This window comes from Streptomyces sp. A18 (genome assembly GCF_059026065.1).
In genome coordinates, this window is the sequence record NZ_JBWLKL010000031.1 from 57,672 (window position 1) to 99,790 (window position 42,119).

Annotated in this window: 40 protein-coding genes (1 of these 40 only partly in view); 24 read left to right on the forward strand and 16 right to left on the reverse strand. The window is 69.5% G+C overall.

Features of this window, described 5'->3' with window-relative positions; all coding sequences use genetic code 11:
* Positions 1-1,786, reverse strand: the start of a protein-coding gene (locus AC5P1C_RS33055) for a type I restriction endonuclease subunit R (protein ID WP_493869645.1). 1,817 nt of this gene lie to the left of the window's left edge; only the first 1,786 of its 3,603 coding nucleotides appear in the window; it begins with the start codon at positions 1,784-1,786; its stop codon lies beyond the left edge, outside the window.
* Between the two features lie 353 nt (positions 1,787-2,139).
* A complete protein-coding gene (gene ychF / locus AC5P1C_RS33060; protein ID WP_493869646.1) occupies positions 2,140-3,228 on the reverse strand; it encodes a redox-regulated ATPase YchF in 1,089 nt (362 codons plus the stop codon).
* Between the two features lie 196 nt (positions 3,229-3,424).
* On the opposite strand from ychF, the gene AC5P1C_RS33065 reads away from it, so the two are divergent.
* Entirely contained in the window at positions 3,425-4,072 is a 648-nt protein-coding gene (locus AC5P1C_RS33065; RefSeq protein WP_493869647.1) for a DUF6542 domain-containing protein, read from the forward strand.
* Between the two features lie 12 nt (positions 4,073-4,084).
* Here AC5P1C_RS33065 and ppgK read toward each other — a convergent pair whose 3' ends face one another.
* The gene (ppgK, locus tag AC5P1C_RS33070; protein WP_493869648.1) at positions 4,085-4,831 is read right to left on the reverse strand and encodes a polyphosphate--glucose phosphotransferase; all 747 of its coding nucleotides are present in this window, start codon (positions 4,829-4,831) and stop codon (positions 4,085-4,087) included.
* 35 nt (positions 4,832-4,866) lie between these two features.
* Positions 4,867-5,859: a 4-hydroxy-3-methylbut-2-enyl diphosphate reductase gene (locus AC5P1C_RS33075; RefSeq protein ID WP_493869649.1), complete on the reverse strand. Its 993-nt coding sequence runs from the start codon at positions 5,857-5,859 to the stop codon at positions 4,867-4,869.
* 76 nt (positions 5,860-5,935) lie between these two features.
* Here AC5P1C_RS33075 and AC5P1C_RS33080 point away from each other — a divergent pair, with 76 nt between their 5' ends.
* The 4 genes from AC5P1C_RS33080 to AC5P1C_RS33095 all read left to right on the forward strand — a co-directional run bounded on the left by AC5P1C_RS33080 (position 5,936) and on the right by AC5P1C_RS33095 (position 9,698).
* Positions 5,936-7,318, forward strand: coding sequence for an APC family permease (locus AC5P1C_RS33080; protein ID WP_493869650.1), 1,383 nt, complete (start codon positions 5,936-5,938; stop codon positions 7,316-7,318).
* Between the two features lie 114 nt (positions 7,319-7,432).
* Complete coding sequence (gene xseA / locus AC5P1C_RS33085) at positions 7,433-8,641, forward strand: exodeoxyribonuclease VII large subunit (RefSeq protein ID WP_493869651.1); 1,209 nt, start codon at positions 7,433-7,435, stop codon at positions 8,639-8,641.
* A 10-nt stretch (positions 8,642-8,651) separates the two neighbouring features.
* Positions 8,652-8,909 (forward strand): exodeoxyribonuclease VII small subunit, encoded by a 258-nt coding sequence (locus AC5P1C_RS33090; RefSeq protein ID WP_493869652.1) that lies wholly within the window; start codon positions 8,652-8,654, stop codon positions 8,907-8,909.
* Between the two features lie 198 nt (positions 8,910-9,107).
* Positions 9,108-9,698 (forward strand): malonic semialdehyde reductase, encoded by a 591-nt coding sequence (locus AC5P1C_RS33095; protein ID WP_493869653.1) that lies wholly within the window; start codon positions 9,108-9,110, stop codon positions 9,696-9,698.
* A gap of 105 nt (positions 9,699-9,803) precedes the next feature.
* Here AC5P1C_RS33095 and AC5P1C_RS33100 read toward each other — a convergent pair whose 3' ends face one another.
* The gene (locus tag AC5P1C_RS33100) at positions 9,804-10,322 is read right to left on the reverse strand and encodes a DUF4245 domain-containing protein (RefSeq protein ID WP_493869654.1); all 519 of its coding nucleotides are present in this window, start codon (positions 10,320-10,322) and stop codon (positions 9,804-9,806) included.
* Between the two features lie 220 nt (positions 10,323-10,542).
* On the opposite strand from AC5P1C_RS33100, the gene glpX reads away from it, so the two are divergent.
* Positions 10,543-11,574 (forward strand): class II fructose-bisphosphatase, encoded by a 1,032-nt coding sequence (gene glpX, locus AC5P1C_RS33105; RefSeq protein WP_363307907.1) that lies wholly within the window; start codon positions 10,543-10,545, stop codon positions 11,572-11,574.
* Positions 11,575-11,671: 97 nt separating this feature from the next.
* On the opposite strand, the gene AC5P1C_RS33110 is transcribed toward glpX, so the two are convergent.
* Both AC5P1C_RS33110 and AC5P1C_RS33115 read right to left on the reverse strand, forming a co-directional pair.
* Positions 11,672-12,052: a WhiB family transcriptional regulator gene (locus tag AC5P1C_RS33110; RefSeq protein WP_453532313.1), complete on the reverse strand. Its 381-nt coding sequence runs from the start codon at positions 12,050-12,052 to the stop codon at positions 11,672-11,674.
* 144 nt (positions 12,053-12,196) lie between these two features.
* Positions 12,197-12,877: a DUF1707 SHOCT-like domain-containing protein gene (locus tag AC5P1C_RS33115; RefSeq protein WP_493869655.1), complete on the reverse strand. Its 681-nt coding sequence runs from the start codon at positions 12,875-12,877 to the stop codon at positions 12,197-12,199.
* Positions 12,878-13,035: 158 nt separating this feature from the next.
* Here AC5P1C_RS33115 and AC5P1C_RS33120 point away from each other — a divergent pair, with 158 nt between their 5' ends.
* The 5 genes from AC5P1C_RS33120 to AC5P1C_RS33140 all read left to right on the forward strand — a co-directional run bounded on the left by AC5P1C_RS33120 (position 13,036) and on the right by AC5P1C_RS33140 (position 20,075).
* Complete coding sequence (locus tag AC5P1C_RS33120; RefSeq protein ID WP_493869656.1) at positions 13,036-14,703, forward strand: fumarate hydratase; 1,668 nt, start codon at positions 13,036-13,038, stop codon at positions 14,701-14,703.
* A 223-nt stretch (positions 14,704-14,926) separates the two neighbouring features.
* Complete coding sequence (locus tag AC5P1C_RS33125) at positions 14,927-16,339, forward strand: class II fumarate hydratase (RefSeq protein WP_493869657.1); 1,413 nt, start codon at positions 14,927-14,929, stop codon at positions 16,337-16,339.
* A 66-nt stretch (positions 16,340-16,405) separates the two neighbouring features.
* Complete coding sequence (gene fomD, locus AC5P1C_RS33130) at positions 16,406-17,092, forward strand: cytidylyl-2-hydroxypropylphosphonate hydrolase (protein WP_493869658.1); 687 nt, start codon at positions 16,406-16,408, stop codon at positions 17,090-17,092.
* Positions 17,093-17,219: 127 nt separating this feature from the next.
* Positions 17,220-17,912 carry a class I SAM-dependent methyltransferase gene (locus AC5P1C_RS33135; RefSeq protein ID WP_493869659.1) on the forward strand — a complete coding sequence of 231 codons (693 nt, stop codon included), beginning with the start codon at positions 17,220-17,222 and terminating at the stop codon, positions 17,910-17,912.
* Positions 17,913-17,969: 57 nt separating this feature from the next.
* Positions 17,970-20,075, forward strand: a complete 2,106-nt coding sequence (locus tag AC5P1C_RS33140) for a SpoIIE family protein phosphatase (protein ID WP_493869660.1) — start codon at positions 17,970-17,972, stop codon at positions 20,073-20,075.
* A gap of 98 nt (positions 20,076-20,173) precedes the next feature.
* Here AC5P1C_RS33140 and AC5P1C_RS33145 read toward each other — a convergent pair whose 3' ends face one another.
* Positions 20,174-22,435, reverse strand: coding sequence for a transglycosylase domain-containing protein (locus AC5P1C_RS33145; RefSeq protein WP_493869661.1), 2,262 nt, complete (start codon positions 22,433-22,435; stop codon positions 20,174-20,176).
* A gap of 268 nt (positions 22,436-22,703) precedes the next feature.
* Here AC5P1C_RS33145 and AC5P1C_RS33150 point away from each other — a divergent pair, with 268 nt between their 5' ends.
* From AC5P1C_RS33150 to AC5P1C_RS33160, 3 genes are read left to right on the forward strand one after another with little or no spacing between them, the layout of a single operon-like run.
* Positions 22,704-23,231, forward strand: coding sequence for a PadR family transcriptional regulator (locus AC5P1C_RS33150; RefSeq protein ID WP_493869662.1), 528 nt, complete (start codon positions 22,704-22,706; stop codon positions 23,229-23,231).
* The gene (locus AC5P1C_RS33155) at positions 23,228-23,914 is read left to right on the forward strand and encodes an ABC transporter ATP-binding protein (protein ID WP_493869663.1); all 687 of its coding nucleotides are present in this window, start codon (positions 23,228-23,230) and stop codon (positions 23,912-23,914) included. The genes AC5P1C_RS33150 and AC5P1C_RS33155 overlap by 4 nt, the downstream gene beginning before the upstream one ends.
* Positions 23,911-26,364, forward strand: a complete 2,454-nt coding sequence (locus AC5P1C_RS33160) for an ABC transporter permease (RefSeq protein WP_493869664.1) — start codon at positions 23,911-23,913, stop codon at positions 26,362-26,364. Before AC5P1C_RS33155 ends, AC5P1C_RS33160 begins: the two co-directional genes overlap by 4 nt.
* 36 nt (positions 26,365-26,400) lie before the next feature.
* Here the strand turns inward: AC5P1C_RS33160 and AC5P1C_RS33165 are convergent, their stop codons facing one another.
* Positions 26,401-27,339: a LysR substrate-binding domain-containing protein gene (locus tag AC5P1C_RS33165; RefSeq protein ID WP_493869665.1), complete on the reverse strand. Its 939-nt coding sequence runs from the start codon at positions 27,337-27,339 to the stop codon at positions 26,401-26,403.
* Between the two features lie 128 nt (positions 27,340-27,467).
* Between AC5P1C_RS33165 and AC5P1C_RS33170 the strand changes: the two genes are divergently transcribed.
* The gene (locus AC5P1C_RS33170; protein ID WP_493869666.1) at positions 27,468-28,022 is read left to right on the forward strand and encodes a peroxiredoxin; all 555 of its coding nucleotides are present in this window, start codon (positions 27,468-27,470) and stop codon (positions 28,020-28,022) included.
* A gap of 15 nt (positions 28,023-28,037) precedes the next feature.
* Positions 28,038-28,568 carry an alkyl hydroperoxide reductase gene (locus AC5P1C_RS33175; protein ID WP_363208969.1) on the forward strand — a complete coding sequence of 177 codons (531 nt, stop codon included), beginning with the start codon at positions 28,038-28,040 and terminating at the stop codon, positions 28,566-28,568.
* Positions 28,569-28,706: 138 nt separating this feature from the next.
* Here AC5P1C_RS33175 and AC5P1C_RS33180 read toward each other — a convergent pair whose 3' ends face one another.
* The 4 genes from AC5P1C_RS33180 to AC5P1C_RS33195 form a co-directional block, all read right to left on the reverse strand.
* Positions 28,707-30,095 carry an AI-2E family transporter gene (locus AC5P1C_RS33180; protein ID WP_493869667.1) on the reverse strand — a complete coding sequence of 463 codons (1,389 nt, stop codon included), beginning with the start codon at positions 30,093-30,095 and terminating at the stop codon, positions 28,707-28,709.
* Between the two features lie 126 nt (positions 30,096-30,221).
* The gene (locus tag AC5P1C_RS33185; RefSeq protein WP_493869668.1) at positions 30,222-30,950 is read right to left on the reverse strand and encodes an aggregation-promoting factor C-terminal-like domain-containing protein; all 729 of its coding nucleotides are present in this window, start codon (positions 30,948-30,950) and stop codon (positions 30,222-30,224) included.
* Between the two features lie 409 nt (positions 30,951-31,359).
* Positions 31,360-32,682: an RNA 5'-3' helicase PhoH2 gene (gene phoH2 / locus AC5P1C_RS33190; RefSeq protein WP_493869669.1), complete on the reverse strand. Its 1,323-nt coding sequence runs from the start codon at positions 32,680-32,682 to the stop codon at positions 31,360-31,362.
* 329 nt (positions 32,683-33,011) lie between these two features.
* Complete coding sequence (locus tag AC5P1C_RS33195; RefSeq protein WP_493869682.1) at positions 33,012-33,773, reverse strand: isoprenyl transferase; 762 nt, start codon at positions 33,771-33,773, stop codon at positions 33,012-33,014.
* 108 nt (positions 33,774-33,881) lie between these two features.
* On the opposite strand from AC5P1C_RS33195, the gene mgrA reads away from it, so the two are divergent.
* Both mgrA and AC5P1C_RS33205 read left to right on the forward strand, forming a co-directional pair.
* Positions 33,882-34,919 (forward strand): L-glyceraldehyde 3-phosphate reductase, encoded by a 1,038-nt coding sequence (gene mgrA / locus AC5P1C_RS33200; protein ID WP_493869670.1) that lies wholly within the window; start codon positions 33,882-33,884, stop codon positions 34,917-34,919.
* 381 nt (positions 34,920-35,300) lie between these two features.
* On the forward strand, positions 35,301-35,657 hold the full coding sequence (locus AC5P1C_RS33205) for a DUF192 domain-containing protein (RefSeq protein WP_493869671.1): 357 nt from the start codon (positions 35,301-35,303) through the stop codon (positions 35,655-35,657).
* A gap of 205 nt (positions 35,658-35,862) precedes the next feature.
* Here AC5P1C_RS33205 and AC5P1C_RS33210 read toward each other — a convergent pair whose 3' ends face one another.
* Positions 35,863-36,378, reverse strand: a complete 516-nt coding sequence (locus AC5P1C_RS33210) for a winged helix-turn-helix transcriptional regulator (protein ID WP_493869672.1) — start codon at positions 36,376-36,378, stop codon at positions 35,863-35,865.
* Between the two features lie 80 nt (positions 36,379-36,458).
* Between AC5P1C_RS33210 and AC5P1C_RS33215 the strand changes: the two genes are divergently transcribed.
* The gene (locus AC5P1C_RS33215) at positions 36,459-37,625 is read left to right on the forward strand and encodes a winged helix DNA-binding domain-containing protein (protein WP_493869673.1); all 1,167 of its coding nucleotides are present in this window, start codon (positions 36,459-36,461) and stop codon (positions 37,623-37,625) included.
* Between the two features lie 14 nt (positions 37,626-37,639).
* Here the strand turns inward: AC5P1C_RS33215 and AC5P1C_RS33220 are convergent, their stop codons facing one another.
* Positions 37,640-38,395, reverse strand: coding sequence for a class I SAM-dependent methyltransferase (locus AC5P1C_RS33220; RefSeq protein ID WP_493869674.1), 756 nt, complete (start codon positions 38,393-38,395; stop codon positions 37,640-37,642).
* 158 nt (positions 38,396-38,553) lie between these two features.
* On the opposite strand from AC5P1C_RS33220, the gene AC5P1C_RS33225 reads away from it, so the two are divergent.
* From AC5P1C_RS33225 to AC5P1C_RS33235, 3 genes are all read left to right on the forward strand, one after another.
* Positions 38,554-39,009, forward strand: coding sequence for a nuclear transport factor 2 family protein (locus AC5P1C_RS33225; protein ID WP_493869675.1), 456 nt, complete (start codon positions 38,554-38,556; stop codon positions 39,007-39,009).
* A 20-nt stretch (positions 39,010-39,029) separates the two neighbouring features.
* Positions 39,030-39,611, forward strand: a complete 582-nt coding sequence (locus tag AC5P1C_RS33230; RefSeq protein ID WP_493869676.1) for a GNAT family N-acetyltransferase — start codon at positions 39,030-39,032, stop codon at positions 39,609-39,611.
* Positions 39,612-39,739: 128 nt separating this feature from the next.
* Complete coding sequence (locus tag AC5P1C_RS33235; RefSeq protein ID WP_493869677.1) at positions 39,740-40,093, forward strand: antibiotic biosynthesis monooxygenase family protein; 354 nt, start codon at positions 39,740-39,742, stop codon at positions 40,091-40,093.
* 12 nt (positions 40,094-40,105) lie between these two features.
* Here the strand turns inward: AC5P1C_RS33235 and AC5P1C_RS33240 are convergent, their stop codons facing one another.
* Positions 40,106-40,627, reverse strand: coding sequence for an ATP-binding protein (locus AC5P1C_RS33240; protein WP_493869678.1), 522 nt, complete (start codon positions 40,625-40,627; stop codon positions 40,106-40,108).
* 260 nt (positions 40,628-40,887) lie between these two features.
* On the opposite strand from AC5P1C_RS33240, the gene AC5P1C_RS33245 reads away from it, so the two are divergent.
* The gene (locus AC5P1C_RS33245) at positions 40,888-41,745 is read left to right on the forward strand and encodes a helix-turn-helix domain-containing protein (protein WP_493869679.1); all 858 of its coding nucleotides are present in this window, start codon (positions 40,888-40,890) and stop codon (positions 41,743-41,745) included.
* A 9-nt stretch (positions 41,746-41,754) separates the two neighbouring features.
* Positions 41,755-41,946 (forward strand): hypothetical protein, encoded by a 192-nt coding sequence (locus AC5P1C_RS33250; RefSeq protein WP_493869680.1) that lies wholly within the window; start codon positions 41,755-41,757, stop codon positions 41,944-41,946.
* Positions 41,947-42,119 lie beyond the last annotated feature (173 nt).

The window sequence follows — 42,119 nt, forward strand, 5'->3', positions numbered from 1 at the left end:
CATCGATGACGATCAAGTCGAAGGACTCGATCGGGACGGCCGGGTTGTACTCGACGGTGACCGGGCGGTCAGTCATGTAGTTCTCATCGAGCGTGGAGGAGTCCTCGCGGTCCTCCGCCTCAGCAGTATCCTCCAACGGATCGCCCTTGAGGAGCGCGTACATGCGCTGGATGGTGGAGACGACGACGGAGGAAGTCTCCTGGAGACCGGCCCGGCCGAGCGAGTCGACGTTGTAGAGGTCGGTGAACTTGCGGTTCTCGTCCGGCGTCTTGTAGCGGTCGAACTCGGCCTTGGCCTGGCGGCCGAGGTTGTTGCGGTCGACGAGGAAGAGGATGCGGCGCGCACGCGCATGCTTCAGCAGCCGGTACGACTCAGTGACCGCGGTGTAGGTCTTGCCTGCGCCGGTGGCCATCTGGATCAGTGCGCGCGGCTTGTCCTGGGCGAGTGATCCCTCCAGGCCGACGACCGCCTCTTCCTGGGCCGTACGCAGGTCGTGCGACTCCAGGACCGGCAGCGCGGTGCGCAGGGCGGCCCGGAAGGTAGGGGTGTCCGGGTGCTCGGTGGCGCGCTTCATCCAGGCCGCGAAGGACTCCGGGCGGTGGAAGGCGAAGACCGGGCGGGAGCGGGCGTGCGGGTCGAGGCGGTTGAGGAAGAACGTCTCGGCGCCGGTGGTGGCGTAGCGGAAGGCGAACGGTTCCTGCTCACGCCAGACCGCCATGGAGTCTTCCTTGAGAACGCCGCCCGCATACCGCTCGTTCTGCGCGAGGGCGCCGGCCAGGGCGGTGCCCTCGCGCTTGGCCTCGATGACGCCGACAATCATGCCGTCGACGTAGAGGACGTAGTCGGCGCGACCGGTGGCCAGGCTGAATTCTCGGACCGCGACGCCTTGGGAGGCGAGTGGGTTGAGGTCGCTATAGTGCTGGATCGTCCAGCCCGCCTGGGCGAGCATCTCGTCGATCCGGACGCGGGCCTGCACCTCGTTGAGCGGTTCGGGCCGCTGGGCGCGCTCGACGATCGCCTCGCGAGCGTTGACAGTGACCGCCCGGGGCTTGAGGCGCTCCTGCTCGTAACGGTCCTGGTAGGCGCGCCGGAGCCGCTCGATCTCGTCCCTGTGTTGGGCCACCTCCGCCTCGGACTCGGCACGGGCCCGCTCAGCCGCCTCGGTCAGCTTCTCGGCCTCCTCCCGGCCACGCCGCTCGGCTTCCAGCCGGTCACCGACCTCACTGAGGCGGGTTCGGGACTCGGCGAGGGTGCGCTGGTAGTGACCGAGCGCCTCGCGGAGTTCGGCCAGCTCGGGGGATCCGCCCGCGACCTCGCTCGGCAGCTGGGGCGGCACGAACGCGGCAATCTCTCGTACGTTGTCGATCGCGCGGGAGAAGAACTGGCCGAGCTGAAAGCAAAGCTCGACGGCTTTGAGGGCCTTGCTGGTGTCGAAGAGATGGTTGTGCGCGGCGTCGTTGCGCCCCCGCCGGAGCGTGTCGAAGGCGTCTCTGGTGCGACCAGGGAGCAGGCCAGCGCGCTGGAGTCCGGCCAGCCGGTCGATCTGCCGGGTTCCCTCGACGCGCACCCCGGCCCGCTGCACTAGCTCCGCGGCGAGCAACTCGCCGAACTGGCCGGAGGCGACGTACGAGACGTTGGGGTTGGTGAAGACGGACTGCTCGGCCTGCGCGCCATAGATGGCCAACAGGGGTTGCATCGCGTAGAGCCGCCCGAAGTTGGGCGACTTCCGAGCCGCTGCCTTCAGCTGCTCCGGGACTTGCTCACGACGCCGTGCCTGCCCGCTCATACGCTGCCGCTCCTCGACCAGGCCACATCAGGCCCTCACCTGTGACAAGACCTCTCAGCCTATGTCCAACCAAGCGCTCCGCTCTGGCAAATGAACCGATCACGACAAGATCGACGGCCCCCGCAACCGCCCACCCTCAAGGGTTCGCGTGCGTTCGGAATGTCAGCACGGGACAGCATCCCGGGGGTGACCACAGGTGCCGACAGGTGGACCGATCCGGCCCTCCGGGACAAACATCCAGCACCAAAGCACCGTCCGACCTTCGCTGGAGCCGCAAGAGGGGCCCGTCTCGGATTGACGGCCCCCTCTTGACCTGCGGCTTTACGGGACGCGCAGTTTAGTTGAATCTTCAATTAAACATTGAAGCGGAACTCCACCACATCCCCGTCCTGCATCACATACTCCTTGCCCTCCATGCGCGCCTTGCCCGCCGCGCGCGCGTCCGCGACCGAGCCCGTCTCGACCAGGTCCTCGAACGAGATGACCTCGGCCTTGATGAAGCCCTTCTGGAAGTCGGTGTGGATCACGCCGGCCGCCTCGGGGGCCGTCGCGCCCTTCGGGATCGTCCAGGCGCGGGACTCCTTGGGGCCTGCCGTCAGGTACGTCTGCAGGCCAAGGGTGCGGAAGCCGACGTGGGCGAGGGTTGCCAGGCCGGGCTCTTCCTGGCCCACCGACTGGAGGAGTTCGAGGGCCTCGTCCTCGTCCAGTTCCACGAGCTCCGACTCCAGCTTGGCGTTGAGGAAGATCGCCTCCGCGGGGGCGACGAGGGCGCTCTGCTCGGCCTTGAACTCGTCGTCCGTCAGCTCGTCCTCGTCCACGTTGAACACGTAGAGGAAGGGCTTCGTCGTGAGGAGGTGGAGGTCATGGAGGAGCTCCTCCCTGCCCGAGCCCTGGACGATGCCCGCCGAGAAGAGCGTGTCGCCCTTCTCCAGGATCGCCTGGGCCTCCTCGACCGCCTTCACCTTGGGCGCGACGTCCTTCTTGATGCGCGATTCCTTCTGGAGGCGCGGGAGGACCTTCTCGATGGTCTGGAGGTCGGCGAGGATCAGCTCGGTGTTGATCGTCTCGATGTCGTCCTTGGGTGAGACCTTGCCGTCCACGTGCACGACGTTCTCGTCCTTGAAGGCGCGGATGACCTGGCAGATCGCGTCCGACTCGCGGATGTTCGCCAGGAACTTGTTGCCCAGGCCCTCGCCCTCGCTCGCGCCGCGCACGATGCCCGCGATGTCGACGAAGTCGACGGTCGCCGGGAGGACCTTCTGGGAGCTGAAGATTTCCGCCAGCTTCGTGAGGCGGGGGTCCGGGACGCCTACCACGCCGACATTCGGCTCGATCGTGGCGAACGGGTAGTTGGCCGCCAGCACGTCGTTCTTGGTCAGGGCGTTGAACAGGGTCGACTTGCCGACATTGGGCAGACCGACGATTCCGATCGTGAGCGACACGTTGCGACATCCCGTACGTGAGTCTGTGGGTGGACGGACCGGAGGGCCGGACTGACCTTGGGGCGATCCCCCAGTCTACGGCGTGCGTGCCCCGCCCTCGTCGGCGTATCGCGTGAGTATCGAACGCTTGGCCAAGGTCGGCCAAAGGGCGTGTCCCATGCAGGATTATCGGTATGGCTCGACCTAGGTTGGTCCGGTGGAGCAACACAGGACGCGTCCCCCTCAGCCTCCGGCCCGGCCGCGACGCACCGCGCCCCTGCCCCCGCAGGGCAGGCCCGCCGAATCATCGGCGGTCTACCGCGCATCGTCCCGCCCCCGCCGCCCCGGCCGCCCCGTCCCGCCCTTCGTACGCAGACTGCGCGCGCTGCCCGTCTATCGCACGCTGCGCGGGATGCCGAACCCGCGTCTCACGGGGCTCGGCAGCGGCCTCTTCTGCTCCGCGACGATGTTCCTGCTCGCCTGTCTGCTGTGGCTGCTCTTCGGGAGTTCGGTCGTCGCGTACGGGGTGCTCTTCCTGCCCGTGTGCGTCCTCACCGCGTTCTGGGTGCGGCCCGCTGATCTGGTGACCGCGCCGGTGGCCGTGCCGATCGCCTTCGCCGTCGGGCTCGTGCCCATCTCCGGGGGTACCGGCGGCTTCGGCGCCCATGTCATGGGGCTCATCACGTCGCTGGCGCTGCACGCGGGCTGGCTGTACGCCGGGACGCTGACCGCCGGGCTCATCGTGCTCGTGCGGCGGATCAAGCTCATGGGGCAACGGCGACGGGCGCGGGCCGCCTCTGCTGCCACTGCCGCCGCCGGGCCGCGCGGGGCGCACGGGCCCAAGCGGCGTATGCCCACCGGGTGAGGCCGGGAAGGCCTAGGCCTTCTCCGCCGCCGCCATGGCCGCGCCCACGATTCCCGCGTTGTTCTGCAGCTCCGCGGGGACCAGCTCCGCCTTGATGCCCTTGATCAGCGGCAGGAACTTCTGGGACTTGCGGCTCACGCCGCCGCCGATGATGAAGAGCTCGGGCGAGAAGAGCATCTCCACGTGCGCCAGATACTTCTGGACGCGGTGCGCCCAGTGCTCCCAGGTGAGGTCCTCGTCCTCCTTGGCCTTGGACGAGGCGCGCTTCTCCGCGTCGTGTCCGTGCAGCTCCAGGTGGCCGAGCTCGGTGTTTGGGACGAGGCGCCCGCTGGTGAAGAGGGCGCTGCCGATGCCGGTGCCGAGGGTGAGCAGGATGACCGTGCCCGTACGGCCGCGTCCCGCGCCGAAGTGCATCTCGGCCACGCCCGCCGCGTCCGCGTCGTTCAGGACGGTGACGGGGGCGTCGCCGCCGAGCCGGTCCGCGACCAGGCTCTGGATGTCCGTGCCGATCCAGCTCTTGTCCACGTTCGCCGCCGTGCGCGCCGTGCCGTCGGTGATCACGCCGGGGAACGTGGCGCCGATGGGGCCCGTCCAGCCGAAGTGGTCGACGACCTCGCGCACCTTGTCGGCCACGCCGTCGGGCGTGGCCGGGTGCGGTGTCAGTACTTTGTGCCGCTCTTGTGCCAGGTCTCCGCGGTCCAGGTCAACGGGAGCGCCCTTGATCCCGGATCCGCCGATGTCCACACCGAAGATCTGCATGAGACCCACGTTACGGGCAGGGCCTGGCCCTCGCGTTACTTCTGGGACAGCTCCGCGGCCTCGGCGCGCAGGTCGCGGCGGAGCTCCTTGGGCAGCGAGAAGGTGATCGACTCGTCGGCCGTCTTCACCGTCTCCACGTCTCCGTAGCCCCGCTCGGCCAGCCACTCGATGACGCCGTCCACCAGGACGTCCGGCACGGAGGCGCCCGAGGTGAGGCCGACCGTGCTCACGCCTTCGAGCCAGGCCTCGTCGATCTCCTCGGCGCCGTCCACGAGGTGCGACGCGGGTGCGCCCGCGTCCAGGGCCACCTCGACCATGCGGATCGAGTTCGAGGAGTTCTTGGAGCCGACGACGATGACGAGCTCGGCGTCCTCCGCCAGCTTCTTCACCGCGATCTGGCGGTTCTGCGTCGCGTAGCAGATGTCGTCGCTCGGAGGGGAGATCAGGCCGGGGAACTTGGTCTTGAGTGCGTCGACCGTCTCCATCGTCTCGTCGACCGAGAGCGTGGTCTGGGAGAGCCAGACGACCTTGTCCGGGTCCCGGACCTCGACGTTCGCGACGTCGTCGGGGCCGTCGACCAGCGTGATGTGGTCGGGCGCCTCACCGGACGTACCGATGACCTCCTCGTGGCCCTCGTGGCCGATCAGGAGGATGTCGAAGTCGTCCTTGGCGAACCGGACGGCTTCCTTGTGGACCTTCGTGACCAGGGGGCACGTCGCGTCGATCGTCGCCAGTTTCCGCTCGGCGGCCTCCGCGTGGACCGTCGGCGCCACTCCGTGCGCGGAGAACATGACGATGGAGCCCTCGGGGACCTCCGCCGTCTGGTCGACGAAGATGGCGCCCTTCTTCTCCAGGGTCTGCACCACGTACTTGTTGTGGACGATCTCGTGGCGGACATAGATCGGGGCCCCGTACTGCTCAAGGGCCTTCTCGACGGCGATCACGGCACGGTCCACACCCGCGCAGTAGCCGCGGGGGGCGGCGAGCAGGACTCGGCGGGCAGGAGTCGAAGCAGTCATACCCCCCATCGTAAGGCCGAGCCCAGCGCGTCAAAGATCGGCTTCTTGGGGAGACTGGGGGTCTGCGTTCACTTACGGAGGCATAATGTCCGGCAACTCAGACACGACGGCCGGTGCCCATACCGGCACCGCTGCCGAGGGCGACGGGCTGCGGCGCAGTCTCGGCTTCCGTGATCTCGTCGTCTATGGGCTGTTGTTCATCGCCCCCATGGCGCCGGTCGGCGTCTTCGGGACGCTCGACGCCAAGTCGCACGGCGCGGTGGCGCTCGTCTACATCATCGCCACGATCGCGATGGCGTTCACCGCGTTCAGCTACGCCCAGATGGTGCGGGTGGTCCCCCAGGCGGGCTCGGTCTTCGCCTACGCGCGCGTGGGGCTCGGAAACGGCCCCGGGTTCATCGCCGGATGGATGGCGATGCTCGACTACCTCCTCATCCCGGCCGTCGCCTATCTCTTCTCCGGGATCGCGATGGAGGCCCTGGTGCCCTCCGTCTCCCGGTGGGTGTGGACGGCGATCGCGGTCCTGGTGACGACCGCGTTGAACCTGTGGGGCGTACGGACGGCGGCTCGGGTCGGGTTCCTGGTGCTCGCCATGGAGATCGTGGTCCTGCTGGTCTTCGTGGTCTCGGCGATCATCGTCCTGGCGCAGGACGGGACACAGCGCGACTGGCTGTCGCCGCTGAGCGGGGACGGCTCGCAGGGGGCGTTCGCGCTGGGGGCCGTCGTGGGCGCGGTATCGGTGGCCGTCCTTTCGTATCTGGGCTTCGACGCGATCGCCTCGTTCGCGGAAGAGGTGACGGGGGGTTCGGCGAAGGTGGCGCGGGCGGTGCTGTTCTGTCTGGCGCTCGCCGGTGTGCTGTTCATCGCCCAGACGTATCTGGTCGCGCTTCTGGAGCCCGTGTCGTCGGCCCAGCTCGCCGCCGAGCCGGCCAAGCAGGGGTCCGCTTTCTACGATGCGGTCGACTCGGCGGTCGGGGACTGGCTGCACGACCTGGTGGCCGTCAGCAAGGCGATCGGTGCGGCGTTCGCCGCGCTGGCGGGGCAGGCCGCGGCGGGGCGCCTGCTTTTCGCCATGGGGCGTGACCGGCGGCTGCCGGGGGCCCTGTCGAAGACCGATTCCGGTACGCCGCGGCTCGCGTTGCTGTGTGCGGCCGTCGTGACGATGGTGGCCGCGGTGTGGGCGGCCCGGCGGGACGACGGCATGGATCACCTGGTGTCGGTGGTGAATGTCGGGGCCTTGACCGCCTTCGTGTTGCTCCACGCGAGCGTGGTGGGGTGGTTCGCGGTGCAGAAGCGGGGCGGGGCGGTCAGTTGGTGGCGGCATCTCCTGGTTCCCCTGCTGGGGGCGGCCATCACCATTGCCGTGATCGTCGAGGCTGCGGGGTCCGCGCAGGTGGTGGGCGCGATCTGGTTGGCCGTGGGGCTTGTCGTGCTCTTCGGTCAGCGGGCTCGTCGTGGGGAGTCCTAGGCTGCCGACTCGAGACCCGGCGTCCGGCTCTTGACGCAGGAACTCTTGGCGCAGGAACTCTTGACGCAGGAACAGGAAGAGCCCCCTGTCAGACCCTGCCGATACGCTCGGCGCATGGCTTTGAACACGTCTGCTGATGCCCCGCTGCCCGTCGGCGAGGTGTCGCGGCTCATCGGCGGGTGGATCGACCGGCTCGGTGCCGTGTGGGTCGAGGGGCAGATCACGCAGCTGTCCCGCAGGCCCGGCGCCGGTGTCGTATTCATGACGTTGCGCGACCCCTCGCACGACATCTCCGTCAGCGTCACCTGTTACCGCCAAGTGTTCGACGCGGTAGCAGACGTCGTCTCCGAAGGCGCCCGAGTCGTCGTCCACGCCAAGCCGGAGTGGTACGCGCCCCGGGGGCAGCTGTCCCTGCGGGCCGTGGAGATAAAGCCCGTCGGCGTGGGTGAACTGCTCGCGCGGATCGAGCAGTTGAAGAAGAGCCTCGCCGGGGAGGGGCTCTTCGCGGCCGACCGGAAGAAGCCGTTGCCCTTCCTCCCCCAGCTCATCGGACTCGTCACCGGGCGCGCGTCCGCCGCCGAGCGGGACGTGCTCGAAAACGCCAGGCACCGCTGGCCCGCCGTCCGCTTCGAGGTGCGCAACGTCCCCGTCCAGGGCGTGCACGCCGTGCCGCAGGTCGTGCAGGCCGTGAAGGACCTGGACGCGCTCGACGCCGTGGACGTGATCATCGTCGCGCGCGGCGGCGGCAGCGTGGAGGATCTGCTGCCGTTCTCGGACGAGCAACTCGTGCGGGCCGTCGCCTCCTGCCGTACGCCCGTCGTCTCCGCGATCGGGCACGAGCCGGACAACCCCCTGCTCGATTACGTGGCGGACCTGCGTGCCTCGACGCCGACCGACGCGGCCAAGAAGGTCGTGCCGGACGTCGGCGAGGAGTACGAGCGCGTGCGCTGGCTGCGGGACCGGGCCCGGCGCTGCATGGACGCCTTCCTCGACCGCGAGGACCGCGGCCTCGCGCACGCCTTGGGCCGTCCCTCCATGGAGAATCCGCACCGCATGATCGAGGAGCGCGAGGAGCAGGTCTCCGCGCTCGTCGACCGCAGCCGCCGCACGCTCGGGCACCTCCTGGACCGCGCCGAGTCGGAGCTGACGCACACCCACGCGCGCGTGGTGGGCCTCTCCCCCGCCGCGACGCTCCAGCGGGGGTATGCCGTGCTGCAGAAGGAGGACGGCGCGGTGGTGCGGGCAGCGGAAGAAGTCACCGCCGGTGAGCAGTTGCGGGCACGGGTCGCCGAGGGCGAGTTCACCGTACGAACCGAGATCTAGGGTGGGGCACATGACCAGCAAGACGGACGAGGCCACAGGCCCGGCGGACGCACTCGGCTACGAGCAGGCACGGGACGAGCTCATCGATGTCGTACGCCGTCTGGAGACGGGCGGCACCACACTCGAGGAGTCGCTCGCCCTGTGGGAGCGCGGCGAGGAGCTGGCCAAGGTGTGCCGCCGCTGGCTGGACGGCGCCCGCGCCCGCCTGGACGCGGCCCTGGCGGGGCCCGACGGGGACAGCGACACGGACGGGGACGGCGACGCCTGAGGCGGGCTCCCTGGGCCTTCGCCCCTGACCTGGCGCGTCGCGACCTGGTGCGTTGCGACCGGGTGCGTGGTGACCTGGTGCGTTGTGAAGCGGATCACCAAGCCCCGGATTTGGTTGAAACTTAAACCGCAACGCCGTACGGTCGGTCCTGCAAGCTGATCCATGTACGCACCACGCACGCACCGAGAAGGTTGATCCATGTCTCTCGTCCTTGACCCCGCCGCACAGGACCTGCTCTTCCGCGAGGCCCGCACCGCGAACTCCTTCACCGATGAGCCGGTCACGGACGAGCAGGTGCAGGCAATCTACGACCTGGTCAAGTTCGGCCCGACCGCCTTCAACCTGTCGTCGCTGCGCATCACCCTGGTCCGCTCCCCCGAGGCCCGCGAGCGCCTGGTCCAGCACATGGCCGAAGGCAACCAGCCCAAGACCGCCTCCGCCCCGCTCGTCGCGATCCTCTCCGCGGACAACGAGTTCCACGAGGAGCTGCCTGCGCTGTTCCCGCACTTCCCGCAGGCCAAGGACGTGTTCTTCTCGGAGCGCCCGGCCCGCGAAGGTGCCGCGCACCTCAACGCCGCGCTGCAGTCCGCCTACTTCATCATCGGCGTGCGTGCCGCGGGCCTGGCCGCGGGCCCGATGACCGGCTTCGACGCCGCCGGCGTCCAGAAGGAGTTCCTGGACGGCGACCACATCCCGCTGATGGTCGTCAACATCGGCAAGCCGGCCGAGAACGCCTGGTTCCCGCGCTCCCCGCGCCTTGAGCTCGACCAGGTCATCGAGACCGTCTGAGGCTGAGACTGAGGCTGAGGCCGAACGAGACGACCTGGACATGGGTGAGGGCCCCGGCGGACAGTGCCGGGGCCCTCACTCATGTCCAGACCGCGCCCAGCACCGTCAGGAAGTCTTCAGCGCCTGCGCCATCTCCGTCAGCTTCCCGAACGACGCCGTGCCCGTGACCACCGTCGTCGCGCCCTTGTCCTCGCGCACCAGGGCGTCGTACGTCTCGCCCTTGTAGCGGTGCCAGGTCTGGCCGTCGATCTTCTCGGTGTCCTTCGTCCGGACGGCCCGCTGCGTGACCTCTTCGATGAACTTGACCGGCTTCGCCGTGGACTGCTTGATCGCGACGTACTCACCGGCCGGGTCGAGGAAGCCCAGGTGCCAGCTGTCGCCCTTGGTGCCGTCGAACCGCACCGACGTCGGCTTCCACGCCTTGGCCAGGCCCTCCGGAGCGGCCACCGGATAGGCCGCCGCCCGCCGCGCGGACAGCAGCTCCACCCTGTAGTCGACGCGCTTGACGGGGCTCTTGGTGTCGTCGTGCGGGATGAAGATGTAGATCGCGCCGGCGACGAGAACGATCACCGCCATCGACCACAGCATGTTCCGTACGGTCTGCTTGCCTTGTCTGCCTGCCACGTCCCTATGTTCTCAGGCCCCGGACGCGGCTCTTCCCCCGGTGCTCCCCAAGCGGTGACCCGAGCGGTGACCAGCTCAGGGCCAGGGCAGGACCAGCGCAGTGACCCGCACGTCCGATCCGCTCATGCGTGGGGCCCTCTGCTCATTTTGTCGGCCTACGGATAGAGTCGTGGCACACCCTCATCCGGCCGTCGTCGTATCAGCAGAAAGGTGCGCTCCGATGACCGAGCATCATCTCCCTTCCGAGCTCGAAGTCTCTCCCGAGGCTCCCGACCGCAACCTCGCCCTGGAGCTCGTCCGGGTCACCGAGGCCGCCGCCATGGCCGCCGGCCGCTGGGTCGGCCGCGGCGACAAGATCGGCGCCGACGGCGCCGCGGTCAGGGCCATGCGGACCCTCGTCTCCACCGTCTCGATGAACGGCGTCGTCGTCATCGGTGAGGGCGAGAAGGACGAGGCCCCGATGCTCTTCAACGGGGAGCGCATCGGTGACAGCACCGGCGCCGAGGTCGACATCGCCGTCGACCCGATCGACGGCACGACCCTCTGTGCGAAGGGGATGCCGAACGCCATCGCCGTGCTCGCCGCCGCCGACCGCGGTGCCATGTTCGACCCGTCCGCGGTCTTCTACATGGACAAGCTGGTCACGGGCCCGGAGGCCGCCGACTACGTCGACATCAACGCCCCCGCGTCCGTCAACATCCGCCGCGTCGCCAAGGCCAAGGGCCGCTCGCCCGAGGACGTCACGGTCATGATCCTCGACCGCCCCCGCCACGAGGGCATCGTCAAGGAGATCCGCGAGACCGGCGCGCGCATCAAGTTCATCTCGGACGGCGACGTCGCCGGTTCGATCATGGCCGTGCGCGAAGGCACCGGCGTCGACATGCTGATGGGCATCGGCGGCACCCCGGAAGGCATCATCTCCGCCTGCGCGATCAAGTGCCTGGGCGGCGTGATCCAGGGCAAGCTGTGGCCCAAGGACGACGCGGAGCGCCAGCGCGCGCTGGACGCGGGCCACGACCTGGACCGCACGCTCTCGACGACCGACCTGGTCCGCGGGGACAACGTCTTCTTCGTCGCGACCGGCATCACGGACGGCGAACTGCTCCAGGGCGTTCGCTACGCCGCTGAGACGGCCTCGACCTCGTCCCTGGTCATGCGCTCGAAGTCGGGCACGATCCGCAAGATCGACTCGGACCACCGGCTCGCGAAGCTGCGCGCCTACAGCGCGATCGACTTCGACCGCGCCAAGTAGGCCGCCGCGAAGGCCAAGTAGGCTTCAGGGCGCGCGAGTTGCGCACACCGGAGGGGGCGCCCCGTGCGGGGGACGCCCCCTTCGGCGTACGGAAGAACTATCCGGCGGCGGCGATCGGTCCCGCGGTCGTGTGCGCGGCCTTCTTGAGCTCCACCTCGCGCCGGCGCCGCCTGGCGAGCACCACGCGGCGCTCCGCGGCCGTGAGGCCACCCCAGACGCCGTACGGCTCGGGCTGGAGCAAGGCGTGCTCCCTGCACTCGACCATCACGGGACAGCCGCCGCAGACGCGCTTCGCGGCTTCCTCCCGGGACAGGCGTGAGGCGGTCGGCTCCTTGGACGGGGCGAAGAACAGCCCGGCCTCGTCTCGGCGGCACACCGCCTCGGTGTGCCATGGAGCGTCTTGGTTCCGATCGCGCACTGGTTCCCGCTGGGCCGGAACGGCGGCGACCTGCAGGGACTGATGCGACGGCTGCAGCACGGGTCTACTCCTGACGACGGCTTCGCGAGCGAGAGACGATGCAGCAAGCTCTACCCGCTGTGTACGCGCCTATGCACTGAGTTCCGATGTACGAAAGTTCGCGCCGTCAGTGGCCGGATACCGGATACGCCCCTCAGCGGCGCGTCAGTGGCCGAGGTGCTTGCGCAGCTGCTTGTGCAGGTCCTTGACGAGCTTGCCGCGCTTGGGCTTCGCCTCGATGTTGCCCAGGACCGCGTACCCGTCGACGAAGACGACCGGGGCGTCCCGCTCGGCCGAATCGAGCATGTCCACCTCGAAGTTGCCCAGCACGCCCGTGCCGTTGCCCCGCAGAGAGACGTTCTCCGGGACGTGGATCTCCACGTTCCCGAAGACGGAGATCGCCTTGATGACGACCTGCCGCTGCTCGAAGATCGCCTCGCTGAGGTCGATCTCCACGTTCCCGAAGATCGCGTACACGTGCGTGCGGCGGCCCACGCGCCAGCGGCCCCTGCGGACGGAGCTGCTGAAGACCGCGACCAGGTTCTCGTCCGCCACCGGGGGCACCACGCCGTCCGACGGGCGTGAGGGGGCGGGCTCGGGCGTCACCGTCGCTCGCGCGGCGCCGCCCGCCGCGGGCAAGTCGCTGACCAGCGGCTCCAGTTCACCCATGGTCTTGGCGCGATAGACGCCGTCGATCCGCTCGCTGTGCTCCTCGGCCGTCAGCCGGCCTTCGGCGAGCGCATCGCGAAGGATGTCCGCCGTGCGGTCCCGGTCGGCGTCCGACGCGCGCAGGCCTGTCGGCCGCGGTTCCGGGTGGGTCTGCTGGGGGCGCTTCTCTAGGTCCACGCCACTCAGCGTACCCAAACGCGATAGATCGCGACTACCCCTCGAGCCGCCCTACTGAGCCTTACCTCACAGGCTCGCCCGTCCAGTGGCGCTCTACGCTGGTTGGCGCGTCGCCAATGGAGGCCGCGCCGCTGTCTGCCGAGTGAGGAATGGCCGTAATGCCAGAGTTCGAGTACTCCGATCTGCTCCCCCTGGGAGAGGACACCACGCCGTACCGGCTGGTGACCTCCGAGGGTGTCTCCACGTTCGAGGCCGACGGGCGGACGTTCCTCAAGGTCGATCCCGAGGCGCTGCGCACGCTCGCCGCCGAGGCGATCCACGACATCCAGCACTACCTGCGGCCCGCGCACCTGGCCCAGCTGCGGCGCATCGTCGACGACCCGGAGGCGTCGGGCAACGACAAGTTCGTGGCGCTCGACCTGCTGAAGAACGCGAACATCGCGGCCGCGGGGGTGCTCCCCATGTGCCAGGACACCGGCACGGCCATCGTCATGGGCAAGCGCGGACAGAACGTCCTCACCGAAGGTGAGGACGAGAAGGCGCTCTCGCACGGCATCTACGACGCGTACACGAAGCTGAACCTGCGCTACTCGCAGATGGCTCCGCTGAACATGTGGGAGGAGAAGAACACCGGTTCCAACCTCCCGGCCCAGATCGAGCTGTACGCGACCGACGGCGGCGCCTACAAGTTCCTCTTCATGGCCAAGGGCGGCGGCTCGGCCAACAAGTCGTTCCTCTACCAGGAGACCAAGGCCGTCCTGAACGAGGCCTCCATGATGAAGTTCCTGGAGGAGAAGATCCGCTCCCTGGGTACGGCCGCCTGCCCGCCGTACCACCTGGCGATCGTCGTCGGCGGCACCAGCGCCGAGTTCGCCCTGAAGACCGCGAAGTACGCCTCCGCGCACTACCTCGACGAGCTGCCCGCCGAGGGCTCGCCGACCGGGCACGGCTTCCGGGACAAGGAGCTCGAGGAGAAGGTCTTCGAGCTGACGCAGAAGATCGGCATCGGCGCGCAGTTCGGCGGCAAGTACTTCTGCCACGACGTGCGCGTGGTGCGCCTGCCGCGCCACGGCGCCTCGCTGCCCGTCGCGATCGCCGTCTCCTGCTCGGCCGACCGCCAGGCCACCGCGAAGATCACCGCCGAAGGCGTCTTCCTTGAGCAGCTGGAGACGGACCCGGCGCGCTTCCTGCCGGAGACGACGGACGAGCATCTGGACGACTCCGCGGACGTCGTCAAGATCGACCTGAACCAGCCCATGGACGCCATCCTCGCCGAGCTGACCAAGCACCCGGTGAAGACCCGCCTCTCTCTCACCGGCCCCCTCGTCGTGGCCCGCGACATCGCGCACGCCAAGATCAAGGAGCGGCTCGACGCGGGCGAGGAGATGCCGCAGTACCTGAAGGACCACCCGGTCTACTACGCGGGCCCCGCCAAGACCCCCGAGGGGTACGCGTCGGGCTCCTTCGGCCCGACGACGGCCGGCCGCATGGACTCCTACGTGGAGCAGTTCCAGGCGGCGGGCGGCTCCAAGGTCATGCTGGCCAAGGGCAACCGCTCCAAACAGGTCACCGACGCCTGTGACGCGCACGGCGGCTTCTACCTGGGCTCGATCGGCGGCCCGGCGGCGCGCCTCGCGCAGGACTGCATCAAGAAGGTCGAGGTCGTCGAGTACGAGGAGCTCGGCATGGAGGCGGTGTGGAAGATCGAGGTCGAGGACTTCCCGGCCTTCATCGTGGTCGACGACAAGGGCAACGACTTCTTCCAGAACCCGGCCCCGGAACCGACGTTCACGTCGATCCCGGTGCGTGGGCCCGGCCTGGCGTAGTCACGCAGGCAGTAAGGCAGGTAGTAACCCAGAAGGGGCCCTCTCCGCGGAGAGGGCCCCTTCGTGCCCCATCTGGGCCTCAGGCGAACCACTGGTTCGCCGCCACCCAGGTGCCACGCTCGCCGTCCGGCATGCCGCCGTAGAGCCTTGGAATACCCAGAACAGGACAAGTGCTCAACTTTTCAGCGAGGTTTGACGGAGAGGTGAGAGGTAGGTTCGAGGCATGACCAGCGACGCCAGCGCAAGCGACAGCGGTGAGTACCGGATCGAGCACGACTCCATGGGCGAGGTGCGGGTCCCCGCGCACGCCAAGTGGCGCGCGCAGACGCAGCGTGCGGTGGAGAACTTCCCCGTCTCCGGGCAGCGCCTGGAGCGCGCGCACATCGCCGCACTCGCCCGGATCAAGGCCGCGGCGGCGAAGGTCAACGCAGACCTCGGGGTGCTCGACAAGGACGTCGCCGCGGCGATCGCGGACGCGGCGGGCGAGGTGGCCGAAGGGCGCTGGGACGAGCACTTCCCCGTGGACGTCTTCCAGACCGGCTCCGGCACGTCGTCCAACATGAACACGAACGAAGTGCTCGCGACGCTGGCATCGGAGCGCCTGGGCCGGGACGTCCACCCGAACGACCACGTGAACGCCTCCCAGTCCTCGAACGACGTCTTCCCCTCCTCGATCCACATCGCGGCCACGGGCGCGGTGACGCAGGACCTGATCCCCGCCCTCGAACACCTGGCGACGGCCCTGGAGCGGAAGTCGGCGGAGTTCGCCGACGTGGTGAAGTCCGGGCGCACGCATCTGATGGACGCGACGCCCGTGACCCTGGGCCAGGAGTTCGGCGGGTACGCGGCGCAGGTGCGGTACGGCGTGGAGCGGCTCAACGCCTCGCTGCCGCGCCTGGCCGAACTGCCGCTCGGCGGCACGGCGGTGGGCACCGGCATCAACACCCCGCCCGGCTTCTCGGCGGCAGTCATCGACGAGGTCGCGCGGGCGACCGGGCTTCCGCTGACCGAGGCAAGGGACCACTTCGAGGCCCAGGGCGCGCGGGACGGCATCGTCGAGACCAGCGGGCAGCTGCGGACGATCGGCGTCGGCCTCACGAAGATCGCCAACGATCTGCGCTGGATGGCGTCGGGACCGCGGACCGGTCTGGCCGAGATCAACCTGCCCGATCTGCAGCCCGGTTCCTCGATCATGCCGGGAAAGGTGAATCCGGTCATTCCGGAGGCGGTGCTGATGGTCGCCGCGCAGGTCACCGGCAATGACGCGACGGTCGCCGCGGCGGGGGCCGCGGGGAACTTCGAGCTGAACGTGATGCTGCCGGTCATCGGCAAGAACGTCCTGGAATCCGTGCGGCTCCTGGCCAATGTGTCGCGGCTGCTCGCCGACAGGACGGTGGACGGAATCACCGCGAATGCCGAGCGGGCCCGTGAGTACGCCGAGTCCTCGCCTTCCGTCGTCACTCCGCTGAACAAGTACATCGGCTACGAAGAGGCGGCGAAGGTGGCCAAGAAGTCGCTCGCCGAACGGAAGACCATCCGGGAGGTCGTGCTCGAAGGCGGATACGTCGAGCGGGGCGAGCTCACATTGACGCAACTGGACGAGGCGCTGGACGTTCTGCGGATGACACGCCCGTAAGGCTGTTCACCTTGACGCCCGGAGAGGTTCTGAGGAGCCTGTCCGGGCGCCCACTAATATCTCCGCATGACAGACCTCACCACGCCGCCAACGACGAGCAGCGAAGCAGCACGCTGGGCCCCCGGTTCCCATGTGCTGTGGCGGTACAAGGAGAATGCCGGGAACAGCATTCACATCTGCCGTCCCGTCACGGTCGTGCGGGACACCGAAGAGCTGCTCGCCGTCTGGATGGCTCCCGGGACCGAATGCGTGAAGCCCGTACTCGCCGACGGTACGCCTGTGCACCACGAACCCCTCGCCACCCGCTACACCAAGCCCCGCGCGCTGCGCAGGGACCGCTGGTTCGGCACCGGCGTGCTGAAATTGGCCCGGCCCACCGAGCCGTGGTCGGTGTGGCTGTTCTGGGATCCGGGCTGGCAGTTCAAGAGCTGGTACGTCAATCTAGAGGCACCGCGCGTCCGTTGGGACGGAGGCATCGATTCCGAGGATCACTTTCTGGACATCTCCGTTCGCCCCGACCGGACTTGGCAGTGGCACGACGAGGACGAGTTCGCCCAGGCCCAGCGCGCCGGCCTGATGGGAGCGGGAAAGGCGCAGGAAGTGCGGGCCGCGGGGCATGCCGCACTCGACGTGATCCGCTCGTGGGGAATGCCGTTTTCGGACAACTGGCAGCACTGGCGCCCCGATCCGGACTGGGCGATTCCAGCCCTTCCGGATGACTGGGACCGCACGCCCGCGCATGTGACGTCATGAGACCCTTGATGCGCCCCCAGGGTTCAAACGTAGGATCGTCCTCCGCAAGGGCGCACAGCAGCAACTCAGCAGCAACTCCCTGAGCTTGCGCGTTGCCTGACAGGATGTCATCGAAGGGCGGCAGAACGTGAGCGAGGCGAGCGAGTTCGACAGGTACGGCGGGCCATCCGGCCCGCTGCCCGACCGGACGGGCCAGGCCGAGGCCTTCGACGCCATCGGTCAGCACTACGACGACGCCTTCCCGCACAAGGACGGCCAGCTGGCCGCCGGGCTCAGGCTCGCCGACGCGCTGCCGCCCGGGTCGCGGGTCCTCGACGTGGGGTGCGGCACCGGACTCCCCACCGCCGGTCAGCTGGCCGACGCCGGGCACTCGGTCCTCGGCATCGACCTCTCCGCCGGCATGCTCGACCTCGCCAGGAAGAACGTGCCCGCGCCGAACGCGGAGTTCCGGCAGCTCGACGTGGCGGCGCTGCGGGCCGAAGGCCCCGGCGGCGTCGGCCAGTTCGACGGGATCGCCGCTTTCTTCGCGCTTCTCATGCTGCCGCGAGCCGAGATCCCGTACGCTCTGCGGCTGCTGCACGGACTGCTGCGTCCCGGCGGTCTGCTCGCGCTCTCCATGGTCGAGGCCGACCTGGACGACGCGGGGATTCCGTTCCTGGGGCACACAATCCGGGTATCCGGTTACCTGCGAGACGAACTGCGCCAGGTCGTACGGGACGCGGGCTTCGACATCGTCGAGGAGGACACGTACTCCTACGCCCCGGCGAGTACGGAAGTACCACCAGAGCACCAGCTCTTCCTGCACTGCCGACGCGGCTGACCCACGTAGCCCCACCGGACACCAAGGCGCAGCCCCGGACGGACGGATTCGAAACGCGTGACGGAGCACTCCATCCCCGACGAGGGCCGACAGCCCCGAGCTGCCCGGCCCGCCGCCCCCGCGGACCCCCGCGGGGCGCAGGCGCGCGCCCCGAAGTCGAGGGACACCGCGGGCGCGGCAGCTCTCCCCGCACAGCCGCAGGCCCAGGCCCGGACGGGGGACGCCACCGCGAGCCCCAGCGACGAGCACTCCCAGTCGTCCGGGCCCCCGGGACAGCAGCCCGACCAGCACCGCCCGCGCCCCGCCCCGGAAGGCGTGCCGTCCCAGCCGGGACCCGCCCAGGCGGGCGGCCAGGGCGGCGGCGCCGACATCCCCGACGACCTCTCCGCGGGCGCCCCCGGCGGCGAGGAGCGACGCACGGGACAGCCACGGCCCTCGGGCCCCGCGGCGATGCGGCGCGACGGCGACCGGCTTCGCTTCGTGGGCGCCGCGACCCGGCGCATCGCCCGCGGCATCGACCTGGACGAGATCGTGATGGGCCTGTGCCGGGCCACGGTGCCGACGTTCTCGGACGCGATACTGGTCTATCTGCGCGACCCGCTGCCGGTCGGCGAGGAGCGGCCAAGCGGAGCCCTCGTACTGCGCCTGCGCCGCACCGACCGGCTGCGTTCCATTGAAGAAGGGGCCGAGGAGCCCGACACCGAGGGCGGCACCCTGCCCGCCCTCCAGGTGCAGGCCGACCTCGTGACGACCACCGAGCTGTGCGAGGTGCGTCCCGGCGGCGCCCTCGCCGAAGTGCTGCGCGGCGTACGCCCGGTCTTCGCCGACGCCCCCGCGGCCCGCGCCGCGCTGCCCGAACTGCTCGGCGACGGCCGCACCGTGCCGGGCGGGCAGCGCACGATCCTCGCCCCGTTGCGGGGCAGACGCCGGGTGATCGGCGCCGCGGTGTTCCTGCGCCGCCCCGACCGGCCCCCGTTCGAGGGCGACGACCTCCTGGTCGCCGCCCAGTTGGCCACGCACAGCGCGCTCGGCATCGACAAGGCCGTGCTCTACGGCCGCGAGGCGTACATCGCCGACGAGCTGCAGCGCACGATGCTGCCCGAGACCCTGCCACGGCCGACCGGCGTCCGCCTGGCGTCCCGCTATCTCCCGGCCGCCGAGACGGCCCGCGTCGGCGGCGACTGGTACGACGCGATCCCGCTGCCCGGCAGCCGGGTCGCGCTCGTCGTGGGCGACGTCATGGGCCACTCCATGACCTCGGCCGCGATCATGGGCCAGCTGCGGACGACCGCCCAGACCCTGGCCGGGCTCGACCTGCCGCCCCAGGAGGTCCTGCACCACCTGGACGAGCAGGCCCAGCGGCTCGGCTCGGACCGGATGGCGACCTGCCTCTACGCGGTGTACGACCCGGTCGCGCACCGCATCACCATCGCCAACGCCGGCCACCCGCCGCCCGTCCTGCTGCACTTGGGCGGCCGTGCGGAAGTCCTGCGGGTCCCGCCGGGCGCCCCCATCGGCGTGGGCGGCGTCGACTTCGAGGCCGTGGAGCTGGACGCGCCCGCGGGCGCCACGCTGCTCCTGTACACGGACGGCCTGGTCGAGTCCCGGCTGCGTGACGTGTGGACCGGGATAGAGCAGCTGCGCGAACGGCTCGCCGCCACCGCGCAGTTGACGGGCCCGGACCATTCGCCGCCCCTGGAGGCCCTCTGCGACGACGTGCTCGACATGCTCGGCCCCGGCGACCGGGACGACGACATCGCGCTGCTCGCCGCCCGCTTCGACGGGATCGCGCCGAGCGACGTCGCGTACTGGTACCTGGAGCCGGAGGATGCCACGCCCGCCCGCGCCCGGCGCCTGGCCCGCAGCGCCCTGGAGCGCTGGGGCCTCCAGGAGCTGACGGACTCCCTGGAGCTCCTGGTCAGCGAGGTCGTGACGAACGCCGTGCGGTACGCGTCTCGCCCGGTGACCCTGCGCCTGTTGCGTACGGACGTGCTGCGCTGCGAGGTCGGCGACGACGTGCCGCAGTTGCCGCGGCTCCGGCAGGCGCGGGCCACGGACGAAGGCGGACGCGGGCTCTATCTGGTCAACAAGCTGGCCCGGCGGTGGGGCGCGACGCGCCTGAGCACCGGCAAGGTGGTCTGGTTCGAGCTGAACCACAGCTGAACCACGGCTGAGCCAGGCTGAACCGGAGCTGGTCTCGGGGCAGTTCACGACGAAGGCGCCCGGAAGCAATGGCTTCCGGGCGCCCTTGTGCTGTGCCGTCAGTCCCTGCCCGGCCGCCCGTTCGGGTTCTCCGGGATCTCGATGGAGTCCGTCGGGTCCGGCTCCGGGTCACCCGTCGGCGGTGCCGTGGTCGGGTCGTCCGTCGGCGGCTCGGTCGTCGGGGTCTCCGTCGGCTCCTCCGTGGTCGGGTCGTCCGTCGGCGGCTTCGTCGTCGGGTCCTTGGTCTTCGTCGGCTCTTCCGTGGGCTCCTGCGGGGTCTGCGTGGTCGGGTCCGGGGGCGGTGCGATGGCCGCGCCCATCGAGGTGTCCAGGTCGAACTCGCTGGGCGAGCCCATCGCGTCGAAGGTGTACGCAGCCCAGATCTGCGCCGGGAAGCTGCCGCCGTCGACGCGCGGCAGACCGCCGGCGCCCTTCATGGAGACCTGCTTGCTCTCCTCGGCCGTGCCCGCCGCGCCCTCGCCGAACAGGCCGACGGAGGTGACCAGCTTCGGCGTGTAGCCCACGAACCAGGCCGACTTGTTGTCGTCGGACGTACCGGTCTTGCCCGCCACGTCCTGCGTGGGGTTGCGCACCGCGCGGCCCGTGCCGTCGTCGACCACGCCGGTCAGGACCGAGGTGAGCGAGTCCGCGGTGCCGCGCTCGACGACCTGCTCGCCGATCGGGTCCGGCAGTTCGACCGAGCGGTCCTTGTGCTCGACGGAGGCCACGAGCGCGGGCGTGACCTGCTTGCCGTGGTTGTCGAGCGTCGCGTACACGCCCGCCATCTCCAGCGGACTCGCGCCCATGGTGCCCAGGGTCTGCGCGGGCACGGCGGGCAGGTCCTCGACGTCCATGCCGAGCTTGCCCGCGGTCTCCAGTACGTCGTCCATGCCGACGTCCACGCCCATCTGTGCGAAGACGGAGTTGATGGACTTGTTCATCGCCTTCTGGACGTTGACCTGGCCGTAGCTCTTGTCGTCCTCGTTCGGCGGCGCGAAGGCGACGTCGCTGCCCTTGACCGGGCGCTCGCTGGTGCCGTCGTAGATCGTGTTCGCCGTGATCGGCTGGCCGGACTGCGTCGTGGCGCCCTTCTCCAGGGCGGCGGCCAGGATCAGCGGCTTGAAGGTGGAGGCGGGCTGGTAGTCGCGCCGGGTGGCGTTGTTCGTGTAGTGCTTCACGTAGTCCTTGCCGCCGTACATGGCGAGGACCTTGCCGGTCTTGGGGTCGACGGACGCGGCGCCCGCCTGCACCCGGGCGTCGGCCTTGCGCTTGTCGGGGTCGAGCTGGTCGTTCAGCTTCTTGTCGACGGCCTTCTCGAGCTGCTTCTGCTTCTTCTCGTCGACGTTGAGCGTGATCGTGTAGCCGCCCGCGTCGAACTGCTCCTCGCTGAGGTGGCCCGCCTTCATGACCTCGGCCTTGGCCTCCTTCACGAGGTAGCCGGTCTGGCCTTCGAGGCCGGGCGCGGCCTTGGGCGGCTCCGGCTTGTCGAACTTCAGGCCCTCGCGCTCGCTCGCGGGCAGCCAGTTCTCCTCGACCATGTTGTCGAGCACGTAGTTCCAGCGCTCCTTCACCAGCTTCTTGCCGGCGTCGGTGGCGGAGGCCCAGTCGTACTGGCTCGGGGCCTGGAGGAGCGCGGCGAGGTAGGCGCCCTGCGTGACGTTCAGCTTCTCGGCGTCGACGCCGTAGTAGGCCTGGGCCGCGGCCTGGATGCCGTAGGCGCCGCGGCCGTAGTAGCTGGTGTTGATGTACCCGGCGAGGATGTCGTCCTTGCTCCGCTTCTGGTCCACCTTCAGCGAGATGACCAGTTCCTTGAGCTTGCGGGTCACCGTCTGGTCAGCCGTCAAGTAGTAGTTCTTGACGTACTGCTGGGTGATCGTCGAGCCGCCCTGCTTGCCCTTGCCGGAGACGGTGTTGATCAGGCCGCGGGCCGTGCCCTTGAAGTCGACGCCCTTGTCCTTGTAGAAGGACTTGTTCTCGGCGGCCACGAACGTGCGCTGCACGTCCTTGGGCACCTTGTCCAGGTCGACGACCTCACGGTTCAACTCGCCGGTCCTGGCGATGACCTTGCCGTTCTTGTACTTGTAGACGTTGCTCTGGAGCTTGGCCGCGGCGTTGCCCTCGGGCACGTCGACCACCATGTAGAGGACGACGAAGGAGAGCATGCCGAGCAGGCAGAGCCCGAAGAACGTACCCAGGATCTTCTTCAGCGTGAAGAAGCGGCGTATGCCCGTGCGCTTGGGTTTGCCGCCACCGGCGGGGCGCCCGCGCGATGCCCGGCGCGCGCCGCGCTGCCGCGCTTGTCGCTCTTCCGCTCGGCCCATGAGTGTGAGTGCTCCGCTTCCGTCTCGTCGCTCTTCCGTACAGATGACTGGCGAGTCAGCTCAAGAAGCTAACACCGCACCTGGGGACAAAGGACTGCCGATCCGGTCTTTTCCGGACGTGACAATCAGCACCTGCCCCACCGGAACCGGTGATTGCCCCCCATAGACCGACGACCCTGGAGCCCAGAAGGTTGCCCGCCTTTCGAACCTGTGAGCCCCGAGATGCGGGTATACATGCCACGTATACACACGGTGTAGAGTGCTCCGCATGTCCATCGGTCACACCCTCCTCGGCCTCCTTGAGTCGGGCCCGCGCCACGGCTACGACCTCAAGCGCACCTTCGACGAGAAGTTCGGTCACGACAAACCACTGCACTACGGGCAGGTCTACTCGACCATGTCCCGCCTCCTGAAGAACGGCCTCGTCGAGGTCGACGGCATAGAGGCGGGCGGCGGCCCCGAGCGCAAGCGGTACGCGATCACCGACGCCGGCATCACCGATGTCGAGCAGTGGCTCGCCACCCCGGAGAAGCCCGAGCCCTACCTCCAGTCGACCCTCTACACGAAGGTCGTCCTCGCGCTCCTCACCGAGCGCGACGCCTCGGAGATGCTCGACGCCCAGCGGGCCGAGCACCTGCGCCTGATGCGCATCCTCACCGACCGCAAGCGCAAGGGCGACCTCGCCGACCAGCTGATCTGCGACCACGCGCTCTTCCACCTCGAAGCCGATCTGCGCTGGCTCGAACTCGCCGCCGCACGCCTCGGCAGGCTCGCCCAGGAGGTTCGCTCCGCATGACCCCCGCAGGTTCCCTCCTGACCGCCTCCGGTCTCCGCAAGACGTACGGTCCTACGACCGCGCTCGACGACGCCGGGTTCTCCATCCACCCCGGCGAGGTCGTCGCCGTGATGGGTCCCTCCGGCTCCGGCAAGTCCACGCTCCTGCACTGCCTCGCGGGGATCGTCAAGCCCGACTCAGGCTCCATCACGTACAACGGCCGCGAACTCACGGGCCTGCCGGACGCCACGCTGAGCGCCTTGCGCCGCAGCGAGTTCGGCTTCGTCTTCCAGTTCGGGCAGCTGGTCCCCGAGCTGACCTGCGTGGAGAACGTCGCGCTTCCGCTGCGGCTGAACGGCGCCAAGCGCAAGGACGCCGAGGCCACCGCCCGCACCTGGATGGAGCGCCTGGAGGTCGATGACGTCACCGCCAAGCGGCCCGGCGAGGTCTCCGGCGGTCAGGGCCAGCGCGTCGCCGTGGCCCGCGCGCTCGCCACGAGCCCGCGCGTGCTCTTCGCCGACGAGCCGACCGGTGCGCTCGACTCGCTCAACGGCGAGCGCGTGATGGAGCTGCTCACCGACGCCGCGCGCTCGACGAACGCCGCCGTGGTCCTGGTCACGCACGAGACGCGCGTCGCGGCCTACTCCGACCGCGAGATCGTCGTACGCGACGGCAGGTCACGTGACATGGAGCGGGCGATATGAGTCTCGACACCCGTCCCAGGACCGGTGCCGGGTCCGGGCCGCCGCTCGCCGACGACACCGCCGTGTCCAAGGGGGGACCGCGCGCCTTCGCCCGCGACCTCGCGATGGGCATGCGTTTCGCCGTCGGCGGCGGCCGTGAGGGCTGGATCCGCACCCTGCTCACGGCGGTCGGCGTCGGCCTCGGCGTGGCACTGCTGCTCGGCGCTTCGTCCGTGCCCAACCTGCTCCAGCACCGCGAGGACCGCCAGGTGGCCCGCGCGGCCAACGACCAGTTCTCGGCCGACGAGGTCAAGCGCTCCGACTCCACCGTCCTGCAGCGCGACACCCCCACCGACTTCCGCGACGCGACGGTGGGCGGCCGCGTGCTGCGCGCCGACGGCGCGCACCCGAACCTGCCGCCCGGCCTGGACAAGATCCCCGCGGACGGCGAGATGGCCGTGTCGCCCGCGCTGCGCGACCTCCTGGACAGCCCCGAAGGCGCCCTCCTGAAGGAGCGGTTCGGCGACTACCGGATCACGGACACCATCGGTGACGCGGGCCTGACCAACCCCAAGGAGCTCTACTACTACGCCGGTTCCGACGCCCTCACCCAGGCGAAGGGCGGCCACCGCACAGCGGCCTTCGGCTACAAAGAGCCCGCGGAACCCATGGACCCGCTGCTCATCGTCCTGGTCGTCCTGATCTGCGTGGTCCTGCTGACCCCGGTGATCATCTTCATCGGCACGGCGGTCCGCTTCGGCGGCGACCGGCGCGACCGGCGGCTGGCAGCGCTGCGCCTGGTCGGTGCGGACGCCCACAGCGTGCGGCGCATCGCGGCGGGCGAGGCCCTGTGCGGCGCACTGCTCGGCCTCGCCCTGGGCGGCTTGTTCTTCCTGGGTGTGCGCGAGGTGATCGGCACCCTCGACGGGTGGAAGATCAGCGCCTTCCCCTCCGACGTCGTGCCGATGCCCGGCCTCGCCCTGCTGATCCTGCTCGCGGTGCCCGTCACGTCCGTCCTGGTCACCCTGGTCGCGCTGCGGGCCGTCTCCATCGAGCCGCTGGGCGTCGTGCGCTCCACCAAGCCCCGCAAGCGCCGCGTCTGGTGGCGCGTCGTGATGCCGCTCCTCGGCCTCGGGATCCTGCTCGCCTCGGGGCGCGTCGGGGGCGACGTGGTCAATGGCTACGTCGGGGGCAACGTGGCCCCGCCGGTCGTCGCCATCGGCGTGGGCGCCACGCTCACCCTGGTGGGTCTGGCCGCGCTGCTGCCCTGGCTCGTCGAGGCGAGCGTGGCGCGGCTGCGCGGCGGTGGCCCCGTGCCGTGGCAACTGGCCACCCGAAGACTCCAGTTGAGCAGCGGCACGGCGGCGCGCGCGGTCAGCGGCATCACCGTCGCGGTGGCGGGCGCGGTCGCCCTGCAGATGCTGTTCGTCGCGATGAACGACGACTTCAACCGGATGACCGGGAGCGACCCGGGCCGCGCCAAGCTGGTGGTCAGGGTCGACGTCGGCGACGGCGACCTCGCCGACCGGATGATCGACGAGTTCCGCACGACCGAGGGCGTCAAGAACGTCATCGGCACGGTCTCCACGTACGTCGTGAAGCCGGGCAAGATGACGGACCCCGACGCCATACGGCCCACCACGGAGCTGACGGTCGGCACCTGCGCGAACCTGCGTGAGCTGGCCCGGATCGGCCGTTGCGAGGACGGCGACACCTTCGTCGTGCACACCGGCGACGCCGAGATGAACGACTGGGTCGACGAGTCGGCCCGTCCGGGCAAGCCGATCGACCTGAACTCCGACAGTTGGGACGAGGCGGGCCAACAGCACGCCCCGTGGACGCTGCCCGCCGCGTCACGCACGGTCAAGGCCCGCCCCGACCCGGGCGGTGACCTGCACGACGGCATCTACGCGACGCCCGGCGCCATCGACTCCGCCAAGCTCTCCGACGCCACGACGACCGCCATGATCCAGGTCGACCCGGACTCCCGGGACGCCGAGGAGTACATCCGCAACACCGCGGCCCACGTCGACCCGTTCCTCGAAGTGGCGACGCTGCGCGCGGTCGAGCGCGACAAGCAGTACGCCACCATCCAGACCGGCCTGGAGATCGGCGCGATGGCGACGATGCTGCTGATCGCGGTGTCCATGCTGGTCTCGATGATCGAGCAACTGCGCGAGCGCAAGCGCCTGCTCGCGGCGCTCACCGCGTTCGGCACGCGCCGCGCGTCGATGGCGTGGTCGATCCTGTGGCAGACGGCGATCCCGGTCGCGATCGGCCTCACGCTCGCCGCCGTGGGGGGCGTCGGTCTCGGCTGGGTCATGGTCCGCATGATCCAGAAGCGGGTCACCGACTGGTGGCTCTTCGCCCCGCTGACGGTCGCCGGAGCCGTGCTCGTCGCGGTCGTGACGCTGCTCAGCCTGCCGCCGCTGTGGCGCATGATGCGCCCGGACGGCCTGCGCACGGAGTAACTCCCCCCGCAGTGGCGGTACGTTGCCGGTGCGGGGTCACAACACCCGCACCGGCAACGGCTTCACGGCCCCCCTCAGGGCGGCGGCGATCGCCTCGTACTCCGCCGCACGCGCCGCCCCCGTACGCATCGCGAGGGCGATGCGCCGGGTCGGCGCCGGATCCGCGAAGTACCCGGTGAGCAGCTGATTGCTGCGGCTGGTCTCGACGCGGACGGCGGTGCGCGGCAGCAGCGTCACGCCGAGCCCGCCGGCCACCAGCTGTACGAGGGTGGAGAGCCCGGCGGCGGTCGTGGTCACCGGGGCGTCCGCGCGGCCCGCCTCCCGGCAGATGTCGAGGGCCTGGTCGCGCAGGCAGTGCCCCTCGTCGAGCAGCAGCAGGTTCAGCTCGCGCAGGGCGTCGCGCGGGATGCCCTCGCGTCCGCCGAGCCAGTGGTCGAGCGGCGTGACGAGCACGAAGTCCTCGTCGAACAGCGGCAGTTCGGTCACGCCGGGCACGCCGAGCGGCACGGCGAGAAGCAGCAGGTCGAGCCGTCCGGCGCCGAGTCCCTCGATCAGCGACGAGGTCTGCTCCTCGTGTACCTGAAGGTCGAGCGCCGGGTACTTCTCGTGGACGAGCCCGATGAGCGTGGGCAGCAGATAGGGCGCCACGGTCGGGATCACGCCGAGCCGCAGCACCCCGGTGAACGGCGCGCGCACCGCGTCGGCCTCCTCCATCAGCGCCCCGACCTCCTCCAGGACGGCCCTGGCCCGCACCGCGAGGCGCTCGCCCGCCGACGAGAGCAGCACCTTGCGGGTCGTGCGCTCGAGCAGGGTGACACCGAGTGTCTCCTCCAGGGCCGAGACGGCACCGGAGAGCGCCGGCTGGCTCATCCCTATTGCTACCGCCGCGTCCCTGAAGTGCAGGTGCTCGGCGACCGCGGCGAAAGCGCGCAGCTGCGCCAGGCTGGGCTGCTTGCCCCTATTTATCGCTGGCACTGATAGCCACCTCCGATCAACAAGACAGAGTGTAGCTATTTCCCTAATCAATGCACTCTGTGCCACGATCGACAGCAGTCCAACCCCCTGGAGCCCCTTACCGGGTTCCTATGCTGCAAGGAGAGTCCGTGCTCACTGTCGGTGACAAGTTCCCCCAGTTCGATCTGACTGCCTGTGTCTCGCTGGAGAAGGGCCAGGAGTTCCAGCAGATCGACCACAAGACCTACGAGGGCAAGTGGAAGATCGTCTTCGCGTGGCCCAAGGACTTCACCTTCGTGTGCCCGACCGAGATCGCCGCCTTCGGCAAGCTGAACGACGAGTTCGCTGACCGTGACGCCCAGGTCCTCGGCTTCTCCGGTGACTCCGAGTTCGTGCACCACGCCTGGCGCAAGGACCACCCGGACCTGACGGACCTGCCCTTCCCGATGCTGGCCGACTCGAAGCACGAGCTCATGCGTGACCTCGGCATCGAGGGCGAGGACGGCTTCGCGCAGCGCGCCGTCTTCATCGTCGACCAGAACAACGAGATCCAGTTCACGATGGTGACCGCCGGTTCCGTGGGCCGTAACCCCAAGGAGGTCCTCCGGGTCCTCGACGCCCTCCAGACGGACGAGCTCTGCCCCTGCAACTGGACCCAGGGCGAAGAGACCCTCGACCCGGTCGCGCTCCTCTCGGGCGAGTGAACGGAAGGTTCTGACATGGCACTCGACGAACTGAAGTCCGCCGTACCGGACTACGCCAAGGACCTGAAGCTGAACCTCGGCTCGGTCATCGGCAACTCGGACCTGCCCAAGCAGCAGCTCTGGGGCACGGTGCTCGCCTGTGCGATCGCATCGCGCTCCCCCAAGGTGCTGCGCGAGCTTGAGCCCGAGGCGAAGGCGAACCTCTCCCCCGAGGCGTACACCGCCGCCAAGTCGGCCGCGGCCGTCATGGCGATGAACAACGTCTTCTACCGCACCCGCCACCTGCTCTCGGACCCCGAGTACGGGACGATGCGGGCCGGCCTGCGGATGAACGTCATCGGCAACCCGGGTGTGGAGAAGGTCGACTTCGAGCTGTGGTCGCTCGCGGTCTCCGCGATCAACGGCTGTGGCCAGTGCCTCGACTCGCACGAGCAGGTGCTGCGCAAGGCCGGCGTGGATCGCGAGACGATCCAGGAAGCCTTCAAGATCGCCGCCGTGATCCAGGCGGTCGGCGTCACGCTGGACTCCGAGGGATTCCTGGCGTAGTCGCCTCAAGCCGACGAAAGCGGCCCCGCCCAGCTTCTGCTGGGCGGGGCCGCTTTCGTCGGCTTCGCAGTGGTGCGCGTACCTGACTCACCGGCTCCGCCGAGTTCGTCCTCAGTCGCCGGGCGGGCTGAATCCTGCCTACGAACCCGCACCCGGCGACGGGGAAGCCGGAGGGTCCACCGGCGCGATCTCCACCGCCGTCGCACCCCGCGGCTGCGGTGACTGCTTCAGGGCGGCTTCACGCGAGTACGCCCGCAAGTAACCCACCACGGTGTTCGTCACGGCGACCAGCGGCACCGCCACCACCGCGCCGCCGATCCCGGCGACGAGCCCGCCCGCGGCCACGGACAGCACGACCGCCAGGGGATGCACCCGCACGGCACGGCCGAGGATGAACGGCTGCAGGATGTGCCCCTCGATCTGCTGCACGGCGAGGACCACGACCAGGGTCATCAACCCGGTGAAGACGCCCTGGGTCACCAGACCCACCACCACGGCGAGCGCGCCCGAAATGACCGCACCCACCAGCGGGATGAACGCGAACAGGAAGATGAAGACGGCAAGCGGCACCGCCATCGGCACCCCGAGGAAGTAGATCCCGAGCCCGATGAAGATCGCGTCGATCAGGGCCACTATCACCGTGCCCCGCACATAGGCCGTCAGCGTGCGCCAGGCACGCGGCCCCGCGCCCGCGATGCCGGGCCGCGCGGGCGCCGGGACCAGCTTCAGGACCCACTGCCAGATGCGCTTGCCGTCGTACAGCAGGAACAGCGTCGAGAACATCGCGAGCAGGATGCCGGTCATGGCCTCCACGATCACGGTGACGCCTTCGAGCCCCGCGGACGTCAGCTCCTCCGTGTTCGCGCCGACCGCCTCGCGCAGGCTCTTGGCGATGTCGTTGATCTGATCCTCGGTCACATGGAACGGGCTGGTGAGCAGCCAGTTGCGCAGATCGTCGATGCCGTCCTGGACCTGGCTGGAGAGCGTGTCCGCGTTCTCCATGACCTGCCAGACCACGAACCAGCCGACCAGGCCGATGACGACGAAGCCGAGTACGGCCGTGACCGCCGTCGCGAGCCCCTTCGGAAGGCCGAGCCGCTTGAGCCGGACCACCGTCGGCTGCAGCATCGCGGTGACGAGCAGCGCCGCGACGAAGGCGAAGACGACGAGCTGTACGGCGCTGATGACCTTCATCAACACCCAGAGCGTGCCCGCGAGTACGAGAAGGCGCCAGCCGGCCTCGGCCGCGACCCGCATCCCCCACGGCACCGCGGCGACCGGGTCGGGCCGTGCGGCTATGTCCGGCGCGTACGCGGGCGGGGCGGGCACCACGGTCTCGGCGTCCTGCGCCCCGGCCGCCGCGGCTGCCGCGTCGCCCTCGGCGGCGGCAGCGTCGTCGGCGGACGGCCGCCGCGGTTTCCCGAGACCGTCACCGGGGTCGGAATCGGCGTCGTCGCGCCCCATCCGCTCACCCATCTGCGACAGTCCGGCACCGAGCCGGCTGATCCACCCTGGTACTCGCGCCATGATCCGTCCTCTTCCCCCGTCTTTCCCCACCACTCCCCCCTGGAAGTTGTCGCACTGACCGTACACGGCTGAGGCCCCCCACCGAATGACGGTGAGGGGCCTCGAAAAGGTTGAGCGAGATGCGGCTCAGTACCAGTTGTTCGCCTGCCAGAACTCCCAGGCACCGCACGGGCTTCCGTAGCGGTCGTTCATGTAGCCGAGGCCCCACTTGATCTGCGTGGCGGGGTTCGTCTGCCAGTCGGAACCGGCCGAGGACATCTTGGAGCCGGGCAGCGCCTGGACAAGGCCGTACGCACCCGAAGAGGGGTTGCTGGCCTTGTAGTTCCAGGTGGACTCGTGGTCGACGATGTTGCTGAAGCACTGGAACTGGTCACCGGGGACCATCTGCCGTGCCATCGCCTGGACCTGCGAGACGGAGTACGAGGACTGCGGGGCGAAGTCGGAGGCGTCGCGCGCGGAGGAACGGCTGGCCTTGGTCTCGGCCTCCTCGCGCTCCTTCTTGGCTGCCGCCTTCTCGGCCTTCTCGGCGGCCTCCGCCTTCTCCGCGGCCTTCTGCTTCGCGATCGCCGACTCCGCGGCCTGCTTGCGCGCTGCCTCCGCCGCGGACTTCTTCGCGGCCGTGTCGGCAGCCATGGCCTGTGCGTCGGCCTGCTGCGTCAGGGACGCCGTCTGCACCTGGGCCTGCTGGCCCGCGGGAATGTCTGCGAGGAGAGTCGCGTCGCTGGCCGCCGCCTCGAAGTCGTTGTCATTCGAGGTGCCCGGGGTGCTGCCCGAGGCGACACCGACGACAGCGCCAACAGTGGTGACCGCGGTGGCGGATGCCACGGCGAATCCCCGGACCGAAATCCGGCTCACACGGTTTCCTTCCAGCATCGCCCGCATAGGTGACCTCGCGGACGCAATCGTGCCCCTGGACGCTGGCCTCCGCTTGGTTCTCGGTCACGGGAGGCACGGGCCCGGTGGACAACTCCCGTGACGGGAGCGCCGCGTGGTGCTCGGGCGGCATGCGACGGCCACTATGAAGTTCTGGTGTTTCCGGTTTTCAGTACCTCTGGGGGTACAGGTGTGTCGCATGCGGGGCCTGACAGGACCCAGACTCTGCCCCAGCCGGACGCCGCAAGGCAATTCCCCGTTGCGTGTGAAAGCTCACACCTCGTTTGCCCCAGGAGTTTTTCGGAAAAGGGCGAACGCCACGACGCCGCCCGGCTAGGCTCCTTCGCTTCGCCGGGCGGCGCCAACTACCGCGTAACCACCGTGAACTGGCTCAGATGTGCCCGTCCTCCAGCATTTCGGTCACGAGCGCCGCGATCTGCGAACGCTCGGAGCGGGTGAGCGTGACGTGGGCGAAGAGCGGATGGCCCTTCAGCTTCTCCACGACGGCAACTACACCGTCGTACCGGCCCACTCGGAGGTTGTCGCGCTGGGCGACGTCATGAGTGAGGACGACCCGGGAGTTCGCCCCGATCCTGGACAGAACGGTCAGAAGAACGTTCCTCTCCAGGGATTGGGCCTCGTCCACGATCACGAACGCGTCGTGCAACGAGCGCCCGCGGATATGGGTGAGCGGGAGCACTTCGAGCATGCCGCGCGCCGTCACCTCCTCGATGACCGCCTTGCCTGCCACCGAGCCGAGCGTGTCGAAGACCGCCTGCGCCCAAGGGCCCATCTTCTCGGCCTCGGTGCCGGGCAGATAGCCGAGCTCCTGCCCGCCCACCGCGTACAGCGGCCGGAAGACCATCACCTTCTGGTGCTGTCGGCGCTCCAGGACGGCCTCGAGGCCCGCGCAGAGCGCGAGAGCCGACTTGCCGGTGCCCGCGCGCCCGCCCATCGACACGATGCCGATGTCCGGATCGAGCAGCAGATCGAGCGCGATGCGCTGCTCCGCACTCCTCCCCTTGATGCCGAAGGCCTCACGATCGCCGCGTACGAGACGGACGTTGCCCTCGGCCGTGACGCGGCCCAGAGCCTTGCCCTTCTCGGACTGGATGGTGAGGCCCGTGTGGACGGGCAGGTCGGCCGCCTCGGGGACGTACAGCGTGTCTTCCTCGAAGAGGAGGTCCACCTGTTCGCCGGAGAGGGTCAGTTCGGACATTCCGGTCCAGCCGGAGTCCGTGATGGCGAGCTCGGCGCGATACTCCTCCGCGAGGAGGCCGACCGAGGACGCCTTGATCCTCAGAGGCAGATCCTTCGACACGACGGTGACGTCGTATCCCTCTGCCTGGAGGTTGCGCGCGACGGCGAGAATCCGTGAGTCGTTGTCCCCCAACCGGTAGCCGGCCGGAAGCACGCCGGGATCGGAGTGGTTGAGCTCGACGCGCAGCGTGCCGCCCAGATCGCCGATCGGGATCGGCGCGTCCAGGCGACCGTGCCGGACCCTGCAGTCGTCCAGGAGGCGCAGGGCCTGCCGGGCGAAGTAGCCGAGTTCGGGATGGTGCCGCTTCGCCTCGAGCTCCGTGACCACGACGACGGGCAGCACGACTTCGTGCTCGTCGAAGCGGTACATGGAGTTCGGGTCTGCGAGCAGAACGCTGGTGTCGAGAACATAGGTGCGCCTGTCGGGCATGCGGCGCTTTGTGCTGGTCACCACGGAAGGACGTACCCCCTCGGATGAGGTCGGGGAGCGACGGGAAGGATGCCGGGAGAATCCGGACCGGTCTCGGGACCGCAGTGCGCGGGCCGAGCTCCGGCCCTCCACTTCGCCCGTACTCACCGCACGGTCGTCCTGGTGCAAAGGGCCTCCCGGGCGGACGGCCCCATGCCGTCCGCTGAGATACGACATCCGTGAATCGGATGTCGACCTGGAAGGCTTATTCCCTCGAACATGCGCAGCCATGCCAGGGCATATGACGGCGCGTCCGTGAACTCTGGGTTTCTCACGCCTCACCGACATGAGCACCTCGCGTGCCTCGTGGGGCGTCAGCCGCCGTAACGCCGGTGCCGGGCCGCGTAATCACGCAGCGCACGCAGGAAGTCGACCTTGCGGAAGGCCGGCCAGAAGACTTCACAGAAGTAGTACTCGGAGTGGGCCGACTGCCAGAGCATGAAGCCGGAGAGACGCTGCTCACCACTCGTTCGGATCACCAGGTCGGGGTCCGGCTGGCCGCGTGTGTAGAGGTGCTTGGAGATCAGGTCGACGTCGACGGTCTCGGCGACGTCCTCCAGGCTGCTGCCCTTCTCCGCGTGGTCGAGGATCAGCGAGCGGACCGCGTCGGCGATCTCCTGCCTGCCGCCGTAGCCGACGGCCACGTTGACCAGTATTCCCTTGTTGCCGTGGGTGGCCTGCTCGGCCTCCTTGAGGACGGCTTGGGTGCGGGCGGGAAGGAGGTCCATCGTGCCCACGTGGTGGACGCGCCAGCGGCCGTCGGCCGCGAGGCTGCGGACCGTGTCCTCGATGATGCCGAGGAGCGGGATCAGCTCCCGCTCCGGGCGGTCGAAGTTGTCGGTCGACAGCATCCAGAGGGTGACGACCTCGACGTCGGTCTCGGCGCACCAGCCGAGGAACTCCTCGATCTTGTACGCGCCCGCCTGGTGGCCCTGCTCGGTGGTGCCGCCGGACGCCTTGGCCCAGCGCCTGTTGCCGTCGAGGATGACCCCGATGTGCTTGGGCACCTGGTCGTGGTCGAGGCGGCCTTCCACCCGGCGTGCGTAAAGTCCGTACACCAGGTCGCGCAGGTTCACTTCTGTCAGCCCCTCCATGCAGATGGCAGTCCCCGAAGGCGAAAGCCTACCGCTGTGAGGGCGGGCCTCCGCCCAGGGGTGAGCCCGTACTGAAGTAGCTTCGTACCCATGAACGACACGTCTCTGTACCGAGCGGCAACGGACCGTTACAGCACCATGGAGTACCGGCGCACGGGCCGCAGCGGCCTGAAACTGCCCGCCGTCTCCCTCGGCCTGTGGCACAACTTCGGTGACGACAAGTCCTTGGAGAGCCAGCGCGCGATTCTGCGCCGCGCCTTCGACCTTGGCGTCACACACTTCGACCTGGCGAACAACTACGGCCCGCCCGCGGGCTCGGCCGAGCTCAACTTCGGCAAGCTGTTCGCCCAGGATTTCGCCCCGTACCGCGATGAATTGGTCATTTCGACCAAAGCGGGCTACCTCATGCACCCCGGCCCGTACGGCGAGTGGGGTTCGCGCAAGTACCTGCTCTCGTCCCTGGACGCGTCGCTGAAGCGGATGGGCGTCGACTACGTCGACATCTTCTACTCGCACCGCTTCGACCCCGAGACCCCGCTCGAAGAGACGATGGGCGCGCTCGCGTCCGCCGTGCAGCAGGGCAAGGCCCTCTATGTAGGCGTCTCCTCCTACAACAGCGAGCAGACCGCCGAAGCGGCGCGACTGCTGCGGGAGATGGGTGTTCCCGCCCTCATCCACCAGCCCTCGTACTCGATGATCAACCGCTGGACCGAGGACGACGGCCTGCTCGACACGCTTGAGGACGCGGGGATGGGCTGCATCTCCTTCGTGCCCCTCGCGCAGGGCCTGCTCACGAACAAGTACCTGAAGGGCATCCCGGAGGGTTCGCGTGCCACGCAGGGCAAGTCGCTCGACCCCGACCTCCTGAGCGACGAGGTCGTGCGCCGCCTCAATGGCCTGAACGACATCGCGGCCCGCCGCGATCAGTCGCTCGCGCAACTGGCGCTCAACTGGGTCCTGCGCGACGAGCGGATGACCTCCGCGCTCATCGGCGCCTCCAGCGTGAAGCAGTTGGAGGAGAACGTGGCGGCGCTCGCGGGGCCGAAGCTCACGGACGAGGAGCTCACGGAGATCGACGCGTACGCGGTCTCCACGCCCGGCACCAACATCTGGGCCGGGCGAGGCTGACACCCGGGCCGGGCGAGGCTGGCACCCGGGCCGGGCGGCTTCCTGAGTACGCGGCGTTCGGCTTGCCCAGTACGGGGCGGGCGGCTTCCCCAGTACGGGGCGGGTGCGGGCTCCGGCGTCCGGGCATAAAAAATCGGGCCGGTCCGTGGGGGGGAGACGGACCGGCCCGAGGGGGGGTTTCCACCATAACCCTTCGTAAGGGATGGCGCGCGCATCGGCGCGACACAACTACTCTCCGAAACCGGCCGACAACTCCCCGGCCCAGTTCTCCCACCGGATTTCGGCCCCCGACAACAGGTTTCGGCCTCGCCTGGCGGTAACCCATTGGAGGGACGGAGGGTGGGGCACCGACTTGACTCGGCCCGCGTAGCTTCGGGTCACATGGCGACGCTTCTCCTCCCGACCGGCCGGACGCTCCCCCTGGAGATCGCGGACTCCGCCGGTGCGCGGCGGCGCGGGCTGCTCGGCAGGGACGGGGTGGGCGGGGCGCTGCTCCTGAGCCCGGCGAGCAGCGTGCACACGGTGGGCATGCGGTTCGCCGTCGATGTGGCGTATCTCGACCGGGAGCTGCGGGTGCTCGCCGTGCGGACGATGCGTCCCGGACGGATCGGACGGCCCCGGCTGCGGGCCCGGCACGTCCTGGAGGCGGAGGCCGGGGCGATGGCCCGGTGGGGCGTGCGCCAGGGTGCGCGGGTCGAGGTGCGGTCCGGTGACGTCGCCGGCTCCGGCGGAAGATGAGGGCGCGCGGAGCCGCGCAGCCCCCTCCACCGCGCGGCACCGCACACGTGGCTTTGCTCACGCGAATTCGCCTTGGTCTGAACTTACGTGATTCGCGCGGCTGAATCGAGTCGGTCCCGATAACGATGCGGAATCAACGCGACCTGTTCCGGGATCACTTGGCTAACGATCGCCGCGCCGAGCAACCTCTGGCCGCCTTCTCGCGTCAGGCGGCAGCGCCCTCCTTCTTCGCGTCCCCGTCGGCGTCCTCCGCGGCTCCCTGGCAGGTTTCGACTCCCTCGCAGGCTCCCCGGCCGGCTTCCTTGTTGGCCACCAGCTGCCGCATGTGATCGTCGCCCCACACACCCAGCGGTACGAGTGCCTCGTTCAGGGAGAGGCCGAGGGAGGTCAGCGAGTACTCGACCTTCGGCGGGACCTCCCGGTACACCTCGCGGTGCACGATGCCGTCGGACTGCAGCTCGCGCAGCTGCTGGATCAGCACCTTCTCGCTGATGCCGGTGATGTGCCGCCGCAGCTCGCCGAAGCGGAGGGTCGTGCCCGCGTGCAGTGCCCAGAGGATCATCGGCTTCCACTTGCCGCCGACTACCTCCACGGCCGCGTCGAGGCCGCAGGCGTACAACACCTTGCCCGCCTTGCCGCTCCCTCCGGCGCTCCCCTCGGCGCTCGCCCCGATGATCCCCTCGGCGCTCCCCGAAATACCCTCCGCGCCGCGCTTCGGCATGGTCCACTCCTCTGGTCTGCAGAGCCACTTACTGGATCGACAGTTACTGGATCGACAGTACTGACTGAAGGGGAACGCCGATGTCCGTCGCCGCTATTTCGTGGAGTGCCGCCAACGCCCGGCGCATGGAGCGGCAGTTCCTGCGGACTCCGGCGAAGCCGGGCGAGGCGGGGCCCGGCGAGGTGGTCGACGCGATGCTCGCCGCGCAGGCGCAGGTGCTGTCCGCCGCAGAGCTGTCGGTGGGGCTGCGGATGGACGGGGCGACCCGGCAGGACGTACGCCATGCGCTCTGGAGCGAGGAGCCGAGCCTGGTCAAGACGTACGGACCGCGCGGCACGATCCACTTCCTGCCGACGGCCGAACTCCCCCTCTGGACAGGCGCGTTGTCGGCGATCCCGGGCGGCCCGAGCCCCTTCAAGGCGGACGACCGCCTGACCCCGTCCCAGACGGAGGAGATCGTGACGGCGATCGGCCAGGCGCTGGACGGGGCCCAGTTGACCATCGACGAGCTCAGCGACGAGGTGGTGGCGCGTACGGGGCCATGGGCGGGCGACCTGGTACTGCCCGCCTTCCAGGGGATGTGGCCGCGCTGGCGCTCGGTCATGCACCTGGCGGGCCACCGCGGGGTGCTGAGCTTCGCACCCAACCGTGGCCGCAAGGTGACGTACACGCGTCCGCCGGCCTTCGGGGCGCCGATGGACGCGGAGGCGGCGACGGCGGCTCTCGTACGGCGCTTCTTGTACGCGTACGGGCCCGCGACGCCGCGTGAGTTCGCCAAGTGGGCGGCGGCGCCCGGTGGTTGGGCGACCGATGTCTTCGCGTCGCTCGCCTCGGCCGGGAGGATCGAGGCGGTGGAGCTGGATGGCGTGCCGTCGACATGGGTGGTCGCGGACGACACGGACTTCCCGGGGGAGCCGGTGCGGGGGGTGCGGCTGCTTCCGTACTTCGACGCGTACGTGATCGCCTCACACCCGCGTGAACGGCTCTTCCCCGGGCGGGCCTACGAGCGTGCGCTGGCCGGAGGCCAGGCGGGCAACTTCCCCGTACTGCTGGTCGACGGGGTGGTGGCGGGAGTGTGGCACCAGCGCCGCTCCGGGCGACGGATCACGGTGACGGTGGAACCGCTGGGTTCGCTCAGCGCGGGGCAGGAGAGGGAGCTTGCGGGGCAGGTGGAGAGGGTGGGGGAAGTCTTGGAGGGGCGCGCGGAGTTGGTGGTGGGGAGGGTGACGGTAGGGGCGCACGCGTAGCTTGGGGCTGGGGCCTACGACTTTCGGGCGTCGACAAGGTGCCGCGTGCTGTGGGCCACGAACGGCCCGTCCGCTTCGATCTGTTCGTGCAGCTCGCGCAGCCGCGGTCGGTACTTCTCCACGGAGAAGTCCGGCACCATCCACACCACCTTGCGCAGGAAGTGGACGACGGCCCCGATGTCGTAGAACTCGATCCGCAGCCGTTCGGCCCGCAGGTCCACGATCTCCAGGCCCGCGGCCTCCGCCTCGGCGCGCTCGCCGTCGGGGTGGCGTCCGTTCCGTACTTCCTCCGGCTGAGGCCCGAGGAAGTACTCGACGAGCTCGAAGACGCTCGCGGGGCCCACATGCTGGGCGAAGTACGTCCCTCTGGGCCGCAGCACCCGGGCGATCTCCTCGAAGTCCGCCTTCACCGGGTGCCGGCTGGTGACCAGGTCGAACGCCTCCACCGCGAACGGCAGCGGCGCGTCCTCCGGCGAGGCGACGACCACCGCACCCCGCGGATGCAGCAGCGCGGTGGCCTTGGCCACGTTCGGCGGCCACCCCTCCGTGGCGACGGCGAGCGGCGGCAACACGGGCGCGGACGCGAGGACTTCGCCCCCGCCGGTCTGGATGTCGAGGGAGGCGGCGGCGTGCCCGAGGCGCTCCCCCATGGCGTGGGCGTACCGCCAGGAGGGCCGCTGCTCGGTGGCCCGCCCTTCGAACCAGGAGAAGTCCCATCCTTCGGTCGGGGCTGACTCCGCTTCCGCCACAAGTGCGTCGAAACTGCTCATGGGGCGATCTTCGCATCGCGGGCGGGCGCGGTTCATCTCATTACTCCGGAGGTAATGGCGCCCCCGTGCGCCCGCTGAGGAGAATCACCACCACGCCACACCAGGAGGTGCGCGCGCTGAGGAGAATCACCACCAAGCCACACCAGGAGGAGACCCGGATGCCCACACCCGCGCCCTCAACCACCCGCTCGGTGGTGGAGGACCTGCTGGCCCGTATCGGCGAGGGCGACCCCGAGCGCATCGCCGAGTTGTACGCCGACGGCGCGGACTGGAAGCTGGACTGGCCGGAGGCCGAGCACGGCCGCGCCGCCACTCCCTGGATCCGCCCGCGCTCCACCCGCGCCGACGCGACCGCCCACTACCGTGAGCTCGCCGAGCACCACGTGGCCGGGGAGGCGGCGACCCAGGTCGAGCACATCCTGGTGGACGGGGACCACGCCGTTGTACTCGGCGAGATCCGCCAGACCGCCCGGCCGACGCGAAGGCCCTACCGGGCCCGGTTCGCGCTGCACCTCACGGTGGAGGACGGCCTCGTCACCCGCCACCACGTGTACGAGGACAGCCTCGCGGTGGCGCAGGCTTTCGGGCGCGGAAACGTAGGTGCGGAGGCGTAGTCGGCGGCTACCGTGCTTCGATGAGTGACGACGATCTTGTGCGGTTGCGGTTGCGGATGGGGCTGCAGATGGAGCTGCGGCTGCGGCCCGTACGTGAGGACGACCTGGATCTCCTCGACCGGTTCCTCACCGACCCGGAGGCCTGCGGGGAGTTCCAGTGGCAGGGGTGGCGGGACCCCCGCACCTTCCGGCGGCGCTGGGACGAGGACGGAATGCTCGGCGACGACAAGGGCATCTTGATGGTCGTCTCCGAAGGCGAGCCCCTCGGCTTCGTGGGGTGGCGCAAGGTCGTGTCCTTCCGGACCTCGTACTACTGGAATGTCGGCATACAACTGCTGCCGGAGGCCCGCGGGCACGGCGTCGGCACCCGGGCCCAGCGGCTGCTGGTCCGCTACCTCTTCGCGCACACCTCCGTGATGCGGATCGAGGCCCAGACCGAGACCAGGAACCTCGCCGAGCGGCGAGCGCTGGAGAAAGCCGGCTTCACGAGTGAGGGCGTCTCGCGCAGCGTGGTGTTCCGGGACGGGGAGTGGCGGGACGGGGTGCGGTACGGGGTGTTGCGGGGGGATGTGGGGTGGCAGGGCGACGAGTCGGCCGAGTAGCCGAGAGCCCCGGGGGGCGGGGCTCCCAGTCGACTCCCAGTCGGCTCCCACTTGGCTTTCGCTTGGCTTTCGCTTAGCTCCAACTCTCCCTTATCCGGGCTTAATTAGGACACCCATAGGCTTCGATCATGACCACAGAGAGCCAGCAGCCCGAGGGCTCGTCGGACGCCTCGTCCGTCACCTTCATCAACATCTTCGAGATCGCCCCCGAGGACGTCGACGCCTTCGCCGAGAAGTGGGAGCAGCGGGCCGCGCTCATGAGTGCGAAGCCAGGCTTCATCGACACCAGACTGCACCGCGCCCGCGCCGCCGACGGCCGGTTCCAACTCGTCAACGTCGCCCACTGGGAGAGCCAGGAGGCCTGGGAAGCGGCCACCGCGGACCCCGGATTCGCCTCCCGCGTGGGCGCGGCCCGGGAGTCCACGGAGACTCCGGTGACGGCGAATCCGGGGTTGTACGACGTGGTGGTGTCGTTCCCCTAGCCCCTCGGCCCCCTATGAGCCGGGCGGCTGCCCGTACGCCCGCGCGCCCTGCCTCGGGAGCACCGCCCACATCCGCGTACCGCCGCCGGGTTCCCTCGCGTCCCCGAAGCCCCACTCTCCGCCGCAGGCCCGCACGACGCAGGCCAGTACGCGCAGGGCCGCGCGGCGGCGGGTGTCACAGGCCGCCGCGAGGCGGGGGTTGGTGTGGCGTGGGTGACCGTCGTAGAGGATCACCCGCAGGGCGCCGTCGCGGTAGCGCAGGCTGACGTATACCTCTGCGGTGGGCGTGAACCGACATGCACAGGCGGCCAGTTCACCGAGGGTCTGCACCGCCGCGTCCATCACGTCGTGCATGCCGTGGGCCTGAAGGATGACTCTGGCCGCGCGCCTGGCCACGGCGGGGCTCGCGAGGCTTGCGGGGAGCGTGAGGCTGTAGGTCAGGCCCTCTGCCGACGGGGGCGGGGTCGCTGTTCTCGTCCGTACGTCGAGGTGGTCGTCGAGGTGGTCGGGGCAGGTTGTCACTGTTGCGGGCATAGTGGACTCCCTCTGACTGCCGGTGCGTTGATGACGGCACGACCGGTGGCCTGTCTCCCTGGCGCGGCATGCCCCTCCCAGGGCAGGAGGTTTCTGGGCAGGCTCGCGCGATGCGCTTCCGACTGCGTCGTGCGTAAGCGGTGCGTTACTCACTGTAGGGCAACAAGGAGTACATGTACTACGGTTTGCTGGGTCCGGTCCGGTGGACCGCCCCTGACACGCGGGGCAGACTGGCTCCGTCAAGCCAGGCAGGAGGGCAGATGCCGCCGAGAAGTGCACCAACTGAGCGCCAGCGGCGACTCGGTGCGGAGTTGCGCAAGATGCGTGCCTCCGCAGGGATGACGACCGAGTACGCCGCCGGGCTGCTCGGGGTGCCGAGGACCAACGTCCCCAACATGGAGTCCGGCCGCTCGGGGATCAGCCCCGACCGGGTACGCACCCTCGCGAGCAACTACGGCTGCGTGGACGATGCCCTCGTCGAGGCTCTGGCGGCCATGGCCGCCGAGCGTGAGAAGGGCTGGTGGGAGACCTACCGGGACCAGGGCCAGCTGCCCGCCACCTTCCTGGACATCGCCGAGATGGAGTGGCACGCCAAGCGTCTGCGCATCGCGGTGACGGTTCACCTCCCCGGGGTGCTCCAGACCGAGGACCACGCACGAGCCGTCTTCGAAGCAGTGATTCCTCGACTGCCCGGCGCCGACGTCGACGTACGCGTCACTCATCGCATGGACCGGCAACAGGTCATCGACCGACCCGAACCGCCAGCCATCGACGTGATCATCCATGAGGCGGCCCTGCGCATGGAGTTCGGTGGGCCCGCGGTCGCGCGACGGCAGTTGGAGCACATCCTGCACGTGTCCGAGCGTCCAAAGGTGACGGTACGGGTCATCCCGTTCAAGGCGGGAGGCTTCCCGGGGGCCGGACAGTCAGTCGTGTACGTCGAGTCAGCCGTGCCCCAGCTCGACACTGTGGAGCTCGACAGCACACACGGCGCCGAGTTCATCGACTCGGAGATGCAACTCCGCAAGTACCGGGCGCAGCTCGACGCGGCGGAGTCCGTGGCGCTCGCCCCGAAAGCCTCACGTGACTTCATCCACGCCCTTGCGAGTGACCTCTAGGAGACAACCGTGCCCACCATCAACTGGCAGGACCCCTTCTGCGGCGAAGGCGCCAACTGCTTCCGCATAGGAACCGACGGCGAGGGCAACGCCTACATCGCCGTCGCCGGACAGGAGGATCGCTACCTCACCGACTCCGAAGAAGCCCTCCGCACCCTCATCCGTGAGATCAAGGCGGGCAAGGCGGATCACCTGCTGTAACGGGGGCTTTGCTGGGCCTGCGGCCTTGCTGCGGGCCGGGGCCATCCGGTGTCCCGAGGTTGGCGGTTGCGGGCCGGGAGTCAAGGGCGCTCCCTTCGGTCGCGTCGGCTGCGCCGATTCCGCTGCGCTCCACCCTTGACACCCGTCCCTCCACCGCGCGAGGGAAGACGACC

What these genes read in the sequence shown, in the direction of transcription:
- ppgK (WP_493869648.1), bottom strand. Translation starts at nt 4,831, where the DNA reads ATGCAGATCTTCGGTGTGGACATCGGCGGATCCGGGATCAAGGGCGCT.
- AC5P1C_RS33075 (WP_493869649.1), bottom strand. Translation starts at nt 5,859, where the DNA reads ATGGGGGGTATGACTGCTTCGACTCCTGCCCGCCGAGTCCTGCTCGCC.
- AC5P1C_RS33080 (WP_493869650.1), top strand. Translation starts at nt 5,936, where the DNA reads ATGTCCGGCAACTCAGACACGACGGCCGGTGCCCATACCGGCACCGCT.
- xseA (WP_493869651.1), top strand. Translation starts at nt 7,433, where the DNA reads ATGGCTTTGAACACGTCTGCTGATGCCCCGCTGCCCGTCGGCGAGGTG.
- AC5P1C_RS33090 (WP_493869652.1), top strand. Translation starts at nt 8,652, where the DNA reads ATGACCAGCAAGACGGACGAGGCCACAGGCCCGGCGGACGCACTCGGC.
- AC5P1C_RS33095 (WP_493869653.1), top strand. Translation starts at nt 9,108, where the DNA reads ATGTCTCTCGTCCTTGACCCCGCCGCACAGGACCTGCTCTTCCGCGAG.
- glpX (WP_363307907.1), top strand. Translation starts at nt 10,543, where the DNA reads ATGACCGAGCATCATCTCCCTTCCGAGCTCGAAGTCTCTCCCGAGGCT.
- AC5P1C_RS33120 (WP_493869656.1), top strand. Translation starts at nt 13,036, where the DNA reads ATGCCAGAGTTCGAGTACTCCGATCTGCTCCCCCTGGGAGAGGACACC.
- AC5P1C_RS33125 (WP_493869657.1), top strand. Translation starts at nt 14,927, where the DNA reads ATGACCAGCGACGCCAGCGCAAGCGACAGCGGTGAGTACCGGATCGAG.
- fomD (WP_493869658.1), top strand. Translation starts at nt 16,406, where the DNA reads ATGACAGACCTCACCACGCCGCCAACGACGAGCAGCGAAGCAGCACGC.
- AC5P1C_RS33145 (WP_493869661.1), bottom strand. Translation starts at nt 22,435, where the DNA reads ATGGGCCGAGCGGAAGAGCGACAAGCGCGGCAGCGCGGCGCGCGCCGG.
- AC5P1C_RS33150 (WP_493869662.1), top strand. Translation starts at nt 22,704, where the DNA reads ATGTCCATCGGTCACACCCTCCTCGGCCTCCTTGAGTCGGGCCCGCGC.
- AC5P1C_RS33155 (WP_493869663.1), top strand. Translation starts at nt 23,228, where the DNA reads ATGACCCCCGCAGGTTCCCTCCTGACCGCCTCCGGTCTCCGCAAGACG.
- AC5P1C_RS33160 (WP_493869664.1), top strand. Translation starts at nt 23,911, where the DNA reads ATGAGTCTCGACACCCGTCCCAGGACCGGTGCCGGGTCCGGGCCGCCG.
- AC5P1C_RS33175 (WP_363208969.1), top strand. Translation starts at nt 28,038, where the DNA reads ATGGCACTCGACGAACTGAAGTCCGCCGTACCGGACTACGCCAAGGAC.
- AC5P1C_RS33180 (WP_493869667.1), bottom strand. Translation starts at nt 30,095, where the DNA reads ATGGCGCGAGTACCAGGGTGGATCAGCCGGCTCGGTGCCGGACTGTCG.
- mgrA (WP_493869670.1), top strand. Translation starts at nt 33,882, where the DNA reads ATGAACGACACGTCTCTGTACCGAGCGGCAACGGACCGTTACAGCACC.
- AC5P1C_RS33205 (WP_493869671.1), top strand. Translation starts at nt 35,301, where the DNA reads ATGGCGACGCTTCTCCTCCCGACCGGCCGGACGCTCCCCCTGGAGATC.
- AC5P1C_RS33210 (WP_493869672.1), bottom strand. Translation starts at nt 36,378, where the DNA reads ATGCCGAAGCGCGGCGCGGAGGGTATTTCGGGGAGCGCCGAGGGGATC.
- AC5P1C_RS33215 (WP_493869673.1), top strand. Translation starts at nt 36,459, where the DNA reads ATGTCCGTCGCCGCTATTTCGTGGAGTGCCGCCAACGCCCGGCGCATG.
- AC5P1C_RS33220 (WP_493869674.1), bottom strand. Translation starts at nt 38,395, where the DNA reads ATGAGCAGTTTCGACGCACTTGTGGCGGAAGCGGAGTCAGCCCCGACC.
- AC5P1C_RS33225 (WP_493869675.1), top strand. Translation starts at nt 38,554, where the DNA reads ATGCCCACACCCGCGCCCTCAACCACCCGCTCGGTGGTGGAGGACCTG.
- AC5P1C_RS33230 (WP_493869676.1), top strand. Translation starts at nt 39,030, where the DNA reads ATGAGTGACGACGATCTTGTGCGGTTGCGGTTGCGGATGGGGCTGCAG.
- AC5P1C_RS33235 (WP_493869677.1), top strand. Translation starts at nt 39,740, where the DNA reads ATGACCACAGAGAGCCAGCAGCCCGAGGGCTCGTCGGACGCCTCGTCC.
- AC5P1C_RS33240 (WP_493869678.1), bottom strand. Translation starts at nt 40,627, where the DNA reads ATGCCCGCAACAGTGACAACCTGCCCCGACCACCTCGACGACCACCTC.
- AC5P1C_RS33245 (WP_493869679.1), top strand. Translation starts at nt 40,888, where the DNA reads ATGCCGCCGAGAAGTGCACCAACTGAGCGCCAGCGGCGACTCGGTGCG.